We start from the raw sequence: 48692 nt of genomic DNA on the forward strand, positions 1-48692 counted from the left end.
CCTACTGTGGGCCTCTGGGTGGTTTCTGGGGGGGGGGGGGGGGGGGGGGGGGGGGGGGGGGGGGGGGGCGGCGGGGGCGGGGGGCCCCCCCCCCCACCCCCCTGGAGCGCAGGCGCTACGGGACGGGTCGGGGCCGGACGGGTCGGCGCGGGGCGCTGACTAGGCGCCGGGGTGCGCCGGGGGCGTGGGGGCGCTGGACGCGCGCACCCGCAGCTCCGGCAGGATCGCGAGCCGGTGTCCGGGGCGCCCGGGGTCGGCGAGCCGGTCGGCCAGCAGGCCGACCGCACTGGCGCCCACCGCGAGCTTGGGCGGCGCGACGGCACTGAGCGGGATGTCGGCGAGGGCGGCGACCTCGTCGTCGTACGCCACGATCGCGAGGTCGTCGGGGACGCGCAGCCCCCGCGCGCGCAGCCGTTGGAGCAGTACGATCGCGTCGTGGTCGTTGTGGACGAGGGCACCGTCGAGTTCGCCCGCCGCCGCTGCGTCGGCGAACCGCTCGACCGGGGCCGAGCGCCCCGCCGGATCGGTGCCCGGCGGCGACAGCCGCAACCTGAGCGCGGCTTTGGGGTCCAGTCCGGCCGCGGCGAGCCCGGCGAGGTAGCCCTCCTCGACCAGCGGGGTGTGCGGGCTGTCCTCGCGCAGCAGCAGTCCGATGCGGCGGCGGCCGAGGTCGGCGAGGTGGCGCACGGCGGCCAGCGCGCCCGCGGCGTGATCGGTGACGACGCTCTCGGTGTCCGCGAGCCCCGGGCCGGGGCGGCGTTCCACGAGGAGGTGCGGAACCGTCAACGCGTTGAGCCACGCCTGGTCCGCCGCCGGACCGCACGGGGTGACGAGCAGTCCGTCGACCCCGTCCGCCAGCAACTGTGCGGCCTGCGCCTGCTCCTCGGCCGGGCTGTACTGGGAGATGCCGAGGACCAGTCGGATGCCGCGGGCCGCGGCGGCGGCCCGCGCCCCCTTGATGACGTCGGGGTAGTAGTAGTCGGCGGCCGGGACGATCAACCCGAAGGTGAGGGGGGCGCCCCCCGCCGGGACCGCTCGGGGCGTCCCGCCGAGCGGACCGCGCGGGGCGCCGCCCGGGGGTTCCCGGCGACCGGATCGCTGCACCGCACCCCCGTGGACCCGGTCCAGCAGTCCCCGTTCGGCGAGGGCCTCCACATCACGGCGGACGGTCACCGAGGAGACCCCCAGTTCCTCGGCGAACTCCGTGACCCGCAGCGAGCCGTGCTCCCGGAGCCTGCGCAGTATCGCCTGGTGCCGTTCTTCGGCGTGCACGTGAATGGGTCTCCTTAGTCCTTGTCCGCGGGGCCTTGCGGTTCCCGGGGTCCCGTTGCTGGTTCCCCCGTACCGACCCGCCCCCGCCCACCGGCCCTCCCCGGCTGAGCCGAAGCCTAGCCGGTGGCCGATCGTTTGTGAACGTTTATGTTCGAACAGTCAATTCGATGCTGAGATGTGCAGACCGTTGCCGCTTCTTGAGCGGGCGTGTTAGAAATCGCTCACTCTTGAGCGTCGCGAGCGTCGCCCCTTCCCGCCCTCATGCCTCGCCTTCTCCTGCTCGCCCCTTGCTCGAATCCGGCTGCCCGCAGCCCCCTTCAGCTGCCCAGCCCGATACGCCCGCGTGCCGGATCCCCCGTCCGGCCGCTCATCCGTCCGGAGGTCCTGCCCATGTCCGAAGCAGCGTCCCGACCCTCCCGCCGACCGTCCCGTGCAGCGCAGCCGCACCCCTCCCTCTCCCGACGCACCCTGCTGCGCCTCTCGATCGCCACCGCCGCCGCCGTTCCGCTCGTCGGAGTCTCCGCCCTCCCCGCACACGCCACCACCGACGTGTACGACGCCCTGCGGCTGAAGTGGCGCGAACTGGTGCTCGGCACCGGATTCGACCCCGCCGCCGCCCCGTACGCGGCCAAGCTGACGGCGCTCGGGGCCACCGCCGGCACCCTGCGCACCACCATGAACCCGGCGAACGGCTCCCTGTGGCCGGACCTGCCGTACGCGGACCCCGAGCCCGACCTCGACCCCGAGTCGTACACCTTCTCCGGCAACCTCGGCATCAGCTACCACCGACTGCGCACGCTGGCCGAAGCCCACGCCCAGCCGGGCACCGGGCTCACGGGCGACCCGGGCCTGCTCGCCGACGTGCTGACCGGCCTCGACCACCTGCACACCCAGGCGTTCAACGCCGGCCAGGCCCGGTACGGCAACTGGTACAACTGGCAGATCGGCATCCCGCAGGCGCTGCTCGACATCTGCACGCACCTCTACGACCACCTGGGCGCCACCCGGTTGACCAACTGGATGGCCGCGATCGACCACTTCGTCCCGGACAGCGTGGTCGCCTCGTACACCGGCACCTCGACGGGAGCCAACCGCGTCGACCTGTGCCGGGTCCTCGCGCTGCGCGGCGTCGTCGGCAAGACCTCCGGCAAGATCGCCACGGCCCGCGACGCGCTGTCCCCCGTCTTCCCCTACGTGACCTCCGGCGACGGGCTGTACGCCGACGGGTCGTTCATCCAGCACGGCACCGTTCCCTACACCGGTTCCTACGGGTCCGTCATGCTCGGCGGACTGTCCCTGCTGTTCACCCTCCTCAAGGGTTCGCAGTGGGAGGTCACCGACAGCGGCCGGCAGATCGTACTGGACTCCGTGGGCCAGGCGTACGCGCCGTTCCTGTACAACGGCCTCGCCATGGACAGCGTCTCCGGGCGTTCCATCAGCCGGGGCCTCCAGAAGTCCGACACCCGGGCCGTGCGCCAGGACGACCACCTGCGCGGCCACGCCATCATCGCCTGCATCGCCCTGCTGGCGCAGAGCGGTTCCCCCGCGGAGCGCAGCAGCATGGACGCGATGGTCAAGGGCTGGATATCCCGCGCGACCATCAACCCCCTGCTCACCAGCCCCGCCCTCGGCGTCGCCCAACTCGCCCGGCTCAAGGCCGTCAACGACGGCGCAGGGCCGGCCGCCCCCGAGCCGATCGGCCACCGGCTCTTCCCCGCGATGGACCGCGCGGTGCACCGTCGCCCCGGGTGGGCGGCGAACGTGTCGATGGCCTCCCGGCGCATCACCCACTACGAGAACGGGAACGGCGAGAACCTCCGCGCCTGGCACAGCGGTTCCGGAATGCTCTACTGGTGGGGCAGCGACTTCGCGAACGGCCAGTACAGCGACAGCTTCTGGCCCACCGTCGATCCCTACCGACTGCCCGGCACGACGGCCTCCACGAAGAAGCTGGCCGACGGCGCGGGCGGCGCCTGGGGCGCGGCGCGTCCCGACGTGCGCTGGGTCGGCGGCGCCACCGACGGCACCTACGGGGCCGTCGGCCAGTACCTCAAGGGCCTGTCCTCCACCCTCAAGGCCAAGAAGTCCTGGTTCTTCCTCGACGACGCGGTGGTGTGCCTGGGCGCCGGCATCCACGCCCGGGACGGCGTCGGCATCGAGTCCGTCGTCGACAACCGCAACCTCGGCGCGGCCGGCACCCACACCTTGACCGTCGACGGCGCCGCCCAGCCCGCCTCCCAGGGCTGGACCGCGACCTTCCCCACCGCCCGGTGGGCGCACCTGGCCGGACACGGCGGTTACGTCTTCCCGGGCGGCGCCCCGCTGAAGGCCCTGCGCGAGACCCGCACCGGGGCCTGGTCCGACATCAACACCGGCGGCACCACGGACCCGGTGAGCCGCCGATACGTCACCCTGTGGTGCGACCACGGCACCGATCCCACCTGGGCCGCCTACGCCTACGTACTGATGCCCGGGGCGACCGGCGCCCAGACCGCGGCCCGCGCGGACGACACCGGTTGGCTCCAGGTCCTCGCCAACTCCGACGAGGTCCAAGGCGTTTCGGTCCCCTCGCTGGGCTTCACGGGGATCAACTTCTGGTTCGCGGGCACCGCGGGTGCCGTCTCGGCGAGCGCTCCGGCCTCCGTCCTGATCCGACGCACCGGCAGCACCGCGGAGCTCCGGGTCAGCGGGCCGCTGCGGGACGGCGCCGCCATCGACCTGACCTGGAACGCCCCGGTCGCCGCCGTCACCGCGAAGGACGCATCGGTCCAGGTGCTGGGCACCGGGGCCGCGCTGCGTCTGCGCATCACTGCGGGAACCCTCGGCGCGGTGCACGCCGCGACCCTGACCCTGGCCTGACCGCGGGGGCACCTCCACACGCCGTGGAGGTGCCCCGCCTGGTGACCCCGCTCCCGGCCCCGGCCCGCGCGCATCGGCCAATAGCTGGCCGGTTGTCGCCCTGCGCCCGCGTGGCGGCCGGGACGGTCACCCCGGAACGCTACGATCACGGCGTGATGACGAACCGGTCACCGCTGTGCAACGTGTCGGCGGTTCAACCCGTCCGACCCCTGCTGCGGTTGTCGGCCCTCGTCCTGCTGCTGCTCGGCGTGGCGCTCGCCCACGGGGTCTACGCCGACAGCGCCGCCGGGCACGCCGCCGCACACCTCGGGGTCGCCCCCGCCGCGCACCACACCACCGAGGGGCACGGTCCCGCACCGGCCGACGCGTGCCCCGCTCCCGTGCAGCAGACCGCGCCCGACGGCGACCACGCGCCCGCACACCCGGGCGAACACTGCGCCTCCGGCCCGTTGCCGTCGGGCCCCAGCGCTCCGGCCCAGGCCGCCGCCCCCGGTGCCCGTCCCGCGGCCCTCCCGCACCTGACCCCGGCCGGCCGCGGAACACCGACGGCACCCCTCCCCGGGCCCGCCGCGGGCCGAGGCTCCACCGTCGTCCAACAGGTGTAGAGCGCACGCACGGCCCCGGTCGTGCGCCGCCCCCGCTCCACCGCCCCGCCCTCCGCACGTCCGAGGGCCGCCCCCCCCACCACTTCGCGCCCTGCAACCGCCGAGGCCCACGGCCTCCCGTGCGGTCGACGGGCGTACGGAGAAACCCCGTTGCCGAAGCACCGCCCGCCCGTGCACCCCCGCCGAAACGGCCCCCGCCCTCCTTCCGCCCGCATCCTGACCGCCCTCGTCCGCGGCGTCGTCCTCGCCGCCCTGGGATGGTGCGTCCTCGCCCACGGCCCCCTCGAACCGGACGGACACGGTTCCGGGCCGCTCCCGGTGGCAGCCGCCCCCGCACCCGCCAGCTCCGAGCACCACCAGCCCGGCGACCACCACGGCGGCGAGGAGTGCGCCACCGACCAGGCACAGCGACTGCCGGTCGCCGCCCCGGACCTCCCCCCGGCCCCCGGTACCGCCGCACTGATCGCCCTCGCCGTGGCGGCCGTGCCGAGGGCGTGCCGCCGCAGCCCCCTGCGCCGTCACATAGGCGGGCGCACCGGCAGAGCCACCTTGGTCCACACCTCGCGGTGGCGGATCTAGACCGCCTTCCCGTGGCCGGAACCCCGGCCGCCGCGCACCGGCCGCTTCGCAGCCGGGCGCGAGATGAGCGCACCCGTGCACCCATCGAAGGAAAGCGAAGGACATGCAGTCCCTACGTGACACCACCACGACCACACCCACCGGTTCGGCCCTCCCCGCGCTGGTGGGGAACACCCCGCTGCTGCGGGTCTCGGCTCCCCTGACCCCCCGGGGCCGCGGCTTCTGGGCCAAGCTCGAAGGCTTCAACCCGGGCGGCATCAAGGACCGGACCGCCCTCCACATGGTCGAACGGGCCCGCTCCCGCGGCACGTTGCTTCCCGGGAGCCGGATCGTCGAGTCGACCAGCGGCACCCTCGGACTCGGACTGGCGCTCGCCGGAATGGTCCACGACCACCCCGTCACCCTGGTGACCGACCCCGGACTCGAACCGTCCATGACCCGCCTCCTCGCCGTGCACGGCACCCGCGTCGACGTCGTCACCGAACCCCACCCGGTGGGCGGTTGGCAGCAGGCGCGGCGCGACCGGGTCACCGCTCTGCTCGCTCAGGAACCCGGCTCCTGGTGCCCCGACCAGTACAACAACCCGGACAACACCACCGCGTACACCCCGCTCGCCCTCGAACTGGCCGCACAGCTCGGACACGTCGACACCCTCGTGTGCAGCGTCGGCACCGGCGGACACTCGGCCGGTGTGGGCCGGGTCCTGCGCCAGCTCTACCCGGACGTCCGGATCGTGGGCGTCGACACCGTCGGCTCGACCATCTTCGGCCAGCCCGCGCGGCCACGACTGATGCGCGGCCTCGGCTCCAGCATCCATCCGCGCAACGTGGACTACGGACTCTTCGACGAAGTCCACTGGGTGGCCCCGGCGGAAGCCGTGTGGACCTGCCGCACCCTCGCCGCCTCCCACTACGCCACGGGGGGCTGGAGCGTCGGAGCGGTCGCACTCGTCGCCGGTTGGCTGGCCCGCACCGACACCCCCGACACCCGGATCGCCGCGGTCTTCCCCGACGGGCCGCAGCGCTATCTGTCGACGGTGTACGACGACGACTACTGCACGCGGCACGGGCTCCTCACCGGCCCGCCGCCGCCCGCGCCCGAAGTGGTGGGCAGCGCGAGCGAGAAGGAGGTCGTCCGCTGGACCCGGTGCGTCGACGTCCGAGACCCGCTCGCCCCCGCGGCGGGCGCCGGCACGGCCCACGCGGCGAACGCGGCGGACGCCCGGTGACCGGCGCCACCGGCACCCTCGCGCAGTTGCGCAGCCATCCGCGCGGGGTGCAACTCCTCCTCGTCAACCAGTTCACCATCAACCTCGGCTTCTACATGCTGATGCCGTACCTCGCGGCACACCTGTCCGGCACCCTCGGGCTCGCCGCCTGGGCCGTGGGCCTCGTCCTCGGCGTGCGCAACTTCAGCCAACAGGGCATGTTCCTGGTCGGCGGCACCCTCGCCGACCGGCTCGGCCACAAGCCGATGATCGTCGCCGGATGCGTCCTGCGGACCCTCGGGTTCGCCGCCCTCGGACTGGTCAGCTCCGTCCCCGCGCTCATCGCCGCGTCCGCGGTGGCGGGTCTCGCGGGTGCGCTGTTCAACCCTGCGGTGCGCGCGTACCTGGCGGCGGACGCGGGGGACCGCAGGGTCGAGGCGTTCGCCCTGTTCCAGGTCTTCTACCAGGCGGGCATCCTGCTCGGCCCGCTCGTCGGCCTGGTGTTGACCGGGGTCGACTTCTCACTGACCTGTCTCGTCGCGGCGGGCCTCTTCGCCGTGCTGTCCGTCGTCCAGATCAAGGCCCTGCCGCCCCGCCCCCGGGACCCGGACACGGGCGCGGCCCCGGGCACGGAGAAGGCAACGGGGGACGGACCGCCGGGCGGGGTGCTCCGCCAGTGGCGCGGCATCCTCGCCCACCGTTCCTTCCTGCTCTTCTCCCTCGCCATGACCGGGTCGTACGTCCTCACCTTCCAGGTCTATCTGGCGCTCCCGCTGGAGGTGCGCAGGATCGGCGGCGAGGGAGGTGGCGCGACCGCCGCCGTCGCCCTCCTCTTCGTGGTGTCCGGGGTGTGCACGATCCTCGGCCAGACCCGGATGACCGCCTGGTGCGGAGCACGGTGGGAGCCCGGAGTCGCGGTGGCGATCGGCCTCGTGGTGATGGGCCTGGCCTTCGTCCCCCTGCTGGTGGCGACGGCACTGCCGGTCCCCGAAGCGGGCACCGCTCGGTGGCTGCTCGCCGCGCTGCCACCTGCACTGGCCGCACTGCTCCTGGCCGTCGGCACGATGATCGCCTACCCGTTCGAGATGGACATCGTGGTCCGTCTCGCCGGGGGCCGATGGGTGGCCACGCACTACGGCTTCTACCAGACGGTCTGCGGCATCGGCATCACGCTCGGCAACCTGGTGACCGGCGCGGCAGTCGATGCCTCCCGTGCCGCCGGAGCGCCCGCGTTGCCCTGGGCCGCGTTGGGCGTCCTGGGCCTCGGTAGTGCGGTGGCACTGCACGCCCTGCACCGGGCGGGCCGTTTGGCACCCGCCCGGCCCGTGACCGTCTGAGCCCGGACGGTGGGGCAGGCGTCTGGTGCCTGCCCCACCGTCACCCCTGCCCCACCGTCACCCCTGCCCCACCGTCACTCCTGCCCGCCGTGCCGGTGCACGGTCGCCGCGTCGACAGCCTTCGTGCGCAGGCCCGGGACCAGCACCCCCGCCACCGCCAGATGCATCAGCGCCAGCACGGCCCGAGTGCCGCCGTTCATGCCGTCGCCGGTCAACGGCAGGAAGGACACGGCGAGTACGGCGACGGCAACCCCGGTCCAGACGGCACGGGCACGCCGTACCCCGAACCGCTCCAGAGCGGCCAACAGCCCCCAGCCGGCGAGCACCGCCAGCAGCGCGGCTAACCCCACCGCCACCACGCCGATGTCGAGCGTCTGCCCGCCGTCGACGATCCGCAGCCGGTGCCCCAGCAGCGGGTCCGCGACCAGCCACACCAGCAGGGGCGCCAGGACCGCGAGGCCCGACACCCCCCAGCGCCCACCCCGCGCGCTCAAGTGGTGCCGCCCGCGAGCGCGCCGTGCAAGAAGACCTCCACCAGTTCCTGCGTGGACAGCGCCAGCTCGTCCTCCAGGTGCGCATGGGTGAAGAGCAGCCCGAAGAAGAGGGCCGCGATCTGCTCCGGCGGTCGTCGCCATGCGGCCTTGTCGGGCTCCAGCAGATCCACGAGGGCTGCGCGGATGCGGGTCGCCGACTCCTCGCGCCCCGCGCCGCGCACCGTGCCGGGATGCTTGCCGCCGCGGTGTCCTGAGGTGTGCAACGAGCCGGCGATCGCGCCCATGCGGGACAGGTGTGCCTGCAACGCCTGCGCCGCCTCCACGAGTCGGTCGGGCAGCGGCTGCGACACCTCGATCGCGTCGAGTTCGCGCACCGCGTGTTCGGGGGAGAGCGCCTCCGCCAGGCAGGCTTGCAGCAACTCGTCCTTGTCGGCGAAGACCCGGAAGATCGTGCCCTCGCCGATGCCCGCGGCACGGGCGACCTTCGCGGTGGTGACCGCGGCGCCGTACTCGGCGATCAGCGGGATCGTGGTCTGGATGATCATCGCGCGCCGCTGCTCCGGCGACATGCCGGGGGCGCGGCGGCGGGTGGTTCGGTTGCGGTTCCCGTCGGGTGCTGTCATGACGACGAGACTACGGAGTGAGTCCTCACTCCGTCAATGAGTGAGGACTCACTCCGTGGAACGCCAGGGCGAAGTGCCCGTGAGTGGGCCCCGGTTCACCGGCGGCTTCGCGGCCCGGCCACCACCCCCCTACACCCGCGCGGCCTCCTCCCCGGGCGTCTCCCGCACGGCCACCGGCTCCGGCGCCGGCCGTGTCTCGGGCAGCGCGACGAAACAGGCCAGGCTCAACACCGCGACCCCGGTCAGCCAGCCGGCGACCCCCCACGGCGGCCGGGCGCCCTCCGACAGTGCCGTGGCGACGAGGGGGGTCACCGCCCCGCCGAGCACTCCGGCCAGGTTGTACCCCACCGCCGCCCCGGTGCAGCGCATCCGCGGCTCGTAGAGCTCCGGAAGGTACGCCGCGATCACCGCGAACATCGTGACGAAGGCGATCAACGCCACCATGAACCCCAGGAACATCAGCACCGGTTCCCCCGTGTCCAAGAGTGCGACCAGCGGGAACATCCACACCACCGAGAGGGCGCTGCCCGCCAGGCACAGCGGACGCCGGCCCACCCGGTCGCTGAGCAGCGCGACGGCCGGCGTCAGCGCCCCCTTGACCGCGACCGCCACCATCACGCACGTCAGCATCACCGAGGAGCTGACGCCGACCCGATCCGTTCCGTAGGCGAGTGCCCAGGTCGACACCGAGTAGAAGGTCGCGTACCCCACGGACAGCGCGCCCGCGGTGAGCAGCACCAACCGCCAGTGTCCGCGCAGGACTTCGGTCACGGGTGCGCCCGCGCGTTGCCCCGATTCGCTCAGTTCGCGGAACTGCGGGGTCTCCGTCAGGGAGGAGCGCAGCACCAGGCCGGCCGCGGCGAGCAGGCCGGCCGCCCAGAACGGCACCCGCCATCCCCAGGACTGGAACTGGGCATCCGTCAGCTGGGCCGAAAGGGCCAGCATCATGCCGTTGGCGAGGAGGAACCCCAGCGGCGGACCCATCTGCGGGAAGCTCCCCCACAGTCCGCGCCGGCCGGCGGGCGCGTGTTCGGCCGTGAGCAGCACCGCCCCGCCCCACTCGCCGCCCAGGCCGATGCCCTGGAGGAAACGCAGCACCAGCAGCAGCGCGGGAGCCGCCGCCCCGATCGACGCGTACGTCGGCACGCACCCCACCGCCACGGTGGCCGCCCCGGTCAGCAACAGCGAGCCGAACAGCACGGGACGCCGTCCGTAGCGGTCACCGATGTGCCCGAACACGACGGACCCCAGTGGACGGGCCACGAAGCCGACGCCGAAGGTGGCGAACGCGGCGAGGGTCCCGGCCAACGGGGAGAAGGACGGGAAGAACAACGGGCCCAGCACCAGCGCGGCAGCGGTGCCGTACACGAAGAAGTCGTAGAACTCGACGGCGGTCCCGATCAGGGAGGCGGTCGCGAGCCGCAACATCGACGGGGCTCCGCTCCGGCCGGACGCGGACGACGGAGGGCGACGGGAAGACATACCGGACCAACGCCGCTCACCCGGCGCCGGTTACGCCCCGGCCCGGCCCGGACGGAGCGCACGTCGGGGGCACGGACGGTGCCGTGTGCCGGACCGTGTGCGACCCCTCGTCGTGACCGGGGTGCGTGCGGGTCGCCGGGCGGCCTGCCCGGTCCCGGCCCCGCCCCAGCCCACGCGTGCGCATGGTTCGTGCGGCCCCGCCCGGCGAGCGGCCCCCGTCGGGCGACACATGCGCCTAGCCTTCCGGACATCGCCGCATTCGGCACTCGCACCATCACCGGAATCAGCGGGATCCGCGAGAACAGCGAGATCCGCGACACCAACGCAGTGCTGCCGGACCGTCCGCGGTCGCGCGGGTCACGGCACCTGCCCTTCTCGGAGGTTGCCCATGCTGGAGAGCATCGTCGTCGTCGGTGGGGGAACGTCGGGCTGGATGACGGCGTCCTACCTGAGTGCCGCATTCGGGGACCGGATATCCGTCACCGTGGTCGAATCCGATCGGGTCCCGACGATCGGCGTGGGGGAAGCCACCTTCAGCACCGTCCGGCACTTCTTCGAGTACCTGGGGCTGGCCGAGCGGGATTGGATGCCCGCGTGCAACGCCACGTACAAACTGGGAATCCGGTTCGAGAACTGGCGGGCGCCGGGGCACCACTTCTACCACCCGTTCGAGCGGCAGCGGGTGGTCGCCGGCTTCTCCCTGCCCGACTGGTGGCTGGCCCGGTCCGCCCCGGCCGGCCGCTTCGACGAGGAGTGCTTCCTCGTCGGCACCCTCTGCGACAACGAGAGGTCGCCGCGCCACCTGGACGGTTCGCTTTTCGAGGGCGACCTGGCCGACCGGTCGCCCGGCCGCAGCACCCTGACCGAACAGGGCACCCAGTTCCCCTACGCCTACCACTTCGACGCCGCGCTGCTCGCCGGATACCTGCGCGACTACGCCGTGGCCCGGGGGGTGCGGCACGTGGTGGACGACGTGGTGCGGGTGGCGCAGGACGCACGCGGCTGGATCACCCATGTGGCCACCCGCACCAGCGGTGACCTGGCCGGTGACCTCTTCGTGGACTGCTCGGGCTTCCGCGGCCTGCTGATCAACGAGGCGGTCGGCGAGCCCTTCGACTCGTACCAGGAGACCCTGCCCAACGACAGCGCGGTGGCCCTGCGGGTCCCCGTCGACATGGAGCGCCGGGGGCTGCGCCCCTGCACCACGGCCACCGCCCAGGACGCCGGCTGGATCTGGACGATCCCGCTGTACGGCCGGATCGGCACCGGCTACGTCTACGCGCGCGACTACTGCTCGGCCGAGGACGCCGAACGCACCCTGCGCGCCTTCGTCGGACCCGCAGCCGACGACCTGGAGGCCAACCACCTCCGCATGCGGATCGGCCGCACCCGCCGTTCCTGGGTCAACAACTGCATCGCGGTGGGACTGGCGAGCGGATTCGTCGAGCCGCTGGAATCCACCGGGATCTTCTTCATCCAGCACGCCGTGGAACAACTCGTCAAACACTTCCCGGACTCCGATTGGAACCCCGGACTGCGCGACTCCTACAACCGGCTCGTCGGGCGCTGCATGGACGGCGTACGGGAATTCCTCGTCCTGCACTACTACGCCGCCGCACGCGCGGACAACGCGTACTGGAAGGACACCAAGACCCGGAAGATCCCCGACTCCCTCGCCGAACGCATCGAGCAGTGGCGCACGAAACTCCCGCACGCCGAGTCCGTCTATCCGCACTACCACGGATTCGAGGCGTACTCCTATGTGTGCATGGTCCTCGGGCTCGGCGGTATTCCGCTGTCGCCGTCGCCCGGGCTCCGGCTCCTCGACCCCACCGCCGCGCAGCGCGAGTTCCGGCTGCTCGCCGCCCAGGCCGACGAGCTGAAACGTTCCCTGCCCAGCCAGTACGCCTACTTCGCCCAGTCCCGCTGACCGCGGCGCCGGGAGCCGTGGATCATGACGGATCTGCTGGTGGCGGGGCTGCACCTGCTCGCCCTGTTGGGAGTCCTCGCTCTGGTCGCGGCCGTCGGGCGGGTCGTCGCCGGGTGGCTGGGATTACCGCTCGTGATCGGGGAGATCCTGGTCAGCCTGCTGGTCGGCCCCGCACTGCTCGCCGTCGTCGGCAGGCACCGGTTCGACACGCTGTTCCCCGAGCAACTCGCCGACCCCCTCAAGGCGGTCGGCGAGATCGGCCTCGTCCTGTTCCTCGTCGGTGTCGTCCACGGCCTGGACCGCGGTGCGGCCGACCGGGGGAACCGCACCGTGCTCCGGGTGACGGCCGGGGTGTTCCTGCTGCCGCTGCTGACCGGGCTGGTGTTCGCCGGATGGGTGGGGTGGGCCGGGGGGCCCGCCCTGCTCGGAACGGCTCCGCTGTCCGCGCTGGTGGTGATGCTGACGGTGGCGATGAGCGTCACCGCGGTCCCCGTACTGGCGTGCATCATCGACGAACGCGGGACCGGGCTCGGCCGTTCCGCTCCGCTCGCCCTGCTGTCCGCCATCCTGCTGGACACCGTGGCCTGGTTGCTGCTCGCGGTGGCCCTCGGACTGGCGGCCGGCGGAGTGTGGGGCGTGGCCGGCGCGTTCGCGGCGCTCGGAGCCGGTGTGTTGGTGACCCGGTGGGGACGTTCGGCCCTGGGACGCCCGTACGTCGACGCGGCGGCCGGACGGCATCCGAGGGCCGCGGCCGTCGTCCTCGGGGCCATCGCCCTGGCCGCGGCGGCCGGGGCGCGCGAGGCCGGACTGACCGTCGTCCTCGGCGCCTTCCTCGCCGGGGTGCTCCTGCCCAAGACCCGGGCCGGACCCTGGGAGGGGGTGATCGAGCCGGTCGTCCGGCTCGGACGGCTGCTGCTGCCGGTGTTCTTCGTCGGCACCGGAATCACCCTGTTCACCGAGTCCCGCGCGACGCTGCCCTGGGCCGCGACGCTGCTGTGCACCGCTCTGGCCGTCATCGGCAAGGTGGGCGGGGGGTACCTCGGCGCCCGCTGGGCCGGGGAGGACCGGGTCACCGCGCTGCGCGTCGGCGTCCTCGTCAACACCCGGGGCCTCACCGAGATCGTCGTCCTCCAGGTCGGCTACGCGGCGGGCATCCTCACCCCCGGCCTGTTCCTCGCGATGCTGGTGATGGCGCTGGCCACGACCGGTCTGACCGGACCGCTGCTCTCCCTCATCGATCACTGCGCGGCCCGTCGCGAGCCGCGCACGCTCCAAGGCGGTGTGCAGTGAACCTGTCCGACACGATCACCCCCACCCGGTTCCGCGCACTGATGGCGGGGTTCCCCAGCGGGGTCGCCGTGCTCACCGCGGCCGACACGACGTCCGGGCGGCCCTGGGGCATGACCTGCTCCGCGGTGTGCGCGGTCTCGCTGACACCGCCGACGTTGCTGGTGTGCGTACGCGTGGGCAGCCCCACCCTGGACACCATGCTCCGGGCGGGCCTGTTCGCGGTGAACCTCCTGCACGACGGGGCGCGCGCCACCGCCGAACTGTTCGCCTCCGGTGCCCCGCACCGCTTCGACCAGGTGCGCTGGGAGCAGGGCGGGGGCCGCGGTGGCCCCCACCTCGTCGACGACGCGCACACCGTCGCGGACTGCGTGATCAGCGGCCACCAGGTGGTCGGCAGTCACACCGTCGTCTTCGGCGAGGTGTACGGAGTGCGGCAGCACCGGGTGCCCCGGCCCCTGCTGTACGGCCTGCGACGGTACGCCGTGTGGCCGCACGACGGGGAGGAGGTCCCCCCGGGCCACACCGTCACCTGACCCGAGACACGATCCCCTTCGGGAGGGTGCTCACGGGTCGACGGCCCGTCTGACGGCGCCGCTGCCGAGGAGCCAGCCCACCGCCGCGGTCGCCGCGGCGGCGCGGCGACTGCGCGGCGACCCCGTCACCTGCTGCAACCGGGACTCGCCGGTGAGCGCGTCGGCAGCGGTCCGCGAGGAACGCAACGGAACGGTGGAAGCGCCGCTGCCGTGCACGATCAGGGTCGGTGCGGTGATCGCACCCAGTACCCCGCGCGGCTGGAGCCAGAAGACCTCGTTGAGCATCGCCCGGCCCAGCAGCAGACCGGGGGAGTACCGCACCCGGCCGTCCGCGACCAGCTCCCGCCCCGTCACCTCGTCGAGATAGCCGTCGTGCCACGCGGTGGAGCCGTCCACGAAGTGCTCCTTGTAGTCGATCAGCGGATCGCACAGCACCAGCCGGCCCACCTCGTCGCCGCGGCGCGCCGCATACCCCGCGGCCACCCCGCCGGTGAGGCCCGCCGCGACCAGGTCGACCTGCTCGGCCCCGGTCCGCTCCCGCAACAGACGGCTCCCCGCGCTGATCACATTGAGCAGCCCGGACAGACTCAGCTCGGCCTGCCGGCCCTCGCTCACCCCGTGGCCTGGCAGGTCGAAGCGGAGACCCGTCACCCCGCCGCGCGCCAGCGCGTGCGCCACGGTGGTGTACAGACCGCCCTGTTCCCGGGTGGCCCCCTCGGCGTGCAGGAACAGGGCCGCCCGGGCCCCCTCCCCACCCGCCGCGGGATCCGCGGGGGTCAAGGTGCCCGAGAGCCACAAGCCGTCATGGGTGCGCAGATGGGTGCGCGACCCGCTCGATCCGATCCGGGGTGGTTCCACCCGCACGGTGGGATCCTCCATCACTCACACACTCCGTTCGGCTCGGGAACCGGGACGGACAGCCTGCCCCCGGGCGGGGGCGGACGATTCGTCGCACGGGGGATTCCGCTGGCTCGCACGGTGTGGGACGCCACGGCGTGCAGGTACGGGCGCACCCGGCACCCGCAAACCGTCAAGCCCCACCGACGCGTGGGGATGTGGGTCCCACCCCCACCCCCGCACGATGGGCGGCGTGGGTTCCACGCCCTGGCCGTCGCCCCTGCACGGCGCCCGCCACCGGCGGTTCCGCAGCCGCGAGGGCCCACGGTCGGCCCTTCGGCACCCCACCGGCCCGCGGCCGGGCAGATGCGCCACCCCGATCCGTCCCCTCCCCTTCTCCCCATCCGATCTCGTCCCCCTCCGAAGGAGTCCGGTGCGCAGGAACGGCCCCACCGCCACGGGCACGGCCCGTCCGTCCCCGTCCCCCACGTCCCCCCGTGATCCGCTGCTCCCCGCCCCCGCGCCCCCGGCGGCGGGGCCCAAACGGATCACCGTGCTCGGCGCCGGCATAGCCGGACTGGTGGCCGCCCACGAACTCGAACGGCTCGGCCACCGCGTCCAGGTGCTGGAAGCCCGGTTGCGTCCCGGCGGCCGGGTCCGTACGCACGGCTTCGCCGGCCGCGGCCACGGCCCGCTCGTCGAACTCGGCGCGATGCGCATCCCCGCCGCCCACCGCCTCACCATGCAGTGGATCGACCGGTTGGGACTGAGCGACCGGGTGCGACAGTTCCGGCCCCTCTTCTCGGACGACGCCAGCTACCTGGAGACCACCGCGGGGCACGTCCGGGTCCGGGACGCCTCGCCGGCGCTCGTGGAGGAGTTCCGCCGGAGCCTGCCACCGGGCCACCGCTACCGACCCGAAACCGTGCTGTGCGCCGCCTGGCTCGCCGCGAGCGTCGACGCCGTCGCCCCCGGCACCTTCGGGCGGGCCCTGCTCTCCGGACTCCACGGGGAACTGCTCGACCTGCTCGCGGACATCGACGTCCGCCCGTACCTCGTGGACGGCCCCGTCCAGCGCGTCGACCTGAACCGATTCTTCGCCCACCACCAGGGGTTCGCGGCGAACGGCAGGTTCCGCTACTTCTTCAACGACGTGGTCACCGAGACCTCGTCGGCGTTGTTCCGACTCGACGGGGGCATGGACCAGATACCCGGGCGGCTGGCCCGGCGGCTGCGCGGCCCGGTGCGCTGGGGACAGCGGGTCCTCGGACTGCACGTACGGCCGGACGGGGTCCTGGTCGACGTCCGACACGGCCTCGCGGTCCGCCGGTTGCTCTGTGACCACGTCCTGTGCACCCTGCCGTTCTCGGTGCTGCGCCGGATGCCGCTCACGGGCGTCGCCCCGGAGAAGACCGCGGTGGTCAACGACATGCAGTACTGGCCCGCCACCAAGATCGCACTCCACTGTCGGGAGGCCTTCTGGGAGCACGACGGCATCAGCGGCGGCGGCTCCTTCACCGGCGGACTCACCCGCCAGACCTACTACCCGCCCGTGGAGAGCGACCCCAGGCTCGGTGCGGCGCTGCTCGCCAGCTACACCATCGGCCCGGACGCGGAGGCCCTGAGCGAGGTGCCCCGGGAGAAGCGCGTCGGCACCGTCCTCGGCGAACTCAGCGCCGTGCACCCCGAACTCGGTGCGCCCGGCATGGTCCTCGGCTCCGAGAGCCAGGTGTGGGGCGAGGACCCGTTGAGCCGGGGCGCCGCCTCGGTGCGCTGGAGCAAGGACCCCGTCACCGCGGAGGAGGAACGCGCCCTGGCCGCCGTGTCCCAGGGCGCCCTGTTCTTCGCCGGGGAACACTGTTCGTCGACGCCCGCGTGGATCGAGGGCGCCCTCGCGTCGGGGCTGGCCGCCGCCGAGGAGATCCATGCGCACGCCGCGCCCCGCCGGGCGTCGACCGCCGGGCCCCGGGCGGACGCCGGTGGCGCCCGGTGACGCCGGAGGGCCACCGCACCTGCCACCCAGGAGGTCTGATGAACGCTCCCCAGCCCGCCGCGTCGCACACCGACGTGTTGATCGTCGGTGGCGGACCGACCGGCCTCGCCACGGCCTTGGAACTGCGCTCGCGCGGAGTCGACTTCGTGCTCGTCGAAGCGGGTGACGGCACCGTCGCCCACCCCAAGGTCAGCAGCATCGGCCCGCGCTCCATGGAGTTCTTCCGCCGCTGGGGCGTGGCCGACCGCCTCCGCCACTCGGGCTGGCCCGGCGACCACAGCCTCGACGCCGTGTGGGTGACCCGCATCGGGGGCCACGAACTGTTCCGGCTGCCCCGCCGCACCATGGACACCCGCCCCCCGTTCCGGCACACCCCGGAGCCCGACGCCATCTGCCCCCAGCACTGGCTGGGGCCGCTGCTGCGCGCGGAACTCGGGGAACGGCCCGACGGCCCGGTCCGCATGCGCACCCGCATGGACCGCTTCGAGACGACCGACGACGGAGTGCGCGCCACACTGACCGAGGCGGACACCGGACGGACCACCACGCTGTACGCCCGCTACCTCATCGCCTGCGACGGCACCGGTTCCCCGGTCCGCAAGAGCTGCGGCATCCACGCCCCGGCCCGGCACCGCACCCAGGTCTTCCGGAACATCCTCTTCCGGGCGCCGCGGCTGCGCGCCGAACTCGGTGACCGCAACGCCAACTTCTACTACCTGTTGATGTCCTCCGCCCTGCGGTTCCCGCTGCGCGCCCTCGACGGCGCCGGCCTGTACCGCTTGACGGTCGGCCTCCAGGGCCACCCCGACTCGACCGTCGACGCGGACGTCCTGGTCCGCCGGGCCATCGCCCACGACACCCCCGTCGAGGTGCTGTCGGACAACACCTGGCACCTCGTGCACCGGGTCGCGGACACCTTCCGGGCCGGACGGGTGTTCCTCGTGGGGGACTCCGCGCACACCCTCTCGCCGTCCGGCGGCTTCGGCATGAACACCGGCATCTGCGGCGCGGCCGACCTGGGGTGGAAGCTCGCCGCCGCGCTCGACGGCTGGGCCGGACCCGCCCTGCTGGACAGCTACACCACCGAGCGGAGGCCCGTCGCCCTGGAAGGGCTGGAGGAAGCCAACCTCAACCTCCTGCGGGCGATGGGGCGGCAGATCCCCGACGCGCTGAACGACGACACCCCCGAAGGCGAACGGTTTCGTCAGCTGATCAGCGCGGCCCTGGCCCGCGGGGGAGTGGGTCGGGAGTTCGACGCCCCGGAGATCCACCTGGGGTTCAGCTACGAGGGCTCCCCCCTCGTCGTCCCGGACCCCACCGCGCCCGTGGAGGCGCAACCCGACCGGCGGCCCAACACCCGCCCCGGCTCCCGCGCCCCGCACGTGTGGCTGACACCCGGCAGATCGACCCTGGACCTGTTCGGCGAGGGCTTCGTCCTGCTGGCCTTCGCCCCGTCCGAACGCACCGACGGCTTCGCCCGCGCCTTCGCGACCCGGGGCGTGCCGCTCACCGTCCACCGCTGCGCGGTGCCCGAAGTCGCCGCCGCCTACGAACGGCCGTTCGTCCTGGTGCGCCCGGACGGCCACGTGGCGTGGCGCGGCCGGGCCCTGCCCGCCGACCCCGCCGCCGTGGCCGCCCGGGTGACCGGCGCACACCCCCGACCCGACGCACCCGAGGAACCGTCATGACCCAGGCACCGGCCCGGTCCGCGCTGCCCCCCTTCAGCCTGACCGGATGGCCCACCGAACGGCTCGCCGACCCGTACCCCGTCTACCGGCGCTACCGCGAGGAGGCCCCCGTCCACCGGGCCGCACCGGCCCCCGGCCCGCCCGACGCCCCCGCCACCTTCTACGTCCTGGGCCACGACGAGGTCGCCGCCGTCCTCAGCGGCACCGCGTACGGCCGCAGCGCCCGGCGCGCCGCCACCGCCACCACCCGCCCCCCGGAGCTGGTCCCCGAGGACCGTCCGACGCTGCGCGCCATGGTCCAGAACTGGCTGGTCTTCCTCGACCCGCCCCGCCACACGGAACTGCGCTCCGTCCTCAACCGGGAGTTCTCCCCCGGGGTGGTCACCCGGCTACGGGGGCGCATCCGGACGATCGCCGCCGACCTGCTCGCCGACCTCGGCCGCGAGGCCCGCCGGGACGGCAGCACCGACCTCGTCCGGGCGTTCGCCGCGCCCTTCCCGATCCTGGTCATCTCGGAACTGCTCGGCGTCCCGCCCGAGGACTGGCCCTGGCTCCGGGACCAGGCCGTGGCGGTCCAGCAGGCGAGCAGCAGTCGGGTGGGGCAGTGCCCGGCCGCCCACCAGATCGCCGACCGGGCCGCCCGGCAGCTCACCGACTACTTCCTGGACCTCGCCGCCCGCCGCCGCGCGGCCCCGGGACCGGACCTCGTGTCCCTCCTCGTCTCGGCGCAGACGCGGGGCGCACCGCTGAACGACACGGAGACCGTCGCGACCTGCGTACACCTGATGACCGCGGGCCACGAGACCACCACCAACACCCTCGCCAAGGCCGTCCTCACGCTGGGCGCCCGGCCCGCGGCCTGGGCCGCCCTCCGGGAACGGCCCCTGGTCCCGCTGCCGGCCGTCGACGAACTGATCCGGTTCGACCCGCCGGTGCAGACGGTGACCCGCTGGGCCTACCAGGAGGCGACCCTGGGCGGTCTGGACGTCCCGCGCGGCAGCCGGCTCGTCGCCGTGCTCGGGGCAGCCAACCGCGATCCGGCCCGCTTCCCCGAGCCGGACGCGCTGCTCCTGGACCGTCGGGGCCGCAACCTGGGCTTCGGGCTCGGCATCCACTACTGCCTGGGCGCCAACCTGGCCCGCACCGAGATCGAGATCGGGCTCGGGCTACTGCTGTCGGCCCTCGACGACCTCGGCGGACTCCGGGGCCCCGACGGCTCCGGCGCGCTCACCGTGACGGACGTCGCGTACCCCGACGACCTCGTCTTCCACGGTCCGTCACGGCTCCGGCTGCGCCTGGGCTGAGGGCGCGGACGCGCGCACCAACACCTCGTCCAGGTACCCGGCGAGCCGCCCGACCGGGTCGCCGTCCGGCAGGTCGACCACGGCGCCCACGTGTCCGTCCGGCCGGACCAGGACCAGCCGGGCGCCCTTCACCTGGTAGGCGTGGTGGGCCGCCGTCTCCCCGGGCGGCACCGCGTGCACGGCCACCATCCCCGGATAGCGGTCGTCCAGTGCCTCCGCCAACTCCGCTGCGTTCACCGCGGGGACCGGGCCGTCACCACCGCGGTCGAAGCACAGCAGGTGGTAGCCGCCCCCGTGGGTCAGCTCCAGTACGCCCCGGCCCCCGCCCCCCTCCCCCTGTGCACCGCCGCGGCCGGCCGGGGCGTACGGTGCGCGGTCCCCGGGGCGCAGCCGCCCGGTCGCCGAGGCGTCGCGGGACACCGCCCGGCTGCCCCGGTAGGTGATCCACAGCTGCGAGAAGATGTGGAAGAACAGCCGCCGCACCGGTGCCAGCCTGCTGACCGCGCCGATCACCCGGGTGACCACCCGGGTCCGCATCCACACCGCGAGCGCGTTGTTCCCGGTCTCCGCCCGGAACCCGAGGTCCGTGCGCTTGAGGACCGCCCGCGCGACCGGGCGCCGTTCCGCGTCGTAGGTGTCCAGCAGCCACGCCGGGGCGTGCCCGTGCGTCACCTGGGCCAGCTTCCACGCCAGGTTGACCGCGTCGCCGATCCCCAGGTTCAACCCCTGACCGCCCGCCGGGTTGTGGATGTGCGCGGCGTCCCCGACGAGGAAGCAGTTCCCCGACCGGAACCGGGACGCGATCCGGCTGTGGAACCGGAACATCGACGCCCACACGATGTCCTGGAGCCCGGCGTCCACCCGGAAGTAGTCGGCGAACCAACGGTGCAACACCTCGGGCTCCAGCGGCGCGTACGCCTCGTGCGAGGCCTGCGAGGCATCCCCGCCCCGGTGGATCCACGGCGGCACCACCCCGAACAGCCGGCACCGGCCGCTGGCGAGCGGGAGGATGCCGACGAAGCCGCCCCGCGTCAGGTTCAGCCGCATCCCCTGCACCCCGAGGTCCACGTCGAGGGTGACGTCCGCGAGCATGCCGCTCTGCGGGTACGTCCGCCCCCCGAAGTCCAGCGCCAACAACCGTCGTACGGTGCTGCTGGCCCCGTCCGCGCCGATCAGCCACCGTGCCGTCACCGTCCCCGGGGCACCGCCGTGCCGCACCCCCACCCGCACGCCCCGGCCGGTGTCCGCCAGGTCCTCCACCCCGGTGTCCCACTCCACGGCCACCCCGTGTTCGGCCAGTGCGTCCACCAGCAGCTGCTGGGTCTCGAACTGCTCCAGGGCCAGGGCGTACGGGAACCGTGTCCAGGCCGCCGTGCCCTCACCAGCGAGCGGCATCCGCCCGACGTGCCGGCCCCGCTCGTGGATCGCCACCTGGGTGATCGCCAACCCCCGGGCCACCGCCTGCTCCGCCACCCCGAGCCGGTCCAGCAACTCCAGGGTGCGGGCGTGCACGATCGCCGCCCGCGCCTCCTCGACGGGGCCCGACCCCCGGTCGACGATCCGTACCCGTACGCCGTGCTGCGCCAATGCCAGGGCGGCGGTCAGCCCGCTCGGTCCCGCCCCGGCGACCAGGACGTCGCAGTCGTGTGCATCGTGCATGTGACCCCTCAGCGTGGAAGTCGCCCCCGGGCCCGGCTCCGGACCCGCTCGCCCGAGTCTGACCGTAGGGTGCACCCGTCCGCATCGCGCGCCGCACGACCCGGCGGACGGTTCTCGTCGCCGGCGGACCACCGGGGGCGTCCCCGCGGAGGGGACCACGCGGGGCGCGGGGGCGCGCCACCCTACGCGAGTGCGCGGTATCCGACGTGCCCCCGCCCCCGCCCGCTTCCGGCCCCGGTGCCCGGCCGGATAGGTTCTGGCCCTCCCACGACGGCCCACGTGCCCCGAATCCGTCCGGGAAATCCCCCCGAGCCGCCCCGAATCCACCGAGACCGGGGTCGATCACCCCGACGAGGACGTGCCGATGAGTGACGAGGAGTCCCGCGTGCACAACCGCCCCGAGCCGTTCTTCGACGACCTCGCGGACCTGTACGAACGGTTCACCCGGGTCCGCGACGCGGCCACCAGTCCGGTCCGCTCCTGGCTGGTGAGCCGCCTCCCGCCGGGCTCCCGGGCCGTCGACATCGGCTGCGGCAGCGGGAACAACTGCGTCCTGCTCGCCGAACGCTACGACCACGTGGTCGGCGTCGACATCTCCCGCCGGATGCTCGACATCGCCGCCACCAAACCCTCCCGCGTCCCGGTCCGCTACCAGCACCGCAGTGCCCTGGACCTGACCCCCGCCGTCGACGGCCGCTTCGACCTGGTGCTCTCCGTCAACGCCGTGTTCCACCTCGGCCCGGCCCCCGAGGTGCTGCCCCGGCTACGGGACCTGGTCGCCCCCGGCGGGCGCCTGGTGGTCATCGACATCACCCAACCGGACGACGAGGAGGTCGCGCGCCCCGCCCAACAGAGCGCGTACGCCTTCGACACCGCCCGCACCCTGTACGAGGTGTCGGGGGACGCGGACGCCGCCGCCGACTCGCTGCGGATGATGCTGCACCCCCGTTGGCTGGAGATGAGCGCCGCCCACATGCCGCTCACCTACGCCGAGTTCGCGCACGCCTACCGCGCCCACCTGCCCGGCGTCACCCTCACCAAGGACCTGATCCCCACCATGAGCGCCGCCGTGTGGGACGCCCCGTGACCCCCGCCGCCGCCCCGCACGCACCCCGGGAGCCGCGGTGAACGGACCGACGATCCGGCGCACCACCGTCTGCGTCGTCGGCGGCGGCCCCGCGGGCGCGATGCTCGGACTGCTGCTGGCCCGCTCGGGCGTGGCGGTGGTGGCCCTGGAGAAGCACGACGACTTCCACCGCGACTTCCGCGGCGACACGGTGCACCCCGCCACCCTCCAGGTCCTCGACGAACTCGGCCTCGTCGACCGGTTCCACGCGCTGCCCCACCAGAAGGTCACGACCATCGGCGTGGTCCAGGAGGGCCGCCGCATCGACATCGCCGACTTCTCCCGGCTGCGCATCGCCTACCCGTACATGGCCTTCGTCCCGCAGTGGGACTTCCTCGACCTGATCACCGCCGAGGCCGCCCGTCATCCGACGTACCGGCTGTCGATGGGCACCGAGGCCGTCGGAGTGCTGCGCACCGCCGACGGCCGGGTCAGCGGCGTCCGCGCCCGGGGACCCGACGGCGAGACGGAGGTCCACTGCTCCCTGGTCGTCGCGGCCGACGGCCGGCACTCCGCGCTGCGCGCGGCCGTCGGCGCCCGGCCGCGTCTGATCGGCCGCTCCCTCGACGTCGCCTTCTTCCGGATCTCCCGGCGGTCCACCGACCCCGACGAGGGCATCTGCGTACGCGTCGGCAACGGCAAGATCTTCGGTGCCACCGACCGCGGCAGCTACTGGCAGATGTCGTACGAGACCGTCCGCGGCGGCTTCGCCCGGGTGCGCCGCGAGGGGCTGGACGCCTTCCGCGCCGACCTCGCCGCCCTGGTGCCGTTCCTCGCCGACCGGGTGCACGAACTGCGCTCCCTGGACGAACTGAGCATCCTGGAGGCCCGGATCGACCGGTTGGACCGGTGGCACCGACCGGGCCTGCTGTTCATCGGGGACGCCGCGCACGCCATGTCCCCGGTCGCCGGCTTCGGCGTGAACCTCGCCGTGCAGGACGCCGTCGCCGCAGCCAACGCCCTCACCGCACCGTTGCTCCGCACCCAGCGCACGGGCGTCCCCTTCGACGACACGCGGCTCGCCGCGGTCCGCCGCCGCAGGCTGCTCGCCACCGTACTGTCGCAGGGGCTGCAACGGGGCACCCAACGCTTCGGCATCGACACCACGGTGAAGGAGGCACGACAGCCGCCCGCCCCCCGGCTGTTCGAGCGGTTCGGGCCCGCGCAACTGCTGATGAGCCGGGTCATCGGGGTCGGGTTCCGCCCTGAACACGTCCGTACGCCGCCCGCCCCCGACCAGGAGAAGGACGCGTCATGACACCACACGCCACGACCGGGGGCGAGGAACCCGGGGAGCCAGGGGAGCCCGCCCCCGGCGCCTCCGACGCCAGCACCGGACCGGTGGGGAGCGGGGCCGCCGACCGGATGATGTCCATGATCACCGGATACTGGCGGACCCAGATCGTCCGGACCGTCGCGGAACTGTCGATCCCCGACCACCTCGCCGACGGACCGTTGACCGCCCGCGCCCTCGCCGAGCGGATCGACGCCGACCCGGACGGCGTCGCCCGACTGCTGCGGGCCTGCGCGTCCCTCGGGCTCGTCCAGGTCGACGCACACCGCCGGTTCCACCGCACGCCCCTGCTCGACACCCTGCGCACCGGATCGCCGCACTCCCTGCGCACGATCGCCCTGGTCCACGGTTCGCCCGGCCACTGGCTGCCCTGGGGACACTTCCCGCAGGCCGTGCGGTCCGGAACCCCGCAGACCTCGGCGGCACTGGGCAGGGACATCTGGGCGCACTTCCTCGCCCACCCCCGGGAAGGGGAGCGCTTCGCCTCCTCGATGACGGAGCTGACGGCCCGCCTGGCCGAGGAGGTCGCCTCCCTGCTCGACACCACCGGAGCGCGGGTGGCGGTGGACGTCGGGGGAGCGAACGGCGTCCTGGTGCACGCCCTGCTGCGCGCCGACGCACGCCTGCGCGGCATCGTGGTCGACCTGCCCGCCGTGGCGGCGACCGCACTCGCGGCGGCCCAGCAGGCGGGGCTGAGCGACCGGGTCACCGTGCTCGGCGGCTCCTTCTTCGACCCGTTGCCCCGGGGCGACCTCTTCCTGCTCAAGGCGGTGCTGCACAACTGGGACGACGACGCGTGCGTGGCCGTGCTGCGCAACTGCCGCACCGCACTGAACCCGGGCGGCCGGGTGGTCGTGGTCGAGATGCCCCTGGGCCCGCCCGGAGAGCCGGGCTTCGCCCCGCTGCTCGACCTCGACATGCTGGCGGTCCTCCCGGGCCGCGAGCGCGAACTGACCCACTACGACACCCTGTTCGAGGCGGCGGGGCTACGCCGCGTGCGGGTCACCCCCACCCGCTCCCCGCAGAGCCTCATCGAAGCGGTGGCCGGATGAGCCGCCCGGGCCCGGGGCTCATCCGGCCAGCCCGCCGTCAGGGACCGCCGAAGGGGTGGCCCGCCCCCGGGGCGCCGGGTGCACAGACGATCCGGGTGAGGTCCACCCGGGACTGGATCGCCAGCTTCCGGTAGATCTGCCGCAGGTGGAAGCTGACCGTGTGCGGTGAGATGAACAGCTCCCCGGCCACCTGACGGTTCGTCAAACCCCGGGCCACCAGGTGCGCCACCTTCTCCTCCGCACCCGTCAGGCTGTCCCAACCGGTCTGCGGACGGGCCACCAGGTTCCAGTGCCGGCGCCGTACCCCCAGCCTGCGCAACCTCCGGCGGACCCGCGCCGAATCACGTTTGGCGCCCAATGCGTCGTAGCCGGCCATCGCCGTGTTGAACGCACCGATCGCGCCCTCCCGGTCTCCCGCACCCAACAGCACCCCCAGGTCCTCGGTCACCGACGCGACGGCCCACGGGTCGGTGTAGTCGTCGGCCGCCCGGGCCAGCAGCGCACCGTCCCCGTCGAGCAGGGCCCGCCCGTGCGCCGCCGCCGCGCTCACCGTGGGGTGGTCCGGTGCCGTGGCGGCGATGTGCTCGGCGCTGTCCGCCATCCGGGCGGCGAACTCCCGGTCGCCCGCGGCCAGCGCCGTGCGCACGCACCACGCGGTGGCCGACGGGTCCTCCAGTACCAACTGCCGCCGCAGCCCCGCGTCCTGCCGGGCGGCCCGCAACACCTCCAGCGCCTGTTCGGCCCCCCTCCGCGCGGCCGTCACCTGGGCTGTGATGAGGCACCGCATGGCCCACCACGGGCGCAGCGGCCCGTCCGGCGTGCCCGTCGTCTCCCACTGGGCCTGGCGCTCCAGCGCCTCCGCCAGGTCGCCACGGCGCAGCGCCACCGCCACCAGCACGGCCCGCAGATGCGGTTCGCACAACGGCATCCGGGCCTCGGCGGAGGCGGTGAGCCCCGCGGTCGCCAGGGTCTCCGCCTCGCAGAGGTCGCCGCACGCGAAGCGCGTCCACGCGCGCAGTGCGTACGGCAACGGTTCCAACACCCCGTTCGACTCGGTGTCGATGGTGCGCTGGATCGCCTCGACCGTCGCCGCGGCCCGGTCGAGGCGGCGCAGCTTGATGAGGACCCACGCCTTGTTCCACAGCGCGTTGCCCTGCCAGATGCCGGCGGTGGACCCGCCGGGCGGTGCGTCCGGGCCCAACAGGGCGAGCGCCTCGTCCAGCCGGCCCTCGGCCCACAGGGCCGTGGCCCGGATGGTGCGGGCCGCCGACCGTTCGTCGTCGTGGTGGGTCGCCTCGTCCCCCAGCACCTCGTCGGCCGCCACCAACGCGGCCCGTTCGTCGAGGTGGGAGAGCATGGTGAGCCTCAGCAGCAGCGGGGACGGGCCGTCCTGTCGATGCCGGGCGACGGTGGCGCCGGCGGGTCCCGTGGCGTGCTGGAGGACCTGCGGCACGGCGGCGGCGTCCCCGCGCAGCAGCAACGCCGTCGCCAACCAGGCGCGCAACGGCCAGGTCGACGGGGAACGGTCGACGGGGTCGTCCGGCGGGCGGGCCCCGTCCGGGGCACCCGCGTGGTCGGGGCGTGCGTGCCGGTGCACGGTCAGGACCCGCTCGGCGATCTCCACGGCACGGTGCAGACTGCCGGACCGCACCAGGGCGGCGGTCGCGGTGGTGGCCAGGTCGAGGTACGCCGGTTGCGCGGGCCGGGTGATGTCGAGCCCGCGCAGCGCCAGCGCGGCGGCGGCCTGCGGCGAGACCGGGAGCAGCCGGTCCGCGGCGGTCCGGATGGTGGTGATGGCCTGGGCGTCGTCCGCGTGCGCACAGTGCACCAGGTGCACCGCTGCCGCCGTGCCGTCCCCGAGTTGACCGAGGATCATGTTGGCCGCCTGCCGGTGCAGCAGGGAACGCATCAGCTGGGGCACGGTGCCCAGCACCGCGTACCAGATCGGCTCGCGGTGGAAGGAGAACTCCTCGGCGCCACTGGTGAGCAGCCCCGCGGCCAGCGACTCCTGGAGGGGGCCGAGGAGCTGGACGGGACGTTCGTCGGCCATCTCCGCCAGATCGCGCGGGATGAACGAGGGACCGAGCACCGCCGCCACCTGGAGGAGCCGCTGGGTGCCCGGCGCCAGACGGTCCAACCGGTCGCGCATCAACCGCAGGAAGGCCGCGGGCAGATGGGCGCCCGGGTCGGCGGCGACGGCCGAGGTGAACCCGGACACGAGGGGTTCGGCCGCCAGCGAGACGGTGTCCCCGACGATCCGCAGGCACTGTTCCTCCACCAGCCCCCGCACCAGTTCCACGATCGCCTGCGGGCTGCCCCCGAGGCTCTCGCCGAGGGCCCGCACGTCGTCACTGGGGCGGGCGCCCAGCAGGTCGCCCATCAGCTCGGCGACCGCCTGGTCGTCGAGCGGTTCCAGCGGGGGGAGCCACTGGGCGCGGTGCGTGGTCAGATTGCGCAGGAGGAGCCCGTTCGCGGAACGTGCGTCCTCGGTGCGCATCGTGAGCAGCCACCGCACGGGCACGGTCAGGAGCTTGAGGGCCAGTCCGCACAGGGTGCGCAGTTGCACCGGGTCCGCCCACTGGGCGTCGTCGACGACGACCAGCACCGGGCCGCGCCGCAGCCCCGCGTCGATCTGCGCCTGGATCTGCACCGGTCCGGTCGGTCGGACCGGCCGGGGGATCCTGGTCGCCGAGGAGCGTCCGGTGGCCGAGGAGGTCTCGTCGCCCCGCCAGGCGCCGGTGGTGGAACAGTCGAGCACGGTGTAGCCCAGCGCCTCGGCGAGGGTGCCGGACTCCTGGAGCAGCCGGGTCTTGCCGCTCCCGGCGGGCGACTCCAGCAGGGTGATGCCGCCCTGACGGCCCTCGGAGGTCGTGAGGAGACCGGCACGTATTTGCTCCAGGTGGCCGTCGCGCCCGCGGAGCGGACGGACGACTATCCGGGAGAACTGCGGGGCCGGGTCGTCCGGTTTTTCGAGGGTCTTCGCAATCATGGTCTCTCCTGCACAGGGGGATGAGGGTCCCGCGTGCCACCGGCCCGCTGCCGGGCACCGCCGCGGCAGGGGCCGGTCGGCCCGGGGTTCCCCGCGCCCGGCGGCCGGGTCGGGCGTCGCCCGGGGGGTGCCGGGTCCGTCGTCCGTCGGAACTCCCGGGTCGCTCCCCGGAGCCGTGGCACACGGGTCCGGACCGCCGAGGGGGTTGCGTGACCGCCGAGGTGCGGCGCGCGGTGGCTGCCGCCGGTGAAGACGATTCCGGCGGCGCGTGGTGCGGACGCTTTCCTTCGACGGATGGTGTCGGCCATTTCCACTGGGCCTCCGTGCCGCGCGGTGCGATAACCGGCGGCCGTCATGAAATGAAGTACCGGTGGGGTGAATGCCTCGGACCGGATTCGATACCGGAAAAGAGTCGAGGGCAGCCGGGGCATTCTTCGCTGTCTGGTGAAGCAACCTCAGCATACGCACGGGTCAAGGTCGTCGGGAAGGGTGACCGCCGTCGGCTCGGGTCGTCGCTCCACGCAATGCGGGCGTGATCCTCCGAACTGAATGGCGGATACCGCGGTGCGGAATTTCGGATGCTGGGGGAGCGTCTCCCCGCCTGCCCGGGAGATATGTCGCACCTGGCCGCTTACTTGCTCTTTGAGTGTTTTGATGTCTGCCGGGTCTGAAGTAACTGGCGTTTTCCCTGTGTCTGTTGTGGTGACGTGGAGCCATGCTTTGGCCTCCAGTGCGGGTACGCGTTGGTCACTCCGGCCCTTCCGGCTGCTCCCTTCCTCGCTCGGGGGGAGCGCGGGAGCCGCCTCCCGGCCTCCGTGACGGGGCTCCTTCGCATCCCTGTCGTCTCCCTGTCGTCGGGTCATCCGGGCCCGGCCGTACGGGAGTCGGGCCCGCCCGTCCACCGTGCCGAACCTCCGTACCGCCTGCGACATCCCGTGGTTCGCGGCCGTCCTCCCGGGGGCGTGCGCTGGTCGTATCCGCGGAAGAGGCGGCGCGCAGAGCGTTGTCCGTGATGTAGCGAGCGCCGCTGTATGGCCCGAGCGCCCTGCCGGCATGCCTCCGGCCGAAGGCGGCTCGACATCGACACGCCGTCCGAATCGTCCCCCTGCCCCGGAGCGTGTTCCGCATGCGTCCCGTTGGGCCCCTGGTGCCCCGTTCTTCTCGGGAACGGCTGGTGGTGTTCGCCGATGCCCTCGCTGTTCGATCGACGGGGCGCGCGCCGGTGCGGGTCCGGCAGTTCATCGCCCCCTTGGTGCACCAACAATCCGTCCGGGTAATCCCGCGCCCCCTGGCGCGCCCCTGTCGAGTCTGCCCGAGTGAAAAGCCCCGGTGCCCCCGGACGGGGTCGTGCACTCTTGTCGCCCTCGCCTTCCGGCGATCGGCACCCCGTCCATTCGGTGGGCCCGCCGCGGGGCATTCCGAAGAACATCATCGAGCATCCGGACGGCAAACAGAGGTGCCCCAGCCGTTCAACGGGAAATCGTGTGTCCGCGGGGGTACGGAACGCCGGCGCCGGTCGCCGGGGAATCCGGTGCGGCCTTGCGGCGACTGGAAATTCACCCACTGCCGAAAAAGAGGGTGGTGTGCCGTCGGATACCGGAAGACCGCGACCGGGCGCCCGTGCCACCGGTGGAGAGCGCTCGGCGTATTTCCTGAAGCCGTGTCATGAATTCACGCGGATCACGGAAATGCGCCCCGGTCCGGATGGCGCGCCGGTTCCGCTCCCCGCGGCCCGTCCTCGTTCCGCCCTGCCTACCCCTGCCCTGCCCGCCCCGAACCCGCTCCGTGCCGCCCGCCCCGGAGTCCCGGCCGCCGGGCCCGACGGGAGATCCTGTCGCAACCGGTGACACGACGGGACACGGCTCGTATATTGCGGCGCGGCAGCGAAGTTACCCGCGAGTTCAGGAGGATGGATGTCGCCCCTGCCCCGCCGCGCACGCCATCGGCTGTTCGCCCTCGCCACCACCACGGCCTGCGCCGCGGTCCTCCTCGGTGCCCCGCCGCCCGTCGCCACCGCGGCGGGGAACGGTGCGGCGGACCCCTACCTCATCGGCCGGGGCATCGCGGACGTGACCGGCGAAGCCGCCGAAACCGGGATGATGGGCTACTCCAGCTTCGACCAGAAGACCTCGGGCATCCACGGGCGGCTGCGCTCCCGCGCGTTCGTGGTGCAGGACCGGACCAGCGGGCGTCGGGTCGTCTACGTCAGTGCGGACCTCGGCATGATCTTCCAGGCCGTCCGCCAAGGAGTGCTCGCCCGACTCGCCGAGCGGTACGGGGACCTGTACGGAGAACCGAACGTCCTGTTGTCCGCCACGCACACCCACTCCGGGCCGGGCGGCCACTCGCACCACCTCGCGTACAACCTGTCCGTCCTGGGGTTCCAACAGGGCACCTACCGTGCGGTCGTCGACGGCATCGTCGAGTCCGTGGTGAAGGCCCACCAGGACCTCGCCCCCGGAACGATGAGCCTGGGCACCGGCACCCTGACCGATGCCAGCGTCAACCGTTCCCGCAGCGCCTTCGACCGCAACCCCGCCTCGGACCGCGCGGCCTTCCCCGGTGCGATCGACCCCGCCATGACCGTGCTGCGGCTGCGTCGCGACGGCGAGGACGTGGGCGCCATCAGCTGGTTCGCGACCCACAACACCTCGATCACCAACAAGAACACACTGATCAGCCCGGACAACAAGGGCTACGCCTCGTACGCCTGGGAGCACGACCACCAGGGCGTGCGCTACCTCGACGACACCCCGGGCTTCGTCGCCGCGTTCCCCAACACCAATGCCGGGGACCTGTCGCCCAACCTCCACCTCAAGCCCGGTTCCGGACCCACCGAAGACGAGTTCGAGAACGCCCGGATCATCGGCGAGCGGCAACTCGTCAAGGCCCGCGAGGTCCACGCGACGGCGACCCCCGTCACCGGCACCGTCGACGCCCGCATCACCCACGTCGACATGGAGCACGTCACCGTCGCCGGGGCGTACACGCCCGACGGCACCGTGCAGCGCACCTGCCCTGCCGTGGTGGGCGCCTCGACCCTCGCGGGCAGCGTGGAGGACGGCCCCGCCCTCCCCGGTTTCACCGAAGGCACACGCAGCCCCGTCGCCTCGATCGTCGACGCCCTGCGCATCGACACCCCGAACTGGCTCAAGACCTGCCAGTACCCCAAGGCGAGCCTCGTCCCCACCGGCCTGCTGAACCACGTCCACCCGGTCACCCCGCGGGTCCTCCCGCTCCAGATCATGCGGATCGGGCCCCTCCACCTCGTCGCCGCCCCCGGCGAGTTCACCATCACCGCCGGGCTGAGAGTGCGCCGCACCGTCGCCCGCGAACTGGGCGTACCCCTCGAACACGTGCTGCTCCAGGGGTACGCCAATGCCTACGCCCAGTACGCGACGACCCCCGAGGAGTACGACGCCCAGCAGTACGAGGGCGGCTCCACGCTGTACGGCCGCCACACCCTGCCCGCCTACCAACAGGAGTTCGCGAAGGTCGCCGCGTCGCTGCGGGCCGGCACGCCCCTCCACCCCGGCGCGGCGGTGCCCGACGAGTCACGGCGGCAGATCAACCTCCAGACCGGGGTGGTCTACGACAACCCGCCGCCCGGCTCGTCCTTCGGGTCCGTCCTCACCCCGCCCGCCGCCCACTACCGGCGCGGCGACACGGCCACGGTCGGGTTCGCCACCGGCCACCCCAAGAACAACCTGCGCCGCGGGGGCACCTTCCTGGAGGTCCAGCGACGTGTCGACGGCCGCTGGACCCGGGTCCTCGACGACGGCGACTGGGCCACCCGCTACCGCTGGACCCGGCTGAACGGGCTCACCGGCACCTCCAAGGCCACGCTCACCTGGACCATCGCCCCGGACACCCCCACGGGTACGTACCGTTTCGTCCACCACGGCGACAGCAAGAACCTCCTCGGCCGGATCACCCCGTTCACCGGCGTCTCGCCCGCCTTCGAGGTCCGCTGACCCGAGCCGACCCGACGGGTACCCACCGCGCCCCGGGCCCGTGTCCCGGCCCCCGGCGGACTCCGGGGGCCGGGACTACCCTGGGAGGAGGACCCGTCGCGGTCCGGCGTGCGCGGGTCCCGCAGGAGAGAGGAGCCCGCCATGAACGCCACGAACGCCACGAACGCCAGGGTCGACCGCTCCGCGATCGAAGCGGACATCAAGGAGACCCTGGGGCTCGTCCCGCACTTCTTCACCCGGATCCCCACCGAACTCCTCGCGCCCGAATGGGAGATCTTCAAGCGCATCGAGCTGGGGGAGACCCTGATTCCGAACAAGTACAAGGAACTGATCGGCGTCGGGCTGCACGCCGAGACGAAGTGCCACTACTGCACCTTGTTCCACACCGAAGCGGCGAAGCTGTTCGGGGCCACCGACGAGGAGATCCAGGAAGCCGTCCACTACGCCAAGGCCAGCCTGGGATGGAGCGCGTACATCAACGGCATGCAGGAGGACTACGACCGGTTCGCCGCCGAACTCGCCCAGATCGGCGACCACGTACGGTCCCGGGTCGCCTGATGCGACTGGAACGCCTCCGTCCCACCGTCCTGCGGGCCACCCTCCACGTCCACGAACTGGCCGCGCTGACCACCGCGGCCCGTTACGTCACCGAGAGTGAACCGCCGGGCGTACCCGCCGAGGCCCTGGAGGAGCTGCGCGCCCTGCTCACGGACTACGACGCCCAGGTGCGGAGCCTCGCCCCCGCCCCGCACCCGGACGGTCAGCCGCCCCGAGCCACCGGCTGACCGCCCTCGCGCCGGACCGCCCCCGCGCCGGACCGGATGCCGCGCCCGGACCCGCCGCCGCAACGCCGCGCCCGCTCGTCAACGGGACGCCCCCACCCCGCCCGCAGACCGCCCCGCGAATCGCCCTCACGTCCGAGGCCCGTACGGGCGCGGCCCCCGGCCGGACCCGAAGGGCGGCCCGCCAACCTTCCGGGTGAACCGGTTTTGACTGAGTCCCTCCGTGACCTCAACACTGCACACGCCGCAGCGCGTACGTGCACACGGAGCCGTACCGCTGGCGACCAGCAGCCCCTTCGTCAGTCCGATGATCGGCTCGTCGTTGTTCCGCGGCGCTACCCTCAGGAGGTTTGGCGTGGGGCCGTCCGCCCAGGAATCCATCGCCGTCGTCGGAATGAACTGCCGGTTCCCGGGCGACTGCGAGTCCCCCGAGGAATTCTGGAGATTCCTTTCCGCGGGCCGGCACTTCCGCACCGGACTGCCCCGGGACCGGGGCTGGGACCTGGGGCGGCTCACCCACCCCGACCCCGCCGCAGCCGGGGTCACCTACGTGCGCCAGGGCGGGTTCCTGCCCCGGGCCGGGGACTTCGACGCCGCCTTCTTCGGCGTGGGTCCCCGCGAGGCCACCGCCATGGACCCCCAACAACGGCTGCTCCTGGAGAGCGCCTGGGGCGCCGTGGAGAACGCCCGCACCGCCCCCACCGCGCTCCAAGGCTCGCGCACCGGCGTGTACGTGGGCATCAGCGAGAGCCGCTACCTGTGCCGCCTGGGGCAGCCGGAAGCCGACCTGGAGGCGTACCTGCCCACCGGCCTCTCGGTGAGCGCCGCCGCCGGCCGGATCTCCTACGCGCTCGGACTGCACGGACCCGCCCTGTCCGTGGACACCGCCTGCTCCTCCTCGCTCGCCGCCGTCCACCTCGCCGTACGCGCCCTGCGCGCGGGGGAGTGCGACAGCGCGATCGCGGCCGGGGTGTGCGTCATGGCCGAACCCGACGTCCTGGTCTACTTCTCCCGGCTCGGCGCCGTCACCGCCGACGGCCGGTGCAAGTCCTTCGCCGCCGAAGCGGACGGTTTCGCCCCCGCCGAAGGGGTCGCCGCCCTCGTGCTGACCCCGTTGTCCCGGGCCCGCGCCGCCGGGCAGCGCGTCCTCGCCGTCATCCGGGGCAGCGCACTCAACGAGGACGGCACCGGCACCGGGCTGACCGTCCCCAACGGCACCGCGCAGCGAGCCGTGATCGCCGACGCCCTCCGGGACGCCGGACTCCACCCGCACCAGGTCGACCTGGTCGAAGCGCACGGCACCGGCACCCCGGTCGGCGACCCCGTCGAAGCGGCCACCCTCCACGACGCCTACGCCAGCGGCCGGACACCCGACGCCCCCGTGTGGATCGGCTCGGTCAAGTCCAACATCGGCCACACCCAGGCCGCCGCCGGACTCGCCGGACTCGTCAAGACGGTGCTCGCCCTGCGGCACGAGGAGATGCCCGCCACCCTGCACGCCGCCCACCCCACCCCGGCGGTGGACTGGTCGGCCGGCACGATGCGGTTGCTGCACACCAACCGCCCCTGGCCGCGCGGCGACGAGCCCCGCCGGGCCGGGGTCCTGGCCTACGGCATCAGCGGCACCAACGCCCACGTCCTGGTCGAAGAGGCACCCGACACCCCCCGGGTCGTCCGACCCCGCCGCGGTGAGGCACCGATGGTGTGGCCGCTGTACGCGGCGACCCCCGAGGCACTCGCACCGCAAGCGGCGGCACTGGCCCGTCGGCTGCGCCAGGACCCCGCAACCGACCTCGCCGCCGTCGGCCACTCCCTCGCCACCACCCGCAGCGCCCTCACCGAACGGGCCGCCGTCACCGGCGCCGACCGGGACGGACTCCTCACCGCCCTCGACGCGTTGGCGACCGACGGCCAGCACGAGGCCGCCGTCCGCTCCCGGGCCCTCGACGGCCCCGGCCCGGTCTTCGTCTTCCCCGGCCAGGGCGCCCAGTGGCAGGGGATGGGCGCCCGGCTGCTCGCCGAGTCCCCGCGGTTCGCCGAGGCGTTCGAAGAGTGCGCCCGTGCCCTGCGCCCGTGGACCGATCACGACGTCACGGCCGTCGTCCGCGGCGCGCCGCACGCCCCGCCGCTGGAACGCGCCGACGTGGTGCAACCCGCCCTGTTCGCCATGTACGTGTCCCTCGCCGTGCTGTGGCGCGCCCACGGGGTGCGCCCCGCCGCCGTCATCGGCCACAGCCAGGGCGAGATCGCCGCCGCGTACGTCTCCGGGGCGGTCAGCCTGGAGGAAGCCGCCCGCGTGGTGGCCCTGCGCAGCAGACTGCTGCGGGGCATCACCGCCCGGGGCGCCATGGTGTCGCTGGCCGTGCCCGCCGCCCGGGCCGCGGAACTGCTCGCCCCCTGGGCGGGGCGGATCGAGGTCGCGGTGGTCAACGGCCCGGCCGCCACCGTGGTCGCCGGGGACGAGGACGCGGTCACCGAACTGCTCGGCGCCTGCGCGTCCCAGGGTCTGTGGGCGCGCCGGCTGCCCGTCGACTACGCGTCCCACTGCCTGCACGTGGAGGCGGTGCGCGACACCGTGCACTCCGCGCTGAAGGGCACCACCTCGGGCCGGACGGTCGTCCCGATGTTCTCCTCGACCACGGGCACACCCGTGGCGGAAGGCGAACTCGACGCCGGCTACTGGTACCGCAACCTGCGGCGACCCGTCCTGTTCGACGAAGCCGTGCGGCACGCCCTCGCCGCGGGATTCACCCAGTTCATCGAGATCTCCCCGCACCCGATGCTGACCGGACCGCTGCGCGACATCGCCGCCGACGCCAGCCGTGACGCCGCCGTCAGCGCCAGCCTCCGGCGCGACCGGGCGGGCACGGCCGACTTCGCCGCCGCCCTGGCCGCGGCGCACACCGGGGGCGCCGACCTCGACTGGACCACGCTGTACCCGCGCACCGGGGTCACCGACCTGCCCACCTACCCGTTCCAGCGGCAGCGCTACTGGGCCGCCGCGGCGCGCCGCACCCCCGAACTGGCCGCGGCGGGGCTCCGCGACGGGGGCCACCCACTGCTCGGCGCGACGGCGGAACTGCCGGACGGTTCGCTGCTGTGCACCGGACGACTGGCACCCGCCGACCAGCCCTGGCTCGCGGACCACGCCGTGCACGGCACCGTCCTCCTCCCGGCCACCGGCATGGTCGAACTGCTGCTGCACGCCGCCCGCCGCGCCGGGCTGCCCGCCCGCCTGGAGGACGTCGTCTTCCACGCCCCCCTCGTGCTGCCCGACACCGCCGTCGACGTCCAGGTGCACTGCGCGCCCGACACCGACGGCGGCGGCCGGCTGCTCACCCTCCACTCCCGGGGCCACACCGCGACCGGAGGGTGGACCCGACACGCCGAGGCGACCGCCACCACGGCGCCCCCCGGCCCCCCGGCCCCGACGGCGGCCCCCTGGCCGCCCCCCGGCGCCGAGCCCGTCGCGGTCGACGACTGCTACCGCGCCCTGGAACGACGCGGCTACGCGTACGGCCCCGCGTTGCGCGGCCTCACCGGTGCCTGGCGCGCGGGGGAGACCTGGTACACGGAGGCGCGGCTCACCGAGGACGGCACCACAGGACCGGACGGGTACGCGGTGCACCCCGCCCTGTTGGACGCCCTGCTGCACGGCCTGTTGCTGGACGGCGCCACGGACCGCACGCTCCTGCCCTACGCGATCGGCCGGGTCGAGGTGCTGACCGAGGGAACCACCACCCTGCGGGCCACCCTGGCCCCGGCGGACGGCGACCGGGTGTCCCTGACCGCCGTCGACCCCGCCGGACGGACGGTGGTCACCCTGACCGACCTGCGACTGCGGCCCACCACCGCCCGCCGACTGCGGTCCGCGCTCGCCGCCGCCGACACCACGCTCTTCGCCCCCGTCTGGCGGCCCGTCACCCTCCCCGACGGCGGCCCGCCCGGCGCCTGGGTGACCGTCGGCCCGTCCAGGGGACCGGTCCCCGGCCGCTCCCACCCCGACATGTCCGCCCTGGCCGACGCGCTCGCCGACGGTGCACCCGCCCCCGACGCCGTGGTCCTGGACTGTCGCACCGGCCCCGGCGACCGCGCAGCGGCCACCGGACCGGGCCCGCGCCTCGCCCACCTGCTCGGTGAGACGCAGGTCTTCCTGGCCCGCGAAGAACTGGCCGCCACCCGACTGCTGGTGCTGACCCGTCGCGCCCACGCCACCTCCTTCGGGGACTCCGTACACGATCCGGTGGCCGCCTCCTGCGCCGGTCTGATGCGCTCGGTGCAGAGCGAACACCCCGGCCGGGTGTTCCTCGTCGACACCGAGGACGCCCCCGGCCACGAGCACCCCGCGGCCACCGCCCTCGCCGCGGTCCTGGCCGGCGACCACCCCCAAGTGGCCCTCCGCGGAGACCAGTTCCTCGTCCAGCGCCTCGTCCCCGCCCACGACGGCGTCGGCGACGGACTGACCCTGCCCGACGACGACCCGCCCTGGCGACTGGTCCCCGCGGCCAGCCGCACCCTGGAGGACATCAGGCCCGTCACCGACACCGCGGGCACCGCGCCGGTGGCCGCCGACCGGGTGCGCATCCAAGTCCACTCCTGCGGAGTCAACTTCCGTGACGCGGTCGTCTCGCTCGGCATGGCGGAAGGCGACGCGATCGGCTTCGAGGTAGCCGGAACGGTTCTGGAGACCGGGGCGGACGTCACCGCGTTCCGCCCCGGCGACCGGGTCGCCGCCTGCCTGCTGTGGCAGGCCGGCGGCTACGCGCCACGGGTGGACGTCGACCACCGGCTGGTCGTGCCCGTCCCCCGCGGCTGGACCCTGCCGCAGGCCGCCGCCGCGACCGCCGCCTTCCTGACCGCCCACCACGCACTGGTCGATCTCGCCGCCCTGCGTCCCGGCGAGCGCATCCTCGTGCACGCCGCGGCCGGTGGCGTGGGCACGGCCGCCGTCCAACTCGCCCACCGGCTCGGCGCGGAGGTCCACGCCACCGCGAGCACCGGCAAGCACGCCCTGGTCGCCGCCGCGGGAGTCGCCGAGCACCGCATCGCCGACTCCCGCACCCCCGACTTCGACGACACCCTGCTGCGGGCCACCGGCGGCGCCCGGTTCGACGTCGTCCTCGGCAGCCTCGCGGGGGAGTTCGTCGACGCGTCCCTGCGGCTGCTGCGGCCCGGCGGTCGCTACCTGGAGATGGGCAAGACCGACGTCCGCGACCCGGAAAAGGTCCACGCCGAGTACCCGGACGTCCGCTACCGCGCCTTCGACGTCCGGGACCATCCCGCCCCGGAACGGGCGCTCGCCCACCTCACGGAACAGTTCCGGGCGGGCACCCTGACCCCCCTGCCCCTGCGGACCTGGCCCCTGCGGCATGCCCGCAGCGCCCTGCGCTTCCTCAGCCAGGGCCGCAGCACCGGCAAGATCGTCCTGACCCGGCGCACCACCCTCGACCCGGACGGCACCGTTCTCATCACCGGCGGCACCGGCACCCTCGGCACCCTGCTGGCCCGGCACCTCGCCGAGGCCCACGGGGTGCGCCACCTGCTGCTCGTCAGCCGGCGGGGCGAACGGGCCGACGGAGCCCGCGCCCTGGCCCGGGAACTCGCCGACCGCCCCCAGGGCCCCGTCCGCGTGACCTTCGCCGCCTGCGACGTCGCGGACCGCACCGCCCTCGCCGACGTACTCGCCGAAATCCCCGCCGAGCACCCCCTGACCGCCGTCGTGCACGCCGCCGGAACCCTCGACGACGGACTCGTCGGCGACCTCACGGCCGAACGGCTGCACACGGTCCTGCGGACCAAGGTCGATGCGGCGCGGCACCTGCACGACCTCACCCGCGGCGCGGACCTCGCGGCCTTCGTGCTGTACTCCAGCATGGCCGGCCTCGTCGGCACCCCCGGTCAGGCCAACTACGCCGCCGCCAACTCCTACCTGGACGCCCTCGCCCACCACCGCCGCCAACAGGGACTGCCCGCGACCTCACTGTCCTGGGGCCTGTGGCAGGAGACCAGCGGCCTCACCGCCCACCTCCACGCCACCGACCAGGCACGACTGTCCCGGCACGGACTCGCACCGCTGAGCACCCGACAGGCCCTGGCCGGCTTCGACGCCGCCCTCGACCTCGACGAGCCGCACCTCGCGGTCACCGCCGTCGCCCCCGCGGCCCCCGACCAGGCCCCCGCCGACCTGCTCGCCGAAGTGGTCCACCACCACCCCGCGCGCCGCACCGCCCCCACCCCCGACAACGAACGCTCCCACCTGCTGACCCTCCCCGACGGGGAACGCCTCGCCCACCTCGTCGCCCTGGTCCGCACCCACGCGGCCACCGTCCTCGGACATCCGGGCCCCGAGGCCGTCCGCCCCGAACGCCGGTTCCGCGAGGCGGGCTTCGACTCGCTCGCCTCCGTCGAACTGCGCACCCGACTGAGCCGCGCCACGGGCACCAAACTCTCCGCCACGGCCGTGTTCGACCACCCCACCCCCACCGCCCTCGCCCGTCACCTCGACACCCTCCTCACTCCGGCCACCCCCCAGACCCCCCAGGGTGACGCGAAGTTCGTCACGGACGTCCTCGACACCTGGGCCCGGGGCGACTACGAGTCGGGACGGCGCCACCTGCGGGAGAGCGCCCGCCACCGTCGGACCACCACCCGTCCCGCGGACCTCCCCACCGGCGACTGGGAACGTCTCGGCCGGGGCCCCGCCCCGCTGCGGCTGGTGTGTCTGCCCCCGTTCACCACGTCCCCCGCCTCCGCGCCCTACGCCCGCCTCGCCGCACTGCTCGACGGACGACACGACGTGTGGACCATCAGACTCCCCGGGCTCCGCGACGACGAACACCTCCCCGCCGACACCGCGACCCTGAGCCGGGCGTGGGCCGACGCCCTCACCCGACTCGAACCCGCCGGACCGTGCGTCCTGCTGGGCCACTCCTCCGGCGGGCTCCTCGCCCACGCCCTCGCCCACACCCTGCAACGGCGCGGGACCCCGGCGGCCGGGCTCGTCCTCCTCGATCCGCCCCTGCTCAGCGCGGTTCCCGACCGGCTGGCCGCCCAGGTCACCGACCGGGTCCGGCGCGCCAGGTCACTCGTCACCCCGGCGATGCTCACCGCCATCGGCGCCTACTCGCAGCTCTTCGCCGACTGGACGCCCGAGCCGCTGGACGCGCCCACCCTCCTCGTCCACCCCCGCGACAGCGACCTGCCGCAACACTGGCCCGTCCCGCACACCCGCCGGCCCGTCGACGGGGCCCACTTCTCCATGCTGGAGGAACACGCCCCGGACACCACCCGGGCCGTCGAAACCTGGCTCGCCTCACTCCGCCCCTGAGCCCCGCCGGAACCGGCCCCCCCGCCGACCCTGCCCCGACCAACCGCGTTCCCGACCACACCGCGGGACAGCGCGGAGAGGACGACCTTGACCACCACCGCCGGACCGACCGCACGCACCGGCGCGCACCCCCTCCCGACGGCCCCCGGGGCCCTCCCGGTCCTGGGGCACGCACTCCCGCTCGCCCGCGACCCCCTCGGCTTCCTGTCCCGGCTGCCCGCCCGCGGCGACCTGGTGCGCGTGCGGATCGGTCCACGGACCCTGGTCGTGGTGTGCGAACCCGAACTGACCCGACAGGTGCTCCTCAACGACCGGGTCTTCGACAAGGGCGGCCCGCTCAGCGAACGGGGCCGGGAACTCCTCGGCAACGCCCTCCTCACCTGCTCCCACGCCGAACACCGCCGCCAACGACGCCAGTGCCAGCCCTCGTTCCAACCCCCGAGGATGTCCGCCTACGCCGTCAGCTTCACCGAGGCGGCCCGCACCGCCGTGGACGACTGGCGCGAGGGCCGGGAACTCGACGTGGTCCCCACGATGATGGCCCTCACCGTGCACACCGCGGTCACCACGATGTTCACCACCGATGCGCCGCACGCCCCCCTCGCCACCAGTTCCCTCACCGACGACATCGCGACCGTGGTCGAGGGCGTGCTCCGACGCGCCCTCACCCCCGCGTTCCTGCGCCACGTGCCCAGCCCGGAACGACGCCGCTACGACCGCGCCCAGGTCCGGCTGCGCACCCTGCTCGGCGGACTCGTCGCCGCCCGCCGCACCGACGCCGACCCGCCGGACGACCTGCTGCACGCCCTGCTGTCCGCCGGCGGCCCGGACAGCCCCGACGGCACGCCCCGCCTGACCGACACGGAAGCCGTCGACCAACTCCTCACGTTCCTCGTCGCCGGGGTGGAGACCACCGCCAGTGCCCTCGCCTGGGCCTGGCACCTGCTGGCCGGCCACCCCGAGGTCGAACGCCGGGTGCACCGCGAACTCGACGACGTGCTCGGCGGCAGGCCCCCCGCGCCCGCCGACGTGCCCTCCCTGCCCACCACCGCGAACGTGCTCACCGAAACGCTGCGCCTGTACCCGCCCCTGTGGATGATGACCCGTGAGGTCACCCAGGACACCGTGCTCGACGGCTTCGCACTACCCCGCGGCACCGTCCTCGGCGTGAGCCCCTACGTCATCCACCGGCGCCCGGACGCCTACCCCGACCCCGACCGCTTCGACCCCGACCGGTGGCGGGACCGACGGCCCGACCGGGCGGCCTACCTGCCCTTCGGCTCCGGAGCCCGCAAGTGCATCGGAGACCGCTTCGGCGTGGTCCAAGCCACCCTGGCGCTCGCCACCATCGCCGCGCGCTGGCGACTCGTGCCGAGCGGCGGACGCCCCCCGCGCTTCTCGGCCCTGTCCACCCTCACCCCCCGCGGGCTGCGCATGCGGATCACCGACCGCGGCACCCACCCGACCCCCGGGCGGCCCGGATGAACCCCGGCCCCGCGCACGTGAACTACGCCGAGCCGATCCTCGACGCCCTCGCCGCGGACCGCGACCGACCGGTGCTGCACGCCGCCGACGGACGCCGGGTCACCGCCGGGGAACTGTGCGACACCGCCCACCGCCTCGCCCGGTACCTGGCCGAGCGGGGCATCGGCCCCGGCACCACGGTCGGACTGCTCGTCGGGAACACCCCCGAAGCCGTCCAGGCACGGTACGCGGTCGCGCTCACCGGCGCCCGCGTCGTCGTGCTGCACGGCGGCGCGCCGCCCGCGAACCTCGCCCGAGTGGTCGCGGACGCCGGATGCGCACTCCTCCTCGTCGACGAGGACCGGTTCGCGACGGCCCGGGCCCTCCCGCCCACCCCCGACGGCCCCACCCTGCTGACACTCGGACCGCATCCCCCCGGACCGCCGGCACTCGCCACCGACGCCCTCGCCGCCTGCGCAGGCCACCCGACCACCCCGTTCGCGGTCCGCGTCCACCCCGGGACCGACTGGTGCGTCGTCTACACGGGAGGCACCACCGGAACCCCCAAGGGCGTCCGGATGAGCCACGCCGTGCGGCTGGCCGCCCTCGGCAGAGCGCTCCGGGACCCCGCCGGGACACCCCGGTACCTCGTCTGCACCTACTTCAGCTACGCCGTCGGCACCCTCATCGACCTCGCCCTGCTCCACGGCGGCTCCGTCGTCCTGCGCCCCCGCTTCGCAGCGGGTGACGTCCTGCGCACCATCGCCCGGGAGCGCATCACCCAACTCTGGCTGTCGCCCTCCCTGTTGTGGCGACTCCTCGACCACCCCGCCCGCACCGCCACCGACCTGTCCAGCCTGACGCGGGTGGCGTACGGGGGCTGCCCGGCCCCGGCCGCCCGACTGCGCCGGGCCGTCGAAGTCCTCGGCCCCGTCCTGTACGGGTACTACGGGCAGACCGAGGCCGGGCCGATCAGCGTGCTGCTCCCGCACGAGCACACGCCGAGCGGCCCGGACGGTGCGTTCTCCGTCGGCCGTCCGCTGCCCGGTGTCGACCTCGCCCTGCTGGACGACCGGGGCCGACCCGTGGCCCCCGGAGCCCCGGGGGAGATCTGCGTACGCTCGCCCACCGTCATGTCGGGGTACGCGAACCGCCCCGAACTCCACGCCGAGGTGTGGCGGGACGGCTGGCTGCGCACCGGTGACCTGGGCCGCCTCGACGAGCGGGGACACCTCTTCGTCGTCGACCGGCTCAGGGACGTCCTGCTCGTCGAGGGAGCCGAACTCCCCCTGCACGTCTACCCGTCCGAGCTGGAGGACCTCCTCCTCACCCACCCCGGGGTCAGCCAGTGCGCGGTCTTCGGGGTGCCCGGCCCCGACCGCACGGAACTGATCCACGCCGCGGCCGTGCCCGTCCCCGGCCACCGCCTCGACCTCACCGAGGTCCGCGCGTTCGTCACCGCCCACCGGGGAGCCCCCTGCGCCCCCGTCGCCCTCCACCGCCTGACCGCCCTGCCGCTCACCGCCCAGGGCAAACCCGACAAGGCGCACCTACGACAGCGCTACGCCCCGAACGGCGAACCGGCGCGGACCTAGCCGATCTCCCACGCGCCCGGCGGGGTGTGTCAGTGGCGGCTGCGATGCTGCGGGCATGAACGAGGAGATCATGCGCCGACGGGTCTACGGAGCCGACCACGACGATCCCGACCCGGGCCCCCGGCCGGGCCACGACTACGTCGAACTGGTCGGCGGCCCGCTCGACGGCCTGCTGCTCGACGTCACCGGCTGGCCGGAAGAGCGCCGGCGGACCACCGCCGCGCTGAGCACGGAGATCGGACGGTACGGTGCCGGTGGACACGCCCTGTACGGTCCCAGGCCCAACGACCCACGACGGTACGACTGGCAGGGCGACACGCCCTGACCGCCCGCCGGGGGGCGTCGCGGCGGACCGGGGGTCACTCGCGCAGCGCCAGGTGCCGCGCCATCACCTCGTGGTGGTGGCGGACCGCGTACACGGCCAGCTCCACGTCCCGGGTGCGCACGGCCCGCAGGATGGGCTCGTGCACGGCCGTCAGGGCCGCCGCCTGGTCGGCTTCCAGCCAACTGGGAACGGTGCCGCCGTCGATCCACGCCCGGTACTCGTAGTCGATCAGGGCTCCGTGCACGCTCGCGAACATCGAGGTGAGGTAGGCGTTGTGGGACGCGCCGATCAGCGTGGAGTGGAAGTACGCGTCCGCGCTCATCCAACTGGCCGTGTCGCCCGCGCTCGACGCCAGGCGGTGCAGGGCGACCTCCCCCTCGGCGAGTTCGTCGGGGGTGGCCCGCTCCACGGCGCGGACGATCCCGGCCGTCTCCAACGCCAGCCGCAGCTCGGCCAGTTGGTCCACCGACTCCGGGTCCACGTCGAGCATCAGGTTCATCGACGTGGCGAGGGTCGTCTCGGGACGGAGCCGCACGTACGCCCCGGAGCCCCGGCGCGACTCGACCAGCCCCTTGACGACGAGGATGCGGATGGCCTGACTCACCGTCGGGCGGCTCGTCGACACCAGGGCCGCGAGGTCCCGTTCGGACGGCAGGCGCGCCCCGTCGGGCAGTTCGCGCGCCAGGATGAGGCGCTGGATGCGCGCCGCGACCTCCTCGGCGACGCCCTCCTGCCGATCCTGCGCGGCCCCCCTCAGGGCGTGCCACGGGCTGTCGTCGGGCACCCCTTTCGTTCGCGCCACTCGACCGTCCTCCCGCGTCTCGCCCGTCCCGGCGGCGGCCATCGTGCACGCCGTGGCGACGGCGACCGTCCCGGGCCCGTCGCGGTCCCAAGGTATCCCAGGGCCGTGCACGGTCAGTCGGAGCCGGTCCGGGCGGCCGTCACCACGACCGTGGTGTACGGCATCGTGAAGCGCCCGCCCAGCGCATCGATCACGGCGCCGATGCCGGCGAGGAGTTCCGACCGCGCGGCCGGCGGCAGGTGGGCGTGCCCCCCGAAGGTGGGCAGCTGGTCCAACCACGCGTCACGGGTGTACGGCCGTTCCCAGTCGATCTGCCACCGCTCCGGCGCGCCGAACGAACCCTGCTCGCGCAGCGCCGCGTCCGCCCGGGCGCACAACGGTGCGTACCCGGTGGCGCCGGGCCCGGCCCCACCGGGGAACGGTGCATCGGGCAGCACCCGGCGGTGCACCTCGGCGAAGGCGTCCGCCAGTTCGGGAGCGGGGCGCTGGACGTTCCAGAACACCGCCAGCCGGCCACCCGGGCGCAGCGCCTGAGCCGCCCTGACGGCTCCGATGACGGGGTCCACCCAGTGCCAGGTCTGTCCGGCGACGACGGCGTCGAAGCGTCGCTCCCCGCGGTTCCATGCCTCGAACGACGCCACCTCGGTCTCCACCCCGTGCCGGCGCGCGAAGGCGGCCATCCGGGGGTCCACGTCGACTCCGAGGACCCGGCACCCCGCCGCCCGGAACTGTCGGGCGGCTATCCCGGTGCCGGTGCCGACGTCGAGCACGTCGGGGCCGGGGCTGGCGCTGACCAGCCGCTCCACCAGGGCGTCGGGGTAGCGGGGCCGGGTGCGGTCGTAGCGGGCCGGGTCCGTACCGAAGGACTCGGCCGGGCCGCGGGCGCGATGGGGTTCGTGTGCGGCGGGGCGCGGGTGCCGCGACGGTAGAGTGGGCATGTGCCCATTCCTAGTGGGCGCCCGCCCACTCGTCAATCGGCAGGGCGGTTTCCCGCCGGAAGGGGAGCACACCCGTGACACCGACAGGAGTGGCCATCCGGGAGGTGCGCCCCCAGCTCTTCGACGCCGCGGAGCGCGTCCTGCTCAGGGCCGGACCGCAGGCGCTGACCAGCCGCGCCGTCACCACCGAGGCGGGCTGCGCCAAGGGCGTGCTGCACCGCCACTTCGCCGACTTCGACACGTTCCTCGCCGAGCTCGTGACCGACCGGATCGCCCGGATCGACGGACCGGCGGACGCCCTGATCGGCACCGCAGGAGCCGGCACGGTCATCGGCAACCTCACCGGTGCGCTGACCGAGCTGTTCGGCTCCGTCGCGCTGCGGATCGTCGGCCTCGTCATCTCCCGGGACGACCTGCGCGCCCGGCTGCGCCGCACCACGCCGACCGGCGTCCCGCTCCTGGCGGAAGCCACCGACATGGTCGCCCGCTACCTGCACGCCGAGCGCCGCGCGGGCCGCCTCACCGGCGACGCCGAGGTGGACCTGCTCGCGCCGACCCTGGTCGGCGCCGCCCACCTGCTGTTCGCCGACCCGGACCGAAGCACCCCGGACGCCGCGGCCGTCGCCCGGACGGTCGGCACCGTACTGGGCGGCGCCCTGCACCCGCCGACGACCGGCAGCGCCCACGACGGCCGGGCCTGACCTCAGGGGCAGAAGACGGACTCGGCCAGTGCCCGGAAGCTCCCCGTCGAGTCCGCGTTGTAGTTGAACGCAGCGGACGTGCGGCCGTCGCGGGTGGACACCAGCAGCGAGGACCAGCCGTGGATGCCGCCGTCATGGCCCCACACCGTCACCTCGCAGCTCAGCCGGGACGGTGACATCCCGAGCCCGCCGACGGGACCGATCGCCGCCGACGTGGGCGTGAGCATCTGCGCCAGCTCCGCCCGCGGGAGCAGCCGCCCGCCCAGCAGGGCGCGGGAGAACCGGGTGAGATCGGTGAGCGAGGAGATCATCTCGCCCGCGGCACCGGCCGAAGAGGGATTGAGTGCGGTGACGTCGTGCAGCGGAACGCTCGCATCCGTGCCGAAGAAACGGGAGTGGGCCCGGGCGTGCGGCCCGGGGATGCGGGTCCTCGTGCCCGGCAGGGACGTCGACCGCAGCTCCAGGGGGTCGATGATGCGGCGCCGGATCTCGGTGGCGTACGTCCGCCCGGTCACCCGCTCGATGACCAAGCCGGCCAGGACGTAGTTGGTGTTGGAGTACCGCCGTCCGGTGCCCGGGGCGAAGTGCGGCGGGTGCGCGAGGGCCGTGCGCACCAACTCCGCGGGCGTGTGGGTGGCGAACCGGTGGGTGAGGAACGCCTCGGTGAAGAGGCGCGAGGCGAGCACCGGGTCCCGGTCGTATCCGTACAACCCGCTGGTGTGGTTGAGGAGCTGGCGCAGGGTGATGCGGGAGCCGTCGTTCCCGTTGCCCTGCACCAGCCCGGGCAGCCACCGCTCCACGGGGTCGTCGAGGTCGACGCGGCCCTCGCCCTGGAGTTGGAGCAGCACGGTCGCCACGAACGTCTTGGTGATGCTGCCGATCCGGAACCGTTCGCCCGGGTGGCGCGGCTGCTGCCCCGCTCGACGGTCCTCGCCCCCGACGGCCGCCGACCACCGGGACCGCCCGTCCCGCACCTGGACCAGCGCGCCGAGCCGCCGGTCACCGGCCCGGTCCAGGTCCGCCCGCAGCACGGCGAGCGTCCGCTCCCGGCTCCGGTCGGTCCGTTCGTCGGCGGCCACCGGGTTGGTGAGCGCCGTCAACGCCAGGGCGACGGCGCCGGCCGTCGCCAGTCGTCTCCTTCTCCCACGGGGCCTTCCGGTTCCGGTCAAGGTGTCGTACCCCTCCTGCCGTTGCGGGCATCCGTACGGTCGGGGGGACGCCGATCCGGTGGAACCCGTTGCCCGTGCGGGACGGGTGCGTCGGCAAACCCGCCCCGCGGGGGATTCGCCCCCGAGACCGGGCCCGGGCACCGCCCTTAGGGGTTCACTGCCAGGCGGCCCCGGACACCGGGCGCAGATCACGTCCGCTCACCTTCGGGAACCGCCGGACCCGGCGTTACGATCGCGCCATGACCGACTTCCAGGGCAGCCGCCTCACCAAGCGTATCGGCCTGGCGATAGCCGTGGTCGCGTTGCTGCCGTTCGCCCTCCCGTTGACCGTCGGCTCGCACCAGACCGTCAACGGCGAACTCACCTCGTACAGCTACCTCAACCTCACGGCGCTGATCGCCGGGGTGGCCGCCCTCGGGTACGCGGTGCGCACTTACTCCGGCCTGCGGTTCGAGCAGCGGCTCAGCACCACGTACAAGGCGCTGCTGGTCGCCCTCGTGGTGGTGGCCCTGTTCCAACTCGTGCGCGGGAGCGGGGTGGTGCCCGCGGTGACGGAGTGCTCCGCGTCCTACAGCCTCGACCTGTGCCGCCCGGAGTCCGTCCCGTAGGGCGTGACGCTCGGGTGTCCTGACGGGCGTCCTGCCAGACTGATCGGAACAGGGGGAGGGCATATGGATCTCGCTGCGAAGCATGCAGCTCTGTACCAAGGCACGTTGCTCGTCGCGGAGGCCGCCGAAGACGCGTACCGGCTGGGCGGTCTCGACCGCTTCCTGGAACCCTGGATACGCAGCAGGCTCGACTCCCTCCGTGGCCTGCTCGCGAGTTGCGACACGCGGCGCCAGCTCGCCGAGGACGTGCGCGCCCTCGCCGGTGCGGCAGCCGCGTACTCCGAGTTGCGGAACCAACTCTTCTCGGATCTCCACCACACGCAGCCGGAGCCGACCTGGCGGATCCTGCGACACCAGGACATGGCGATACGCGCCCAGTCCACAGTGCTGGACCGACAACCGACCTTCGTGCTCCGTCAGCTCGATGCCGGGGCGAACGTCCTCGGTGCCGAAACCTGGGACTTCACCGTGCTCACGAGCCCGTCCGATCCCGCCGACCAGGGCACGTCGTTCATCGTCATGGCGGACAGCCAGGAGAAGCACGACAGGATCACCGTCCAGGTGGCCAAGGAACTGGAGAGCGAGCGGTCGTGGTACCAGCAACTTGAGTACGGTTTCTACGCCCTCGGCGCCACGCCGTTCCTCACCGCGATCTACGACCCGGACCGGCACCGCCGGCAGCCCCCGGAAGGGAAGGCCGGCGGGTTCACCTGAGGACGGCGGGTGGCGAACCACCCACCGAGGAACCGGGTCCGGACACGAACCGTGGCGTGGCGGGGGACCGCGGCGCGGCCGCCCCCGCCACGGGGGAGCGCCCGGCGAACCCCGGAAATGTGATGGGGGTTGCCACCCAC

General features: G+C 73.9%; 35 protein-coding genes. 25 read left to right on the forward strand and 10 right to left on the reverse strand.

All coding sequences use genetic code 11. The features are described from left to right. Positions 1 to 159: 159 nt before the first annotated feature. Entirely contained in the window at positions 160 to 1272 is a 1113-nt protein-coding gene (locus tag ACFWIA_RS14840) for a substrate-binding domain-containing protein (RefSeq protein WP_387004196.1), read from the reverse strand. A 390-nt stretch (positions 1273 to 1662) separates the two neighbouring features. On the opposite strand from ACFWIA_RS14840, the gene ACFWIA_RS14845 reads away from it, so the two are divergent. From ACFWIA_RS14845 to ACFWIA_RS14865, 5 genes are all read left to right on the forward strand, one after another. Beyond that, complete coding sequence (locus tag ACFWIA_RS14845; protein ID WP_387004199.1) at positions 1663 to 4131, forward strand: polysaccharide lyase 8 family protein; 2469 nt, start codon at positions 1663 to 1665, stop codon at positions 4129 to 4131. 152 nt (positions 4132 to 4283) lie between these two features. After that, on the forward strand, positions 4284 to 4736 hold the full coding sequence (locus tag ACFWIA_RS14850) for a hypothetical protein (protein ID WP_387004202.1): 453 nt from the start codon (positions 4284 to 4286) through the stop codon (positions 4734 to 4736). A 171-nt stretch (positions 4737 to 4907) separates the two neighbouring features. After that, positions 4908 to 5315, forward strand: coding sequence for a hypothetical protein (locus tag ACFWIA_RS14855; RefSeq protein ID WP_387004205.1), 408 nt, complete (start codon positions 4908 to 4910; stop codon positions 5313 to 5315). Positions 5316 to 5418: 103 nt separating this feature from the next. Continuing rightward, a complete protein-coding gene (locus tag ACFWIA_RS14860) occupies positions 5419 to 6543 on the forward strand; it encodes a PLP-dependent cysteine synthase family protein (protein ID WP_387004208.1) in 1125 nt (374 codons plus the stop codon). Further along, positions 6540 to 7859 carry an MFS transporter gene (locus ACFWIA_RS14865; RefSeq protein ID WP_387004210.1) on the forward strand — a complete coding sequence of 440 codons (1320 nt, stop codon included), beginning with the start codon at positions 6540 to 6542 and terminating at the stop codon, positions 7857 to 7859. Before ACFWIA_RS14860 ends, ACFWIA_RS14865 begins: the two co-directional genes overlap by 4 nt. 74 nt (positions 7860 to 7933) lie before the next feature. Here the strand turns inward: ACFWIA_RS14865 and ACFWIA_RS14870 are convergent, their stop codons facing one another. The 3 genes from ACFWIA_RS14870 to ACFWIA_RS14880 all read right to left on the reverse strand — a co-directional run bounded on the left by ACFWIA_RS14870 (position 7934) and on the right by ACFWIA_RS14880 (position 10404). Then, positions 7934 to 8353 (reverse strand): DUF6069 family protein, encoded by a 420-nt coding sequence (locus ACFWIA_RS14870; protein WP_387004213.1) that lies wholly within the window; start codon positions 8351 to 8353, stop codon positions 7934 to 7936. Beyond that, positions 8350 to 8898 carry a TetR/AcrR family transcriptional regulator gene (locus ACFWIA_RS14875; RefSeq protein WP_387004443.1) on the reverse strand — a complete coding sequence of 183 codons (549 nt, stop codon included), beginning with the start codon at positions 8896 to 8898 and terminating at the stop codon, positions 8350 to 8352. The genes ACFWIA_RS14870 and ACFWIA_RS14875 overlap by 4 nt, the downstream gene beginning before the upstream one ends. A gap of 207 nt (positions 8899 to 9105) precedes the next feature. Further along, positions 9106 to 10404: an MFS transporter gene (locus tag ACFWIA_RS14880; protein ID WP_387004216.1), complete on the reverse strand. Its 1299-nt coding sequence runs from the start codon at positions 10402 to 10404 to the stop codon at positions 9106 to 9108. 442 nt (positions 10405 to 10846) lie between these two features. Here ACFWIA_RS14880 and ACFWIA_RS14885 point away from each other — a divergent pair, with 442 nt between their 5' ends. From ACFWIA_RS14885 to ACFWIA_RS14895, 3 genes are read left to right on the forward strand one after another with little or no spacing between them, the layout of a single operon-like run. Continuing rightward, positions 10847 to 12388: a tryptophan halogenase family protein gene (locus ACFWIA_RS14885; protein WP_387004218.1), complete on the forward strand. Its 1542-nt coding sequence runs from the start codon at positions 10847 to 10849 to the stop codon at positions 12386 to 12388. A gap of 24 nt (positions 12389 to 12412) precedes the next feature. Continuing rightward, positions 12413 to 13678 (forward strand): cation:proton antiporter, encoded by a 1266-nt coding sequence (locus ACFWIA_RS14890; protein ID WP_387004221.1) that lies wholly within the window; start codon positions 12413 to 12415, stop codon positions 13676 to 13678. After that, the gene (locus ACFWIA_RS14895) at positions 13675 to 14211 is read left to right on the forward strand and encodes a flavin reductase family protein (RefSeq protein WP_387004224.1); all 537 of its coding nucleotides are present in this window, start codon (positions 13675 to 13677) and stop codon (positions 14209 to 14211) included. The genes ACFWIA_RS14890 and ACFWIA_RS14895 overlap by 4 nt, the downstream gene beginning before the upstream one ends. A gap of 30 nt (positions 14212 to 14241) precedes the next feature. Here the strand turns inward: ACFWIA_RS14895 and ACFWIA_RS14900 are convergent, their stop codons facing one another. Next, positions 14242 to 15090: an alpha/beta hydrolase gene (locus ACFWIA_RS14900; RefSeq protein WP_387004227.1), complete on the reverse strand. Its 849-nt coding sequence runs from the start codon at positions 15088 to 15090 to the stop codon at positions 14242 to 14244. 391 nt (positions 15091 to 15481) lie between these two features. On the opposite strand from ACFWIA_RS14900, the gene ACFWIA_RS14905 reads away from it, so the two are divergent. From ACFWIA_RS14905 to ACFWIA_RS14915, 3 genes are read left to right on the forward strand one after another with little or no spacing between them, the layout of a single operon-like run. Then, positions 15482 to 17041 (forward strand): flavin monoamine oxidase family protein, encoded by a 1560-nt coding sequence (locus ACFWIA_RS14905; protein WP_387004228.1) that lies wholly within the window; start codon positions 15482 to 15484, stop codon positions 17039 to 17041. 38 nt (positions 17042 to 17079) lie between these two features. After that, a complete protein-coding gene (locus ACFWIA_RS14910) occupies positions 17080 to 18729 on the forward strand; it encodes an FAD-dependent monooxygenase (RefSeq protein WP_387004231.1) in 1650 nt (549 codons plus the stop codon). Further along, positions 18726 to 20033 carry a cytochrome P450 gene (locus tag ACFWIA_RS14915; RefSeq protein WP_387004234.1) on the forward strand — a complete coding sequence of 436 codons (1308 nt, stop codon included), beginning with the start codon at positions 18726 to 18728 and terminating at the stop codon, positions 20031 to 20033. The genes ACFWIA_RS14910 and ACFWIA_RS14915 overlap by 4 nt, the downstream gene beginning before the upstream one ends. Here ACFWIA_RS14915 and ACFWIA_RS14920 read toward each other — a convergent pair. After that, complete coding sequence (locus tag ACFWIA_RS14920; RefSeq protein ID WP_387004237.1) at positions 20007 to 21692, reverse strand: FAD-dependent monooxygenase; 1686 nt, start codon at positions 21690 to 21692, stop codon at positions 20007 to 20009. The genes ACFWIA_RS14915 and ACFWIA_RS14920 overlap by 27 nt on opposite strands. 364 nt (positions 21693 to 22056) lie before the next feature. On the opposite strand from ACFWIA_RS14920, the gene ACFWIA_RS14925 reads away from it, so the two are divergent. From ACFWIA_RS14925 to ACFWIA_RS14935, 3 genes are read left to right on the forward strand one after another with little or no spacing between them, the layout of a single operon-like run. Then, positions 22057 to 22779, forward strand: coding sequence for a class I SAM-dependent methyltransferase (locus tag ACFWIA_RS14925; RefSeq protein ID WP_387004240.1), 723 nt, complete (start codon positions 22057 to 22059; stop codon positions 22777 to 22779). 37 nt (positions 22780 to 22816) lie between these two features. Beyond that, a complete protein-coding gene (locus ACFWIA_RS14930) occupies positions 22817 to 24076 on the forward strand; it encodes an FAD-dependent oxidoreductase (RefSeq protein WP_387004243.1) in 1260 nt (419 codons plus the stop codon). After that, positions 24073 to 25164 (forward strand): methyltransferase, encoded by a 1092-nt coding sequence (locus ACFWIA_RS14935; protein ID WP_387004246.1) that lies wholly within the window; start codon positions 24073 to 24075, stop codon positions 25162 to 25164. The genes ACFWIA_RS14930 and ACFWIA_RS14935 overlap by 4 nt, the downstream gene beginning before the upstream one ends. A gap of 37 nt (positions 25165 to 25201) precedes the next feature. Here ACFWIA_RS14935 and ACFWIA_RS14940 read toward each other — a convergent pair whose 3' ends face one another. Further along, entirely contained in the window at positions 25202 to 28153 is a 2952-nt protein-coding gene (locus ACFWIA_RS14940) for a LuxR C-terminal-related transcriptional regulator (protein ID WP_387004249.1), read from the reverse strand. A gap of 209 nt (positions 28154 to 28362) precedes the next feature. Here ACFWIA_RS14940 and ACFWIA_RS14945 point away from each other — a divergent pair, with 209 nt between their 5' ends. The 8 genes from ACFWIA_RS14945 (at position 28363) to ACFWIA_RS14980 (ending at position 43620) form a co-directional block, all read left to right on the forward strand. Beyond that, positions 28363 to 28689 (forward strand): hypothetical protein, encoded by a 327-nt coding sequence (locus ACFWIA_RS14945; RefSeq protein ID WP_387004252.1) that lies wholly within the window; start codon positions 28363 to 28365, stop codon positions 28687 to 28689. A 1377-nt stretch (positions 28690 to 30066) separates the two neighbouring features. Further along, entirely contained in the window at positions 30067 to 32127 is a 2061-nt protein-coding gene (locus tag ACFWIA_RS14950; RefSeq protein ID WP_387004255.1) for a neutral/alkaline ceramidase, read from the forward strand. 141 nt (positions 32128 to 32268) lie between these two features. Beyond that, positions 32269 to 32685, forward strand: coding sequence for a carboxymuconolactone decarboxylase family protein (locus tag ACFWIA_RS14955; RefSeq protein ID WP_387004256.1), 417 nt, complete (start codon positions 32269 to 32271; stop codon positions 32683 to 32685). Then, a complete protein-coding gene (locus ACFWIA_RS14960) occupies positions 32685 to 32912 on the forward strand; it encodes a hypothetical protein (protein WP_387004259.1) in 228 nt (75 codons plus the stop codon). Before ACFWIA_RS14955 ends, ACFWIA_RS14960 begins: the two co-directional genes overlap by 1 nt. A 352-nt stretch (positions 32913 to 33264) precedes the next feature. Then, complete coding sequence (locus tag ACFWIA_RS14965; protein WP_387004262.1) at positions 33265 to 40236, forward strand: SDR family NAD(P)-dependent oxidoreductase; 6972 nt, start codon at positions 33265 to 33267, stop codon at positions 40234 to 40236. A gap of 87 nt (positions 40237 to 40323) precedes the next feature. Next, complete coding sequence (locus ACFWIA_RS14970; RefSeq protein ID WP_387004265.1) at positions 40324 to 41721, forward strand: cytochrome P450; 1398 nt, start codon at positions 40324 to 40326, stop codon at positions 41719 to 41721. Further along, on the forward strand, positions 41718 to 43295 hold the full coding sequence (locus ACFWIA_RS14975) for an AMP-binding protein (protein ID WP_387004267.1): 1578 nt from the start codon (positions 41718 to 41720) through the stop codon (positions 43293 to 43295). The genes ACFWIA_RS14970 and ACFWIA_RS14975 overlap by 4 nt, the downstream gene beginning before the upstream one ends. 55 nt (positions 43296 to 43350) lie before the next feature. Then, entirely contained in the window at positions 43351 to 43620 is a 270-nt protein-coding gene (locus ACFWIA_RS14980) for a hypothetical protein (RefSeq protein WP_387004269.1), read from the forward strand. Between the two features lie 34 nt (positions 43621 to 43654). Here ACFWIA_RS14980 and ACFWIA_RS14985 read toward each other — a convergent pair whose 3' ends face one another. Continuing rightward, positions 43655 to 44422 carry a FadR/GntR family transcriptional regulator gene (locus ACFWIA_RS14985; RefSeq protein ID WP_387004272.1) on the reverse strand — a complete coding sequence of 256 codons (768 nt, stop codon included), beginning with the start codon at positions 44420 to 44422 and terminating at the stop codon, positions 43655 to 43657. 113 nt (positions 44423 to 44535) lie between these two features. Beyond that, positions 44536 to 45360, reverse strand: a complete 825-nt coding sequence (locus ACFWIA_RS14990; RefSeq protein ID WP_387004274.1) for a class I SAM-dependent methyltransferase — start codon at positions 45358 to 45360, stop codon at positions 44536 to 44538. A gap of 74 nt (positions 45361 to 45434) precedes the next feature. On the opposite strand from ACFWIA_RS14990, the gene ACFWIA_RS14995 reads away from it, so the two are divergent. Further along, positions 45435 to 46061: a TetR/AcrR family transcriptional regulator gene (locus ACFWIA_RS14995; RefSeq protein WP_387004277.1), complete on the forward strand. Its 627-nt coding sequence runs from the start codon at positions 45435 to 45437 to the stop codon at positions 46059 to 46061. 2 nt (positions 46062 to 46063) lie between these two features. Here the strand turns inward: ACFWIA_RS14995 and ACFWIA_RS15000 are convergent, their stop codons facing one another. Beyond that, positions 46064 to 47230 carry a serine hydrolase domain-containing protein gene (locus tag ACFWIA_RS15000; RefSeq protein WP_387004279.1) on the reverse strand — a complete coding sequence of 389 codons (1167 nt, stop codon included), beginning with the start codon at positions 47228 to 47230 and terminating at the stop codon, positions 46064 to 46066. 239 nt (positions 47231 to 47469) lie between these two features. Between ACFWIA_RS15000 and ACFWIA_RS15005 the strand changes: the two genes are divergently transcribed. Together ACFWIA_RS15005 and ACFWIA_RS15010 are read left to right on the forward strand one after the other, a co-directional pair. Then, on the forward strand, positions 47470 to 47838 hold the full coding sequence (locus ACFWIA_RS15005) for a hypothetical protein (RefSeq protein WP_387004282.1): 369 nt from the start codon (positions 47470 to 47472) through the stop codon (positions 47836 to 47838). Positions 47839 to 47943: 105 nt separating this feature from the next. Further along, entirely contained in the window at positions 47944 to 48552 is a 609-nt protein-coding gene (locus ACFWIA_RS15010) for a hypothetical protein (protein ID WP_387004284.1), read from the forward strand. The last annotated feature ends 140 nt before the right edge of the window (positions 48553 to 48692 follow it).

The sequence above is a fragment of the Streptomyces sp. NPDC127068 genome, from assembly GCF_042724695.1.
In the GTDB taxonomy this organism is placed as follows: Bacteria; Actinomycetota; Actinomycetes; order Streptomycetales; family Streptomycetaceae; genus Streptomyces.

Coding starts and splice junctions, on each gene's coding strand:
- ACFWIA_RS14940 (WP_387004249.1), bottom strand. CDS start 28,153: ATGATTGCGAAGACCCTCGAAAAACCGGACGACCCGGCCCCGCAGTTC.
- ACFWIA_RS14925 (WP_387004240.1), top strand. CDS start 22,057: ATGAGTGACGAGGAGTCCCGCGTGCACAACCGCCCCGAGCCGTTCTTC.
- ACFWIA_RS14980 (WP_387004269.1), top strand. CDS start 43,351: ATGAACGAGGAGATCATGCGCCGACGGGTCTACGGAGCCGACCACGAC.
- ACFWIA_RS14915 (WP_387004234.1), top strand. CDS start 18,726: ATGACCCAGGCACCGGCCCGGTCCGCGCTGCCCCCCTTCAGCCTGACC.
- ACFWIA_RS14900 (WP_387004227.1), bottom strand. CDS start 15,090: ATGGAGGATCCCACCGTGCGGGTGGAACCACCCCGGATCGGATCGAGC.
- ACFWIA_RS14885 (WP_387004218.1), top strand. CDS start 10,847: ATGCTGGAGAGCATCGTCGTCGTCGGTGGGGGAACGTCGGGCTGGATG.
- ACFWIA_RS14975 (WP_387004267.1), top strand. CDS start 41,718: ATGAACCCCGGCCCCGCGCACGTGAACTACGCCGAGCCGATCCTCGAC.
- ACFWIA_RS14860 (WP_387004208.1), top strand. CDS start 5,419: ATGCAGTCCCTACGTGACACCACCACGACCACACCCACCGGTTCGGCC.
- ACFWIA_RS14950 (WP_387004255.1), top strand. CDS start 30,067: ATGTCGCCCCTGCCCCGCCGCGCACGCCATCGGCTGTTCGCCCTCGCC.
- ACFWIA_RS15005 (WP_387004282.1), top strand. CDS start 47,470: ATGACCGACTTCCAGGGCAGCCGCCTCACCAAGCGTATCGGCCTGGCG.
- ACFWIA_RS14910 (WP_387004231.1), top strand. CDS start 17,080: ATGAACGCTCCCCAGCCCGCCGCGTCGCACACCGACGTGTTGATCGTC.
- ACFWIA_RS14845 (WP_387004199.1), top strand. CDS start 1,663: ATGTCCGAAGCAGCGTCCCGACCCTCCCGCCGACCGTCCCGTGCAGCG.
- ACFWIA_RS14960 (WP_387004259.1), top strand. CDS start 32,685: ATGCGACTGGAACGCCTCCGTCCCACCGTCCTGCGGGCCACCCTCCAC.
- ACFWIA_RS14890 (WP_387004221.1), top strand. CDS start 12,413: ATGACGGATCTGCTGGTGGCGGGGCTGCACCTGCTCGCCCTGTTGGGA.
- ACFWIA_RS14875 (WP_387004443.1), bottom strand. CDS start 8,898: ATGATCATCCAGACCACGATCCCGCTGATCGCCGAGTACGGCGCCGCG.
- ACFWIA_RS14955 (WP_387004256.1), top strand. CDS start 32,269: ATGAACGCCACGAACGCCACGAACGCCAGGGTCGACCGCTCCGCGATC.
- ACFWIA_RS14935 (WP_387004246.1), top strand. CDS start 24,073: ATGACACCACACGCCACGACCGGGGGCGAGGAACCCGGGGAGCCAGGG.
- ACFWIA_RS14880 (WP_387004216.1), bottom strand. CDS start 10,404: ATGTTGCGGCTCGCGACCGCCTCCCTGATCGGGACCGCCGTCGAGTTC.
- ACFWIA_RS14990 (WP_387004274.1), bottom strand. CDS start 45,360: ATGCCCACTCTACCGTCGCGGCACCCGCGCCCCGCCGCACACGAACCC.
- ACFWIA_RS14920 (WP_387004237.1), bottom strand. CDS start 21,692: ATGCACGATGCACACGACTGCGACGTCCTGGTCGCCGGGGCGGGACCG.